Source organism: Sphingomonas sp. SP3, assembly GCF_058514305.1.
Genome location: NZ_JBZSOE010000001.1, coordinates 1,215,056 through 1,272,115 on the forward strand (window position 1 = coordinate 1,215,056; position 57,060 = coordinate 1,272,115).

At 64.2% G+C, this 57,060-nt stretch carries 52 protein-coding genes and 1 tRNA gene (2 of these 53 only partly in view); 19 read left to right on the plus strand and 34 right to left on the minus strand.

From position 1 onward, the window contains the following. Window positions 1-1,035: the 5' portion of a hypothetical protein gene (locus AC4K8G_RS06390; protein ID WP_491733326.1), read on the minus strand. Its footprint begins 177 nt before the window's first position; only the first 1,035 of its 1,212 coding nucleotides appear in the window; the start codon lies at window positions 1,033-1,035; its stop codon lies beyond the left edge, outside the window. Between the two features lie 125 nt (window positions 1,036-1,160). Beyond that, window positions 1,161-1,853 carry a pirin family protein gene (locus AC4K8G_RS06395; protein WP_491733327.1) on the minus strand — a complete coding sequence of 231 codons (693 nt, stop codon included), beginning with the start codon at window positions 1,851-1,853 and terminating at the stop codon, window positions 1,161-1,163. 150 nt (window positions 1,854-2,003) lie between these two features. Here AC4K8G_RS06395 and AC4K8G_RS06400 point away from each other — a divergent pair, with 150 nt between their 5' ends. Continuing rightward, window positions 2,004-2,903 (plus strand): LOG family protein, encoded by a 900-nt coding sequence (locus AC4K8G_RS06400; protein ID WP_491733328.1) that lies wholly within the window; start codon window positions 2,004-2,006, stop codon window positions 2,901-2,903. A gap of 4 nt (window positions 2,904-2,907) precedes the next feature. Here AC4K8G_RS06400 and AC4K8G_RS06405 read toward each other — a convergent pair whose 3' ends face one another. Continuing rightward, window positions 2,908-3,573: a c-type cytochrome gene (locus AC4K8G_RS06405; protein ID WP_491733329.1), complete on the minus strand. Its 666-nt coding sequence runs from the start codon at window positions 3,571-3,573 to the stop codon at window positions 2,908-2,910. Window positions 3,574-3,646: 73 nt separating this feature from the next. Further along, complete coding sequence (locus AC4K8G_RS06410; RefSeq protein WP_491733330.1) at window positions 3,647-4,678, minus strand: A/G-specific adenine glycosylase; 1,032 nt, start codon at window positions 4,676-4,678, stop codon at window positions 3,647-3,649. On the opposite strand from AC4K8G_RS06410, the gene AC4K8G_RS06415 reads away from it, so the two are divergent. The 5 genes from AC4K8G_RS06415 (at window position 4,677) to AC4K8G_RS06435 (ending at window position 12,301) form a co-directional block, all read left to right on the plus strand. After that, entirely contained in the window at window positions 4,677-5,225 is a 549-nt protein-coding gene (locus AC4K8G_RS06415; protein ID WP_491733331.1) for a DUF721 domain-containing protein, read from the plus strand. The two genes, AC4K8G_RS06410 and AC4K8G_RS06415, sit on opposite strands and share 2 nt — an antisense overlap. A 5-nt stretch (window positions 5,226-5,230) precedes the next feature. Continuing rightward, complete coding sequence (locus AC4K8G_RS06420) at window positions 5,231-5,983, plus strand: DsbA family protein (protein WP_491733332.1); 753 nt, start codon at window positions 5,231-5,233, stop codon at window positions 5,981-5,983. Beyond that, window positions 5,983-6,690 (plus strand): thioredoxin domain-containing protein, encoded by a 708-nt coding sequence (locus AC4K8G_RS06425; protein ID WP_491733333.1) that lies wholly within the window; start codon window positions 5,983-5,985, stop codon window positions 6,688-6,690. Before AC4K8G_RS06420 ends, AC4K8G_RS06425 begins: the two co-directional genes overlap by 1 nt. 25 nt (window positions 6,691-6,715) lie before the next feature. Continuing rightward, complete coding sequence (gene smc / locus AC4K8G_RS06430; protein WP_491733334.1) at window positions 6,716-10,132, plus strand: chromosome segregation protein SMC; 3,417 nt, start codon at window positions 6,716-6,718, stop codon at window positions 10,130-10,132. 66 nt (window positions 10,133-10,198) lie between these two features. Further along, window positions 10,199-12,301, plus strand: a complete 2,103-nt coding sequence (locus AC4K8G_RS06435; protein ID WP_491733335.1) for a TonB-dependent receptor — start codon at window positions 10,199-10,201, stop codon at window positions 12,299-12,301. On the opposite strand, the gene AC4K8G_RS06440 is transcribed toward AC4K8G_RS06435, so the two are convergent. Beyond that, complete coding sequence (locus AC4K8G_RS06440) at window positions 12,298-13,725, minus strand: UdgX family uracil-DNA binding protein (protein ID WP_491734425.1); 1,428 nt, start codon at window positions 13,723-13,725, stop codon at window positions 12,298-12,300. The genes AC4K8G_RS06435 and AC4K8G_RS06440 overlap by 4 nt on opposite strands. Before the next feature lie 19 nt (window positions 13,726-13,744). Then, entirely contained in the window at window positions 13,745-14,989 is a 1,245-nt protein-coding gene (locus tag AC4K8G_RS06445; RefSeq protein WP_491733336.1) for a putative DNA modification/repair radical SAM protein, read from the minus strand. 142 nt (window positions 14,990-15,131) lie between these two features. Between AC4K8G_RS06445 and AC4K8G_RS06450 the strand changes: the two genes are divergently transcribed. Next, window positions 15,132-15,626, plus strand: a complete 495-nt coding sequence (locus tag AC4K8G_RS06450; RefSeq protein WP_491733337.1) for a pyridoxamine 5'-phosphate oxidase family protein — start codon at window positions 15,132-15,134, stop codon at window positions 15,624-15,626. Here the strand turns inward: AC4K8G_RS06450 and AC4K8G_RS06455 are convergent. From AC4K8G_RS06455 to AC4K8G_RS06500, 10 genes are read right to left on the minus strand one after another with little or no spacing between them, the layout of a single operon-like run. Beyond that, window positions 15,623-17,170 carry a peptide MFS transporter gene (locus AC4K8G_RS06455; RefSeq protein ID WP_491733338.1) on the minus strand — a complete coding sequence of 516 codons (1,548 nt, stop codon included), beginning with the start codon at window positions 17,168-17,170 and terminating at the stop codon, window positions 15,623-15,625. The two genes, AC4K8G_RS06450 and AC4K8G_RS06455, sit on opposite strands and share 4 nt — an antisense overlap. Window positions 17,171-17,221: 51 nt before the next feature. Beyond that, window positions 17,222-17,623, minus strand: coding sequence for a hypothetical protein (locus tag AC4K8G_RS06460; protein ID WP_491733339.1), 402 nt, complete (start codon window positions 17,621-17,623; stop codon window positions 17,222-17,224). Between the two features lie 54 nt (window positions 17,624-17,677). Continuing rightward, window positions 17,678-18,214: a demethoxyubiquinone hydroxylase family protein gene (locus AC4K8G_RS06465; protein ID WP_491733340.1), complete on the minus strand. Its 537-nt coding sequence runs from the start codon at window positions 18,212-18,214 to the stop codon at window positions 17,678-17,680. After that, on the minus strand, window positions 18,211-18,738 hold the full coding sequence (locus tag AC4K8G_RS06470; RefSeq protein WP_491733341.1) for a disulfide bond formation protein B: 528 nt from the start codon (window positions 18,736-18,738) through the stop codon (window positions 18,211-18,213). Before AC4K8G_RS06470 ends, AC4K8G_RS06465 begins: the two co-directional genes overlap by 4 nt. A 6-nt stretch (window positions 18,739-18,744) precedes the next feature. After that, window positions 18,745-20,088 carry a S41 family peptidase gene (locus AC4K8G_RS06475; RefSeq protein WP_491733342.1) on the minus strand — a complete coding sequence of 448 codons (1,344 nt, stop codon included), beginning with the start codon at window positions 20,086-20,088 and terminating at the stop codon, window positions 18,745-18,747. A gap of 33 nt (window positions 20,089-20,121) precedes the next feature. Then, on the minus strand, window positions 20,122-21,300 hold the full coding sequence (locus tag AC4K8G_RS06480) for a murein hydrolase activator EnvC family protein (RefSeq protein WP_491733343.1): 1,179 nt from the start codon (window positions 21,298-21,300) through the stop codon (window positions 20,122-20,124). A 4-nt stretch (window positions 21,301-21,304) separates the two neighbouring features. Next, complete coding sequence (locus tag AC4K8G_RS06485; protein ID WP_491733344.1) at window positions 21,305-21,727, minus strand: 23S rRNA (pseudouridine(1915)-N(3))-methyltransferase RlmH; 423 nt, start codon at window positions 21,725-21,727, stop codon at window positions 21,305-21,307. Further along, window positions 21,727-22,566, minus strand: coding sequence for a serine hydrolase (locus AC4K8G_RS06490; RefSeq protein ID WP_491733345.1), 840 nt, complete (start codon window positions 22,564-22,566; stop codon window positions 21,727-21,729). Before AC4K8G_RS06490 ends, AC4K8G_RS06485 begins: the two co-directional genes overlap by 1 nt. A 5-nt stretch (window positions 22,567-22,571) precedes the next feature. Next, entirely contained in the window at window positions 22,572-22,979 is a 408-nt protein-coding gene (gene rsfS / locus AC4K8G_RS06495) for a ribosome silencing factor (RefSeq protein ID WP_491733346.1), read from the minus strand. After that, window positions 22,960-23,631 (minus strand): nicotinate-nucleotide adenylyltransferase, encoded by a 672-nt coding sequence (locus tag AC4K8G_RS06500; RefSeq protein ID WP_491733347.1) that lies wholly within the window; start codon window positions 23,629-23,631, stop codon window positions 22,960-22,962. The genes rsfS and AC4K8G_RS06500 overlap by 20 nt, the downstream gene beginning before the upstream one ends. 55 nt (window positions 23,632-23,686) lie before the next feature. Between AC4K8G_RS06500 and AC4K8G_RS06505 the strand changes: the two genes are divergently transcribed. Continuing rightward, on the plus strand, window positions 23,687-24,772 hold the full coding sequence (locus tag AC4K8G_RS06505) for a DUF3667 domain-containing protein (RefSeq protein ID WP_491733348.1): 1,086 nt from the start codon (window positions 23,687-23,689) through the stop codon (window positions 24,770-24,772). Here the strand turns inward: AC4K8G_RS06505 and ftsH are convergent. The 5 genes from ftsH to ptsP form a co-directional block, all read right to left on the minus strand. Further along, window positions 24,769-26,727 (minus strand): ATP-dependent zinc metalloprotease FtsH, encoded by a 1,959-nt coding sequence (gene ftsH / locus AC4K8G_RS06510; RefSeq protein WP_491733349.1) that lies wholly within the window; start codon window positions 26,725-26,727, stop codon window positions 24,769-24,771. The genes AC4K8G_RS06505 and ftsH overlap by 4 nt on opposite strands. 88 nt (window positions 26,728-26,815) lie before the next feature. Further along, window positions 26,816-27,817, minus strand: coding sequence for a tRNA lysidine(34) synthetase TilS (gene tilS, locus AC4K8G_RS06515; RefSeq protein WP_491733350.1), 1,002 nt, complete (start codon window positions 27,815-27,817; stop codon window positions 26,816-26,818). Between the two features lie 8 nt (window positions 27,818-27,825). Further along, entirely contained in the window at window positions 27,826-28,749 is a 924-nt protein-coding gene (locus AC4K8G_RS06520) for a tetratricopeptide repeat protein (protein ID WP_491733351.1), read from the minus strand. An 87-nt stretch (window positions 28,750-28,836) separates the two neighbouring features. Continuing rightward, the gene (locus tag AC4K8G_RS06525) at window positions 28,837-29,688 is read right to left on the minus strand and encodes a helix-turn-helix domain-containing protein (protein WP_491733352.1); all 852 of its coding nucleotides are present in this window, start codon (window positions 29,686-29,688) and stop codon (window positions 28,837-28,839) included. A 30-nt stretch (window positions 29,689-29,718) separates the two neighbouring features. Next, complete coding sequence (ptsP, locus tag AC4K8G_RS06530) at window positions 29,719-31,989, minus strand: phosphoenolpyruvate--protein phosphotransferase (protein ID WP_491733353.1); 2,271 nt, start codon at window positions 31,987-31,989, stop codon at window positions 29,719-29,721. Window positions 31,990-32,264: 275 nt separating this feature from the next. On the opposite strand from ptsP, the gene AC4K8G_RS06535 reads away from it, so the two are divergent. From AC4K8G_RS06535 to AC4K8G_RS06545, 3 genes are all read left to right on the plus strand, one after another. Then, on the plus strand, window positions 32,265-37,652 hold the full coding sequence (locus AC4K8G_RS06535) for a HAMP domain-containing protein (RefSeq protein ID WP_491733354.1): 5,388 nt from the start codon (window positions 32,265-32,267) through the stop codon (window positions 37,650-37,652). Between the two features lie 2 nt (window positions 37,653-37,654). Beyond that, the gene (locus AC4K8G_RS06540; RefSeq protein ID WP_491733355.1) at window positions 37,655-39,721 is read left to right on the plus strand and encodes a response regulator; all 2,067 of its coding nucleotides are present in this window, start codon (window positions 37,655-37,657) and stop codon (window positions 39,719-39,721) included. Between the two features lie 119 nt (window positions 39,722-39,840). Continuing rightward, a complete protein-coding gene (locus AC4K8G_RS06545) occupies window positions 39,841-40,065 on the plus strand; it encodes a hypothetical protein (RefSeq protein ID WP_491733356.1) in 225 nt (74 codons plus the stop codon). 3 nt (window positions 40,066-40,068) lie between these two features. Here the strand turns inward: AC4K8G_RS06545 and AC4K8G_RS06550 are convergent, their stop codons facing one another. Both AC4K8G_RS06550 and AC4K8G_RS06555 read right to left on the minus strand, forming a co-directional pair. Continuing rightward, on the minus strand, window positions 40,069-41,052 hold the full coding sequence (locus AC4K8G_RS06550) for an NAD(P)H-dependent flavin oxidoreductase (RefSeq protein ID WP_491734426.1): 984 nt from the start codon (window positions 41,050-41,052) through the stop codon (window positions 40,069-40,071). 71 nt (window positions 41,053-41,123) lie between these two features. Beyond that, window positions 41,124-42,356, minus strand: coding sequence for an aspartate kinase (locus AC4K8G_RS06555; protein ID WP_491733357.1), 1,233 nt, complete (start codon window positions 42,354-42,356; stop codon window positions 41,124-41,126). 44 nt (window positions 42,357-42,400) lie between these two features. Here AC4K8G_RS06555 and ubiG point away from each other — a divergent pair, with 44 nt between their 5' ends. Further along, entirely contained in the window at window positions 42,401-43,123 is a 723-nt protein-coding gene (gene ubiG, locus AC4K8G_RS06560; protein WP_491733358.1) for a bifunctional 2-polyprenyl-6-hydroxyphenol methylase/3-demethylubiquinol 3-O-methyltransferase UbiG, read from the plus strand. Here ubiG and lysA read toward each other — a convergent pair. From lysA to AC4K8G_RS06595, 7 genes are read right to left on the minus strand one after another with little or no spacing between them, the layout of a single operon-like run. Continuing rightward, complete coding sequence (lysA, locus tag AC4K8G_RS06565) at window positions 43,110-44,393, minus strand: diaminopimelate decarboxylase (protein WP_491733359.1); 1,284 nt, start codon at window positions 44,391-44,393, stop codon at window positions 43,110-43,112. The two genes, ubiG and lysA, sit on opposite strands and share 14 nt — an antisense overlap. Further along, on the minus strand, window positions 44,374-45,045 hold the full coding sequence (locus tag AC4K8G_RS06570; RefSeq protein WP_491733360.1) for a glutathione S-transferase family protein: 672 nt from the start codon (window positions 45,043-45,045) through the stop codon (window positions 44,374-44,376). The genes lysA and AC4K8G_RS06570 overlap by 20 nt, the downstream gene beginning before the upstream one ends. 34 nt (window positions 45,046-45,079) lie before the next feature. Next, window positions 45,080-45,529 (minus strand): hypothetical protein, encoded by a 450-nt coding sequence (locus AC4K8G_RS06575; protein WP_491733361.1) that lies wholly within the window; start codon window positions 45,527-45,529, stop codon window positions 45,080-45,082. A 39-nt stretch (window positions 45,530-45,568) separates the two neighbouring features. After that, on the minus strand, window positions 45,569-46,114 hold the full coding sequence (locus AC4K8G_RS06580; protein WP_491733362.1) for a DUF2059 domain-containing protein: 546 nt from the start codon (window positions 46,112-46,114) through the stop codon (window positions 45,569-45,571). A gap of 57 nt (window positions 46,115-46,171) precedes the next feature. After that, complete coding sequence (locus AC4K8G_RS06585) at window positions 46,172-46,984, minus strand: undecaprenyl-diphosphate phosphatase (protein WP_491733363.1); 813 nt, start codon at window positions 46,982-46,984, stop codon at window positions 46,172-46,174. 19 nt (window positions 46,985-47,003) lie between these two features. Further along, window positions 47,004-47,957 (minus strand): complex I NDUFA9 subunit family protein, encoded by a 954-nt coding sequence (locus tag AC4K8G_RS06590; RefSeq protein WP_491733364.1) that lies wholly within the window; start codon window positions 47,955-47,957, stop codon window positions 47,004-47,006. A gap of 59 nt (window positions 47,958-48,016) precedes the next feature. After that, window positions 48,017-49,204 carry a retropepsin-like aspartic protease gene (locus AC4K8G_RS06595; protein WP_491733365.1) on the minus strand — a complete coding sequence of 396 codons (1,188 nt, stop codon included), beginning with the start codon at window positions 49,202-49,204 and terminating at the stop codon, window positions 48,017-48,019. 125 nt (window positions 49,205-49,329) lie between these two features. Here AC4K8G_RS06595 and AC4K8G_RS06600 point away from each other — a divergent pair, with 125 nt between their 5' ends. From AC4K8G_RS06600 to AC4K8G_RS06615, 4 genes are all read left to right on the plus strand, one after another. Beyond that, window positions 49,330-49,776: a DUF2975 domain-containing protein gene (locus AC4K8G_RS06600; RefSeq protein ID WP_491733366.1), complete on the plus strand. Its 447-nt coding sequence runs from the start codon at window positions 49,330-49,332 to the stop codon at window positions 49,774-49,776. After that, window positions 49,776-49,991, plus strand: a complete 216-nt coding sequence (locus AC4K8G_RS06605) for a helix-turn-helix domain-containing protein (protein WP_491733367.1) — start codon at window positions 49,776-49,778, stop codon at window positions 49,989-49,991. The genes AC4K8G_RS06600 and AC4K8G_RS06605 overlap by 1 nt, the downstream gene beginning before the upstream one ends. 84 nt (window positions 49,992-50,075) lie before the next feature. Continuing rightward, window positions 50,076-50,162, plus strand: a tRNA-Leu gene (locus AC4K8G_RS06610). A gap of 19 nt (window positions 50,163-50,181) precedes the next feature. Next, on the plus strand, window positions 50,182-50,481 hold the full coding sequence (locus AC4K8G_RS06615) for an antibiotic biosynthesis monooxygenase family protein (protein WP_491733368.1): 300 nt from the start codon (window positions 50,182-50,184) through the stop codon (window positions 50,479-50,481). Here AC4K8G_RS06615 and AC4K8G_RS06620 read toward each other — a convergent pair. The 4 genes from AC4K8G_RS06620 to sdhC form a co-directional block, all read right to left on the minus strand. Then, on the minus strand, window positions 50,478-51,431 hold the full coding sequence (locus tag AC4K8G_RS06620; RefSeq protein WP_491733369.1) for an MBL fold metallo-hydrolase: 954 nt from the start codon (window positions 51,429-51,431) through the stop codon (window positions 50,478-50,480). The genes AC4K8G_RS06615 and AC4K8G_RS06620 overlap by 4 nt on opposite strands. Before the next feature lie 98 nt (window positions 51,432-51,529). Then, window positions 51,530-53,329, minus strand: coding sequence for a succinate dehydrogenase flavoprotein subunit (sdhA, locus tag AC4K8G_RS06625; RefSeq protein ID WP_491733370.1), 1,800 nt, complete (start codon window positions 53,327-53,329; stop codon window positions 51,530-51,532). Further along, entirely contained in the window at window positions 53,326-53,721 is a 396-nt protein-coding gene (sdhD, locus tag AC4K8G_RS06630) for a succinate dehydrogenase, hydrophobic membrane anchor protein (RefSeq protein WP_491733371.1), read from the minus strand. Before sdhD ends, sdhA begins: the two co-directional genes overlap by 4 nt. Beyond that, window positions 53,718-54,113, minus strand: a complete 396-nt coding sequence (sdhC, locus tag AC4K8G_RS06635) for a succinate dehydrogenase, cytochrome b556 subunit (protein WP_491733372.1) — start codon at window positions 54,111-54,113, stop codon at window positions 53,718-53,720. Before sdhC ends, sdhD begins: the two co-directional genes overlap by 4 nt. 113 nt (window positions 54,114-54,226) lie before the next feature. Between sdhC and AC4K8G_RS06640 the strand changes: the two genes are divergently transcribed. The 3 genes in view from AC4K8G_RS06640 to bla are tightly spaced (at most 44 nt apart) and all read left to right on the plus strand, a layout consistent with a single transcriptional unit that may run on beyond the window. Then, window positions 54,227-55,534 (plus strand): methyl-accepting chemotaxis protein, encoded by a 1,308-nt coding sequence (locus AC4K8G_RS06640; protein ID WP_491733373.1) that lies wholly within the window; start codon window positions 54,227-54,229, stop codon window positions 55,532-55,534. 44 nt (window positions 55,535-55,578) lie between these two features. Next, window positions 55,579-56,283, plus strand: coding sequence for an SDR family NAD(P)-dependent oxidoreductase (locus tag AC4K8G_RS06645; protein ID WP_491733374.1), 705 nt, complete (start codon window positions 55,579-55,581; stop codon window positions 56,281-56,283). Further along, window positions 56,273-57,060, plus strand: the 5' portion of a protein-coding gene (gene bla, locus AC4K8G_RS06650) for a subclass B3 metallo-beta-lactamase (RefSeq protein WP_491733375.1). 85 nt of this gene lie beyond the right edge of the window; 788 of the gene's 873 nt are visible here — the first part of the coding sequence; its start codon is at window positions 56,273-56,275; the stop codon falls past the right edge of the window. Before AC4K8G_RS06645 ends, bla begins: the two co-directional genes overlap by 11 nt.

Sequence of the window (57,060 nt, forward strand, 5' to 3'; positions counted from 1 at the left end):
CGGGACGAACGCCTGTTTGCCGCCGACCTCGAACACCTGCACGAGCTCACGCGGGATCGACACCTTCGGACGAAGCGTCATCCGCTTCATCGGCTGGATCGCGTTGATCCGCTCCCCTTCACCGACCGGGCTGGCAAAGAACGCCCCGATCTCGGCTTCCTGATTGGGCCCGGCGTTGAACAAGGTCGCTTCGACCAGCACGGCCCGGGCGGGCGCGTTTCCGGAATTCATCAGCTCCAGTTCGAACTCGACGGTGATCTGGTGGTCCTCGACAATGCAGCGAAGCGGCTGGAAGCCAAAATCCACCCACGGGCGGAGACGGGTCGAGACCAGCCCGGGAATGGACGAGGGTGGACGCTCTCGCGCGGCCGGCTGAGGTTGCGGTGCAGGCGCGGGTGCAGGGGTTGGCGCAATCGGCTCCGGCGCGCGGAAGGCATCGATCTGCGGGCCCCCGGCGAAAGCCTCGCGGCCGTGCCTGCGGCGATAGAAGAGGAAGGCCGCCCCCGCGCCAAGCGCAATGGCCGCAGCCAGCCACGGAAGGAGCGACATCTTGCGTTCGGGCACGAGATTGACGCTGGCGGGTTCCGGATCGGCAAGGCCCGGCGCTGCAGCCGGTATCGCCGAAGCGCCACGAGGCGAATCGTCCTGCAGCTTCGGCAGGGGAACGGTGACCGGCGGTCTTGAGGCCGTTTCGCGGGTCGGTTCGGTGACGGGGCGGGCTGTCGATCGCGGTTCCGGCGCGGTTGCTCGCGGCTCGGCATCAGCCGCGCGGTGTGCGGGCGATGGCGTTTCGCGGGCGGATTGCTGGGTCGCCGCGGTCGAGGGGCGGCTCGGCGGTCGAGCGGCGGGTTGCGGGTCCGCGGGCCGGGTGACGGTTCCGTCGATGCTGAAATTCTGCAGCTCGCGCGGGCCGATCGAATCCGTCGCCGGAGTGTTGGTCGTTGCCTGGCTCGCATCCTGGGCAAGCGCGGGCACTTCAGCCAGCGCAAGCGCTGCCGCCAATAACCCGAATCCCAAGCGCAAACCCGCCCTCATTTGCTCCCGCTCATGCGTGAATCGCGCCAAAATTTGTGCGGCGCGCCAGGCACATGCCTATCAAGCAGCCGCTATTCAAGCACAGCTTGGATGAACGGGTCAGAAACCCGCGCGATTTGATCGATTTAGCGCGCGTCGACTAGGACGAGCTCCGAATCCTCGTCAGCTTCGATCGTCAGTCGATCCTCGCCGGTGATGGCGACGCCGTCCCGTGGGCCGGCTTCGACCCCGTTGACGCGAATCCGGCCGCTGGGGACGAGATAGAGGTGACGTTCGGGCTCGGCATCGACCGCGATCGACTCGCCGGCCTTCACCGTAGCGCCGAGAATCCGCGCGTCGGCGTTGATGGTGAGCGCGCCGTCATCCTCGTCGCCGCTCGCCAGCAACTGGAAGGCTCCAGCGCGCGAATCTTTCGGAAACGGCTTCGCACCCCAGCTCGGGCTGGCAGAGGGCTTGTCGGTCTCGATCCAAATCTGGAACAGGGTCGTCTGTTCATCCTCGAGGTTATACTCGGCGTGCGTGACGCCGGTCCCGGCGCTCATCACCTGCACGTCCCCGGCACCGGTCCGGCCCTGGTTGCCCATCGAATCCTTGTGCGTGATCGCGCCGGTGCGGACGTAGGTCACGATCTCCATGTCGCGATGGGGGTGCGGCGGGAAGCCACTCTTGGCCGCGATCTGATCGTCGTTCCACACGCGGATCCGGCCCCAGCCCATGCGGTCGGAGTCGTGATAGCTGGCGAACGAGAAATGATGGCGGGCGTTAAGCCAACCGTGGTCGGCATGGCCGAGGCTGTCGAATTTGCGGACGTCGATCATTGAAGAATTGCCCCGTCTAAAGTGGTCTTCGTGATGAAATGGCGCGCTCCAACAAGCGATCAAGTGTCATCGCTGTGACCAGCAAATCGCTTTTGCAGCGGCGCACGGTCGCCTCGTGACGCTGTCATAGTTTGGCGCTAACCGGCGGGCATGGCTGATCAACCGCGCCCGCCCAAGCGCATCTTTCCAACGTCCAAGGTCGATGCGCGGGCGGCCGAGCACGTCCCCTCGATCCCGCAAACCGAAAGCGCGGCTTACAAGCTCGCGTTCCAGGACAGTGAGTTCCTGCTCCGCGAGGACTTGCGCCCGGTCCGCTTCCAGCTCGAGCTCTTGAAGCCGGAGTTGTTCCTGAATGAAGCCAGCATCGGGTCGACCTTCGTTTTCTACGGGTCGGCACGCGTGCCTTCACCGGAAATGGCCGACGCATTGATCGCTGCTGCGACCAACGACCAGCAGCGAGCGATCGCCGAGCGACTGAAGGCGAAGGCGCCTTATTATGAGATCGCGCGGGAGCTGGCTCGCCTTGCCAGCAACTGCGGCTGCGACGAGGACGGGAAGCGCCAGTTCGTGGTTTGCTCGGGCGGCGGCCCGTCATTCATGGAGGCAGCCAATCGCGGCGCCGCCGACGTCGGCGCGGAATCGATCGGGCTCAACATTGTGCTCCCCCACGAGCAGCTGCCCAACCGTTACGTCACGCCGGATCTTAGCTTCCAGTTTCACTATTTCGCGCTGAGGAAGATGCACTTCCTGCTTCGGGCGCGCGCGGTCGCGGTATTTCCCGGCGGCTACGGCACGTTCGACGAGATGTTCGAGCTTCTGACTTTGATCCAGACCGGCAAGGTCAGGCCTTTGCCGATCCTGCTGTTCGGGCGCGATTATTGGAACCGCGTGGTCAATTTCGAGGCAATGGTCGACGAGGGCGTGATTTCACCGCACGACCTCGACCTCATCCACTGGAGCGAGGACGCCGCCGAGGCGTGGGATTTTGTGATGAATTACTACGCCGAGCATCCGGCGCCGCAGCCTGAACAGACCGGGCCGCCCGAATGAGCGCTTAAGCGCCCGGCTTCTTCGCTTCGGCTTCGGCGGCCTGGCCGGCTGGTCCGTTAGTCGCCGGTACCGGCTCCTTCTCTGCCTTCTGCGGACCGTTGCCCGGCCCCTCGCCTGGCTTGGCTTCCGCAGTTGCCGCCGCCGGCGCTGCCGGGAGCGGCTTGGGCGCATCGCTATGCGAATTCAGGAACGCAATGACGTCGGCGCGATCCTGCGGATTGCTAAGGCCTGCGAAGGTCATCTTTGTGCCCGGCGCAAACGTCTTCGGGCTGTTCAGCCACTGAGCGAGGTTGTCCCAGTTCCACGTCCCGCCATGCTTTGCCAGCGCATCGGAGAAAGCGAAGCCCTTGCCCTGCCCGATCGGCTCACCGATCACGTCCCACAGATTGGGACCGAGCTGGTTCGCGCCGCCCTTGTCGGCGTTGTGGCACGCCATGCACTTGTTGAAGACCTGCTGGCCCTTCGCTGCGTCGGCCTTGGCGAGATAGGCCTCGATGGGCTGCTCGGCCGCAGCACCGCCCTCGCCCTCCTGCGCCACGCCTTCGATCGGATAGCCCATCTTCTCCGGGCGCTCGCTGTGGAAAGCCTCGCTCGCGACGATCGACGAACCGAGGGCGATGATTCCAGCGAACAGCACCCAGCCGGCGATGGTATTAAAGCGATCGTCCATGAAGTTTCCCTGTTTTCTCGGAAGCGCGCGAGCAATGGATTTGCCGCGCTCTTAAGGGCGACTCGGCCCTTCTTCAAGCCGCCGCGCGGAGCGCTTTTCGACTCAATGCCAGTTCCGCCGCTCGCCGATAGAGGGTCGGCAATCCGGCTTGTTCGAGCGAGTCGATTGGCTGCCACCAACCCTCGCCAATCGGCTCAAGGCGCGGCTCGATGTGAAGGTCGAGCGAGAAATGCGTGAAGACGTGGCGGACGGCGCCATATTCTTCCGGTGCCATTGCCACAGCCTCGCTCCATTCGCCGCCGGGGAGCGCCGCCATCCCGCCGAGCAAGCCCTTGGCTGGCCGGCGCACCAGCCACACGCAGCCATCGCGCTCGATCCAATAAGCCGCGCCGTGGCGATGCGGACGCGCGCAGCGCTTGCGCGGTGCCGGGAAAGCATCGGGCGTGCCCGATGCATAAGCGCCGCATTCACCGCGGATCGGGCAGGCTTCGCAGCGCGGAACCTTCGGCCGGCAGATAGTCGCTCCAAGGTCCATCGTCGCCTGGACGAAGTCTCCCGGCCGATCGGCTGGCATCATCGCCAAAGTCAGCTGTTCGATCTGCATCCTCGATGGGTTCGCGATCGCATTCAGCCGCGCCACGACCCGCTCGATATTGGTGTCGACGGCAGCCGCCGTTTCACCGAAGGCGATCGCCGCAATGGCCGCGGCCGTGTAGGCGCCAATTCCTGGCAGCGCGCGAAGCTCGGTGGCCGTGGTCGGAAAGCCACCGCGGCGGGCCACTTCGCGAGCGCAGGCAATCAAGTTGCGCGCCCGCGCGTAGTAACCGAGGCCGGCCCATTCCTGCATGATCTGTTCGTCAGGCGCGGCCGCAAGCGCCTCGATCGTCGGCCAGCGCGCGACGAATCGCTCGTACCTTGGCACCACCGTTGCGACGGTGGTCTGCTGCAGCATGACCTCGCTCAGCCATACCCGGTAGGGATCGGTCGGTGGAAAACCCGGCGGCGAGCGCCACGGAAGCCGCCTGAAGTTATCCACATAATGTTCGGTCAGCAGTTTCGCGGCATTGGCGGTCACTAGGCCGCTATGGCATGCTCGCTGCACCATGGCGAAGCAAAAGGCTCATAACGACGATAGTCCGCGCAGCTGCCGGCCGCGCTCAGCCGGCGAGCTCGTCGGAGATGTCGGCGGCCAGTCGTTCAAACGCTTCGGCTTCATTCAGAGCTCGATCGTCAGCCGCTGGTCGGAAATCGTCGGTGAGCGCTACGCGCGCGTGTCCTCACCAGAATCGATCCGCTTCCCGGCGGGCAAGAGAGCCGGCGGCGCACTGACCTTGCTGGTCGATGGCGCGCATGCACCACTGATCCAGCACCTGACCCCGATGATTATGGAGCGCGTGAATCGCTTCTTCGGTTACGCGGCAATCAATCGGATCGTCTTTCGCCAGGGTAAGCAGCCGGCACAGGCGGCGCCGATCGAGCGTCCCCAGCTTCGCGCGGTGCCCAAGGAGATGGGCGAAGGCCTGCGCGAAATTGCCGATCCCGAGCTTCGCGCCTGTCTGGAGTCGCTTGCGGCGAAAATTGCCGCTAGCAGCGGCGCGCCATCCGTCGAGGACGGTATCGAACCCATCCCCGTGATCAAACGGAGTGAGTGACCCCCATGAAGCTTTCCGTGATTTTCGCCTGCGCCACCGCAAGCCTCGCGCTGGCCGCCTGCAACAAGAGTGCCGATCAAGGCAACGCGCCCGCCGTCAACGACACCGTCAAGATTACGCAAGCCAATCCGCCGCCAGGCGGGACCTGGGCCGATGTGGTCAATGAGACGGCCGCCGGCTTCATGATGGGCAACCCCAACGCAAAGGTGAAGCTCGTCGAGATCGGCTCGCTGTCTTGCCCCCACTGCAAAAAGTTCGACGACGATGGCGTTCCGACCCTGATCGAAAAATACGTGAAGTCCGGGAACGTCAGCTGGGAGTTCCGGCCCTACGTCATCCACGGACCGATCGACATGGCGACGAACCTCGTGCTTCGCTGTGCTGACCTCAAGAGCTTCTTCCCGCTGATGCAGGCGCGGTACAAGGACCAGGATGCCTGGATGGCGAAGGTCGAGGCGGCCCCGCAGGACCAGGTCAACCAGATCCAGAACCTCCCGCCGAACCAGGCGTTCGTCGGCATGGCGACGCTCATGGGGCTTCAGGATTGGGCTGCCGCTCGCGGACTGCCGCAGGCCAAGAGCAACCAGTGCCTCGCGAACGAGAAGATGATCGACCACGAAGTCGAATTGGTCAGCGACGTCAGCAATCAATACCCTGACTTCCAGGGCACTCCGTCGTTCATCATCAACGGCACCATGCAGAAAGACACGGCGAGCTGGGAGAAGCTTCAACCCGAGCTCGACGAGGCGCTGAAATAATGATGCGCCGCGCTGCCCTTTTGTTGGTTGCGGCAGCGCTGATGCCAAGCGCCGCGACCCCCGCCTTTTCGGCTGGGAAGGTCGCGGCGAAGCGCGACTGGTCGCGGACGGTAGCCCCCACGGTCGAGGGCGGCTTTCGCATGGGTAATCCGAATGCACGCGTGAAGCTGGTCGAATATGGTTCGCTCGCATGCCCGCATTGTCGCCATTTCGAACAGACGGGCTTCAAGCCGCTCGTCCAGAACTATGTCCGCAGCGGGCGGGTGAGCTATGAGTTCCGCAACCTGCTGATCGACGGCCCGGACATTTCGATCAGCATGCTCGCACATTGCGCGGGTGCGGCACGGTTCTTTCCCATGTCATCCTATGTCTTCGACACGCAGCCGCAGTGGCAAAAGAAGCTCCTCGACATGAGTGACGCCGACAAGGCGGCGCTCGAGAGCATGACCGACCAGCAGCGTGTTCAGCGCTACGCTGAGATCGCGGGCATGTCCGCTATCGCGTCCCGGTTCGGATTGACTCCGGCGCTGTCGAAGCAATGTCTCGCGGATCCGAAGGGCCTCAAGCGCCTGCTCGATATGACCCAGGCGGCCATCGGTGCCGGGGTTAACCACACCCCGACATTCATGATCAATGGCAAGACGATTGAAGGAGCAACTTGGGAAGAACTTGAGCGGCTCCTCCGCAAGGCCGGCGGCCGAAGCTAACGGTGACACGAGGAGGACCCAGGAGTTGAGGCTCAGGCGGCTCAAGCTCAGCGGCTTCAAGAGCTTCGTCGAGCCGGCCGAGCTTCGCATTGAGCCGGGCCTTACCGGCGTCGTCGGCCCCAACGGTTGCGGCAAGTCCAACCTGCTCGAAGCCATTCGCTGGGCCATGGGCGAATCCAGTCCGAAGTCGCTTCGTGGCGGAGGAATGGACGACGTCATTTTCGCCGGCACTGCGAGCCGGCCGCCGCGCGACTTCGCCGAAGTGTCAATCCTGCTCGAGCGCACTGCCGGCGACGAAGGCGGTCTTGGCGAAAGCGAAGTAACCCGCCGGATCGAGCGCGGTGCCGGTTCGGCCTATCGGATCGACGGCCGCGACGTTCGCGCCAAGGATGTTGCCCTGCTGTTTGCCGATGCAGCCACCGGCGCCCACTCGCCCGCCCTCGTCAGCCAAGGAAAGATCGGCGCGGTCATCGCCGCCAAGCCGGTCGAGCGCCGGATGCTGCTCGAGGAAGCCGCGGGCATCTCCGGCCTTCACGCCCGGCGCAAGGACGCCGAGCAGAAGCTGCGTGCTGCCGAAGCCAATCTTGCGCGGCTTGGTGAAATCCTCAGCGATCAGGAACAGCGCGCCGCGCAGCTTCGCCGGCAGGCCCGCGCGGCCGAGCGCTATCGCAAGCTCACGGACCAAATTCGCGGCGTTGAAGCGCGGCTGCTTCACGCTCGCTGGGTTGAAGCCGAGCGCGCTGCCGAAACGGCGACGGCCGAAGCGCGCGCCGCCGGCGAGGAAGTCGAGAAGATCCAGCAGGCGATCGCGGAGGCTCAAGCTGCCCATGATCGCGCCAGCGAGGCACTGACCGCGCGGCGCAACGCGCTGACTGAGATCCGCGAGGAAGGGCACGCTCTTGCACACCAGCTCGCCGGCGCCCGCGCCCGCCGCGACACGATCGCGCGCCGGCTGGCCGAACTCGACCGGCTCGACGCCTCGCTGAGGGGAGATGTCGCGCGCGAGGAAGCGCTCAAGGTCGATGCAGCCCGCGCCATTCGGCTGCTTGATGAAGAGCGCTCCGCAATCGCCGCCCGGCTCGAAGATTCCGAAAGCCATTCGGCGCGAATCGCGACCGAGCTGACTGCCGCTGAAGGCACGTCGCGGGAGGCAGAGGCTGGGCTCGCCGATTTGCTCGCGCGACAGGCTGCGATGCGGGCCGAACGCCGTGTTGCCGAAGCCGCGCTCGACGCCGCGCGCGCCCAACATGCTCGCGCCGAGAAGGAACGCGACAAGCTTGCCGACCAGCTCCGTGCACTCGGCGACGGCAGCGAACAGGATCAAGCGCGCGAAGAAGCCGAAGCGAAGGCGGGCGCTGCCGGTAAAGCGCTTGCTAAGGCTGAGGCTGCCCGGGTTGAGGCTGACGATGGGCGGGGCGCGGCAGCCGAGCGCCGCGACCAGGCCGAAAGCCAGCTTGCGACAGCTCGCGCCGCTTTCTCTGCCGCGAGGTCGGAGCATGACGCGCTCGCCCGGGCGCTTGAACATAGCGGCGGCGCCGCGATCGCCAGCCTCAAGGCGGAGCCGGGCTACGAGCGCGCCCTTGCTGCGGCGCTTGGCGAAGACGTCGACGCCGCGATCGGCGGCGATTCACCGCGGCGTTGGGATGGCTCCGACGCGCAAGCCTCCGACCCGGCCCTCCCCGCTGGAACCACCTGCCTCGCCGATCACGTGACGGGTCCGAAGGAGCTGCACCGCCGCCTGAAGCAGGTCGCGGTTGTTGAAGCGGACGGGGGCGAGCAGCTGGCGGTCGGCCAGCGACTCGTCACCATGGATGGGCGCCTGCGTCGCTGGGACGGATTCATTGCATCCGGCTCCGGCGCCGCCGCTGCGGAACGCTTGCTCCGGGCCAACCGCCTTGCCGAAATCGCGGCAGAGCTTCCGGCGCTTGAGGCTGCAGTCGCCGACGCGCTTGCCGAGCGGGATGCTGCGCTGGTCGCGATGGAGCAATGCCGGGCGGCGAGCGAAGCCGCGCGTCACGCGGCTTTGGCCGCCGAGCGCGACGCGCGCGATGCCGCTCGCGCGATCGATGTCGCGACTGCGGCGCTCGAGCGGATCGAAGCGCAACGCGAAGGTTATGCGCAGCGCCAGGCCGACCTCGAGCCAGTGTTGGCTGCTGCGGCCGATGCCGTCTCTACCGCCGAGCGTTCGCTGGCGGCATTGCCCGATCCGGCTGCGCTCGAGCATAAGGTCGAAGCCGCACGCGCGACCGCCGCGACCGCCGCGACCGTTGTGGCCGATAAGCGGGCCGAGGCCGCCACCAAGGCGCGCGAGACTGCTGCGGACCGTGAACGGTCAAGCGCGGCCGCCCGCGAGCAGGCAGACTGGTGCAAGCGCGAGGAAGAGGCCGACCAGCGTCTCGCCCAGGCGGTCGAACGCCAGGCCCAGCAATCTGCCGAGCGTGCCGAGCTGGAACTCGAACCGGCGGAGCTGGACGCCAAGATTACTGATCTCGAGCGCGCCAACGACGACAGCCAGGTGCGGATCGGTGAAGCCGCATCGGCGGAGCGCGAAGCCGAGGAGGCGGTCGTCGCCGCCGCGCATAAAGTATCGGCCGCCAACGAGCGGTCGGCCGACACCCGGGAGCGCCGCGCCGCCGCCGCCGCCCGCGCCGAGGCCCAGCAGGCCCGCAGCGCGGAGTTCGCCCGCGCCTCCGTCGAGAAGTTCGAATGCGTGCCGCAGCGTCTGCCCGAAAGACTTGAGTTCGACGCGGACGCGCCACGAAATGCCGATGAAGAACAAGCAAGCCTCGAGCGACTGACCGCGGAGCGCGAGCGTATTGGGCCAGTGAATCTTGTCGCCGAAACCGAGCTTGCCGAACTCGACGAGAACCGCACGCGCGGCGCCGAGGAAGCCGAGGAACTGACCCAGGCGATCAATCGACTGCGCGGATCGATCGGCAATCTCAACCGAGAGGGCCGTGTGCGGCTGCTCGACGCCTACGGGAAAGTCGATGCCCACTTCCGCCGGTTGTTCACTACCTTGTTCGAGGGCGGCCAGGCGCATCTCGAGCTGGTCGAAAGCGACGATCCGCTGGAGGCCGGGCTTGAGATCATGGCGCAGCCGCCGGGCAAGCGCCTGTCGACACTCACCCTGCTGTCGGGCGGCGAACAGGCACTAACTGCGATTGCGCTGATCTTTGCGATCTTCCTCACCAACCCGGCACCGATCTGCGTGCTCGACGAGGTCGACGCGCCGCTCGACGACGCCAATGTCGAGCGCTTCTGCGAGCTGCTCGAGAAGATGACGCAGGAGACTGACACCCGCTACCTGATCGTCACTCACAACGCGGTAACGATGAGCCGGATGCACCGCCTTTACGGCGTGACCATGATCGAGAAAGGCGTCAGCCGCCTCGTTTCAGTCGACCTTAGCGGCGCGGAGACTCTGCTCGCGGCGGAGTGATATTTCTGCTATTGCGAATGACTATCAATAACACTAGAGCCTCAGCCATCGTTCAAAGGGGAACGCATGGACCGCCTGATGCTCTACCCGCTCGCCGCCGTCGCGGCCTGCGGTTCTTCACCACTTTACGCCGCTGACGCCACCGCCAACGCAAGCGCCGCGGCCGCTGCTGCGGCAGCACCGGAGATCGTCGTCACCGGCCAGCGCGTCGAATATGGCGTCCGCGCGACGAGCACGACCACCAAGACCCCGACCGACATCAAGAACATCCCGCAGGCCCTTACCGTCGTTTCCGAAAGCCAGATCGAGGACCAGCAGCTTCGCTCGGTCGCCGACCTCCTGAACTTCGTCCCCGGCGCTTCATATGGCTCGGGCGAAGGCAACCGCGACCAGATCGTCCTGCGCGGAAATTCGAGCACGGCAGACTTCTTCGTCGATGGCGTTCGCGATGACGTCCAGTATTTCCGCGACTTCTACAACGTCGACCGGGTCGAGGTGCTGAAGGGTCCCAACGCGATGATCTTCGGCCGCGGCGGCGGCGGCGGGATCGTCAATCGGGTGCTCAAACGACCGAGCCTCAGCGCCTATCGCCAGCTCACTGCCTCGGTCGACGGTTTCGGCGGCTATCGCCTGACCGGGGATTTCGACCAGCCTTTGAGCGCCAGTGCCGGCGTTCGCCTCAATGCGATGTACGAGGACGGAGACAGCTTCCGCCACCACGTCGACCTTAAGCGCTACGGCATCAATCCCACCGCCGCGATCCTCGCCGGGCCGAACACCCGCATCGACTTGAGCTACGAATATTTCCACGATCGCCGAACCGCGGATCGCGGCGTTCCGGCCAATGGCGACGAACCGCTCAAAGGCTATCGCCGCACTTTCTTCGGCGATCCGGACGACAGCTGGTCGCGCGCCGACGTGCACTTGGCGACAGTCGCAGTCGAGCACGATTTCGGCGGCGGGCTTACCCTGCGCAACCGGACGATGTTCGGCGACTATGATAAATTCTACCAGAACATTTACCCGAGTGGCTTCAACCCGAGCACCGGGCTGGTCACACTTGGCGCCTACAATAATGCGAACGACCGCCAGAACCTCTTCAGCCAGACCGACCTCATCTGGGAAAACCGGCTTGCCGGCATCGACCAGACCCTGCTCGTCGGTTTTGAGCTTGGCCGCGAAAAGTCGCGTAACAAGCGCCTGACCGGTTCGATCGTCGGCGGAAACAGGGTTCCGGTCACCGACCCGACCGTCGACGTCGACGTGATCTGGACCCCGCTGCCGAGCGATGCCGACAACAAGGTCAAGGCAACCGTTGCTGCCGCTTACATCCAGGAGCAGCTGCGCCCCGCGGACTGGATCGAAATCGTCGCCGGGCTTCGTTTCGACAGCTTCAAGGTCGACGTCGACGACCTGCGCGCCGCTGGCGGGCGGTTCGACCGTCGCGACAACCTATGGTCGCCCCGCTTCGGCCTTATTCTGAAGCCGATGGACAAACTCTCGCTCTATACGAGCTTCAGCCGCTCCTACCTGCCGCAGTCGGGCGACCAGTTCAGCGGTTTGACCGACATCACCGCAGGCCTGAAGCCCGAGCGCTTCGACAATATCGAGGCCGGCGCCAAGTGGGAGGTCCTCGATGGCCTGCTGGCGACCGCCGCAATCTATCAGCTGACGCGGAGCAACACCCGGGCGACCGATCCGACCGATCCGGCAAAAACCGTGCTCACTGGCGAGCAGCGCAGCCGCGGGCTGGAGCTGGGCCTGGAAAGGAGCATCACCAGCCGCTGGATGGTCTCGGCAGGCTACAGCCTGCAGAAGGCCAAGATCACCGAGACGACCACGGCTGCGCCGGCCGGCCGGGAAGTGCCGCTGGTACCGCGCCATAGTTTCTCGCTGTGGAATCGCTACGATTTGACCAAGAGCATTGGTGTCGGTCTCGGCGTGATCGCGCGGTCCAAATCCTACGCGACGATCAGCAACGCGGTGAAGCTCCCGGGTTATGCCCGCGTGGACGCTGCTTTGTTCTACAAATTGCCCGGCGGAATCGAGGCGCAGGTCAATGTCGAGAATTTGTTCGGCGCGCATTATTTCTCGACTGCGAACAGCGATAACAACATCGCGCCCGGCGCTCCGCGCTCGGTCAAGGCAACGCTCGGTTACAGCTTCTAACGAACCAGTTCCTCCGCCCGCGCCTTGATCCGCTTGAGGTCGCGAAGGAACAGCCTCTTGCCTTCCTCGCGGGCGTCCTCGTCGGGCGCGCGCAGAATCGAGCTCGGGTGCGCCGTGACCCAGCACTCGCTGCCATCGCCGAGCGCGAGCGGCTCGCCGCGAACCTTGGAGATGGTCACGACCTTGCCGATCAGCGAACGCGCGGCGGTCGCACCGAGCGCCACCGTGACAGGCGGGCGGATGAGCTCGCGCTCGTGTTCCAACCACCATTTGCATGCACTGATTTCGCCGGCATCGGGCTTGTTGTGGATACGCCGCTTGCCGCGCTGGACGAACTTGAAATGCTTCACTGCATTGGTGACGTAAACGCCGGACCGGTCGATCCCGGCTTTCTCCAGCGCAGCGTCGAACAAGGCGCCGGCCGGACCGACGAATGGCCGCCCCGCAATATCTTCCTGGTCGCCCGGTTGTTCGCCAACGAACATAATTGCTGCATCGAGCGGGCCTTCGCCGAACACGGTCTGGGTCGCGCATTTGTAGAGGTCGCAACGCGTGCATTTGCGCGCATCCTTGAACAACGCCTCCCATGCCGCGCGCAGGTTGGAGCCGGGGACGATCTCCCGCTCCGCCTCGAGCGCGTGCTTCAACCCTTCCCTGGCGACGGAGCGATCGATCATCTCCAACTCCCGGTTGCGCGCAGTCGCTATCAACGGCTGAACGAGCGAGGTCTCGGGCATGTTTCGCCAATATTTCTTTGGCATCTCCTTGAGCATCGCACCGACCTTCAGCCGCGCCGGATTGAAGATGCTGGTATAGTAGGTCCGCCAGATCTCCTCGAGCGGATCGTCGGCCGGGGCGTCGGCGCGGGTCGCGCCGGGGCCTTCCTCCAGTCGCTCGCCATCCCAATGGATCGACAACTCGGGGGTCAGGATCGACCACCGCATATTGGTGAAGCGATTGACGAAGAAACTCGCGGCCCGCCGCACGATGTGGTGCTCGGGTTCGAAGAAGGCGACGAACCTTCCGTCGATTTCCCGGAAGCGGACGAACGCGTGCATCTTGTGCACGTCGCGGCGAACGGCCTTCGCCAGCTCGTGAAGCCGCCGCACCAACGGATCGGCTGCATCATCGATTGCGTGACGGTGGCTCTTGATCCGAAGCAGTATTGCGTAAAGCAGCGCGAACCGTTCCGGATCGGAATGGCAAATCGCGGCCTTGGCCAGGTCGACGAACGCGCGCGGCACCGGAAAGCTTGGAGCCGCGGGCTGATGCGCGTCAGACCCGAACAGGTCTGCCGGTTCGCCTTCGACGCGCCACACCACGGCCTCCGCTGGCACCCCGGCTTCGGCGAGGTCGCGCGCTGCATCTCGCCACCCGTCGAAATCGTCCGGCGCGGACAATGTGACGCGATGAGCGTCGACCATGAGACCTTCGCGAAGCACGTCAGCCTGCGAACAGCTCCAGTTGCTGTTTCTTCGGCGCGACTAGCGCCCGCAGATCAGCCCGGTCGGTCAGCAGGGTGGGCCGCCAGTCGGCAGCGCTGATGAACGGCCGAACCTTGGCGATCGAGAGCGTGAGCCGCGCAACATCGTCGAGGCGGAGCCGACGCCATTTGCGCGACGCAAGGATCCGCTCGACGGCCTTGGTGCCCAGCCCCGGCACCCGCCACAGCAGCTCCTTCGGGGCGCGGTTCACATCGACCGGGAATGTCTCTCGATGCTTGAGCGCCCAGGCGAGCTTGGGGTCGATATCGAGCGGCAGCATGCCTTGCGCGTCGGTCGCGCCCTGCACTTCCTGTTTCGCAAATCCATAGAAGCGCATCAGCCAATCAGCCTGGTAGATGCGGTGCTCACGCATCAGCGGAGGCCGCTTCAACGGCAGGACGGCGCTCGCGTCTGGGATCGGCGAGAAGGCGGAATAATAGACGCGGCGCAGCCCATATCGATCATAGAGACTGCTCGCCTTGGCGACGATGTCGGCATCGCTGGCAGCATCGGCCCCGACGATCATCTGGGTCGACTGGCCGGCAGGCGCGAAGCTCGGCGCGAACTTGAACCGCTTCGACTCATCGGTTGCTGCAACAATGGACGCTTTCATATCACCCATGGCGGACGCGATCTGGCCCGCGCTTTTTTCGGGCGCGAGTTCGGTCAGCCCACGTTCGGTCGGAAGCTCGACGTTGATCGAGACGCGGTCGGCATGGATACCGGCCAGCCGGACCAGCTCCGGATCCGCGTCAGGGATGGTCTTCAAATGGATGTAGCCGCGGAAATCATGATCCTCGCGCAGGCTTCGCGCGACCTCCACGATCTGCTCCATCGTGTAGTTGGACGAGCGGATAATGCCGGACGAGAGAAACAGCCCCTCGATATAATTGCGCTTGTAGAAGGCGAGGGTCAGCCGAACGACCTCATCCGCCGTGAACCGCGCCCGCCGCACGTTCGAGCTTTTGCGGTTGATGCAATAAGCGCAGTCAAAGATGCAGCTGTTCGTCAGCAGGATTTTTAGAAGCGAAATGCAACGGCCGTCAGGCGCGTAGGCATGGCAAATGCCCATGCCATCGGTCGACCCGATTCCCGCGCCGCCACGGCTGTTCCGCTTGGACGTTCCGGAAGAGGCGCAGGAAGCATCATATTTGGCCGCGTCGGCAAGAATCGCGAGCTTTGCCTGAAGGTCGAGCTGAGCCATATCGTTCTCAATATGTTCTCTCATGAGACCTTGCAATACAATAGCTTAGCCCCCGCGACGGGTTGACCTAGCCTAAAGCCCGTATGCCGGAACGGGCCGGCGCGCGGAACCGTTGGTTCGCCAGACCAGCAGGAGATTTGCGATGTCCGACGAACGCGAGATCGAACAGAAGTTCTGGAGCGAACTGAACAGCAGCCCTTTCCTAATGCTCGGCATCGAGGGCGCCCGTGATGGTGCGACCCAGCCGATGACCGCCCAGTTCGAGGACCTGGATTGCGAAGCCGGGATCGTGTGGATCTTCACCGCCAACGACCATGATTTCACCCGTGCGATGGGCCAGTCCAACCGCGCCATCGCGACTTATTCGGCGAAGGGCCACGACCTTTTCGCCAGCCTTCGCGGCACGCTCGAAATCGTCAACGATCGCGCAACGATAGACCGCCTGTGGAATCCGATCGTCGCCGAATGGTACGAGGGAAAGGACGATCCAAAACTTGCGCTGGTTCGCTTCCAGATCGAGGACGTGAAGATCTGGGAGAGCAACGTCACCGGTTTTCTGAAGCCCGTTTTCAACAAGCTCCTTGGCCGCAAGCCCGAGGCCGGCATGAAGGAGCATGTGACCGAGGTCAGCTACTAGCTGAGCGCTTCGGCCTGCTCGCGAACGCCAGTCCCGGCCATGCGCTTGCCGAGCACGGCCTTGAAGATCGCGAACGCGACCAGGCCGAACACCGCGCTGGCGATATGGATCAGCCAAAAAGTCGTAGTCGGCAGGCTCGAATATAGGCCGCCGACGTATCCCACGGCTTTGTTGGCCGCGAAGAACGCCAGGTAATACAGACCGATCACGGTCGCGGTGATCTGCTTGGGCGCAATCTTCGTGAACAGTGCAAGGCTGACCGGAAGGATGTGCGCGAAGCCGATGCTGTTCAGCAAGTGGAACATGAATGGCCAGAACAGGCCGATCTTACCGCCATCGGGCTGCGTCAGCGCGGCCATGAACAGGCACACGCCGCCGGCGATCGTGAAAGCGCTGCCGATAATGATCTTGGTGATCTCGTCGGGCTCTCGATGACGGACGCTCCACCACTTCCAGAAGACGGCGACGGCGACGAGCATCGAGAAACTGAGCGTCGCATCGAGAGTGATGAGCCAGCTCGACGGCATGGTACGGCCCATGAATTGCAGATTGAACTGCTGGTCGCCCCAGATCAGGTAGGCGTTGAAAATCTCCTGGTTGGTAAGGAGCGAGATCGCCAGCACCGGGATCAATATGCACAGGAGCATCACGCAAAAACGGTCGCCACGGCTTAGGTTTCTTGTCAGGAACCAGTAAAGCGCGCCCACCATCACGAGGCCGGACAAGGTTCCGGTGAGCCACGATGAGAAGAGGAAGCTGGAGACGAACAGCCAAGCGACCACCAGCGCCGCGATGCCGATTGCGCCGGCGCTGACCCGACCGATCAACTGCTTTTGGTCACGATTTGCGACTTCAAGGTCGGCCGGCAGCCAATTCTTCCCCCACAGGTAGATGATCAGGCCAAGGACCATGACGACGCCCGCGCAGCCGAAGCCATAGTGCCAGCCGACTTCCTGGCCCAACGTGCCCGACACCAATGGTGCCGCGATCACGCTGACGTTGATGAAGATGTAGAAGATCTGGAACGCCATGGCGCGCCGCAGGTCGCTTTCGGAATAGAGTTCTCCGACCTGCGTCGCGATGTTGCCCTTGAACAATCCGACGCCGACGATCAGCGCGAGCAGTGCAAACAGGAACGCGCCTTCGAACGCCATCAGGAAGTGGCCGAACGCCATAACTAGCGCGCCCGCGATCAGGGCAATTCGACGGCCGGTCAGCTTGTCCGCGATGATGCCGCCAAGGATCGGCATCAAATATACGAGCGAGGTATAGTCGCCGAATATCGCCGAAGAGAGCGGCTGGCCGTCCAGCCCGGGGTAGTGCCAAGTGCGCAGCCAGGCGAGGCCGTTAACGCCGCCGATATGTTCGGGCAGAAGTAAGTAATTGACCATGTACAGCGCGAGCAGCGTCTGCATGGAGTAATAAGAAAAGCGCTCACAGGCCTCCGTGAAGCCGAGAAAGCCAAGCCCCTTGGGATGTCCGAGGAAGGCGCGGTCGTTGCGGTCGACCTGCTCCAGGTCGGGCGTTGCTTCGGCAACACTCATGCGTGGCTCTCCCCTATTTGCTGCTACGGGGACCCCTCCCCGACGCACGGGCTACTGCGGCGGAATCGAATCCTCGTTGGACTGCTTGCGCTGCTCGCGCGCTTCCTTGATCACGCGCGTTAGGCACCCGGTGTAACCGCCCGGACCCACCGGAGAGCAGCTGTTAATCCCGGTCGATCCAACCGTCTCGAGCACTCTGGCCTTATTGGCCCACGAGTCTTTCTGCTGCGGCGTGCCGTTCGGGCGATAGGAATCCGGCAGCCTGTAACGATAGCTTTCCGGCACCCGGCGGCAGACCACGATCTGGTCGTCGGTCGAGCGCGGGCACGGATCGGTGCCGAAAACGATAATCTCGGCGATCGAATTCTGCGGGGACTGGGCCGAAGCCGGGGGACCCCAGATTGCTGCTGTCGCGGCGGCCGTTGCGGCTAGCGAAATCATCAGCCTGGTCATGGTGCTAACGCGTCCTTTCCAACGCTTCAGCGGGCGAGACCCGCGCGAAGTTCCTCATATGCGCTTTGAAAGCTCGATGGCTACCCTGCAACCGGCACGAATGGCCGCAGTCAAGACAGGATATCCGATCGCATCGGCTGCTCCGGCCTCACGCGCGCTGTCGCGGTGCTCGAGCTCGTCGGCACGAAACTCTTCGATGTCGCTTGCGAGCTCCGGATCGTCCTGCCCAAGTGCGTCCAGCTGCTCGCCATAATGGCGGTCGATCTCGGTTTCGACGGCGTCGGTGCAGGCAAGCGCCGCTTTCTCGGAAATCAGGGCGGTCACCGCACCAAGCGCGAAGCCGGCGACATTCCAGACGGGCTGGAGGGCAGTCGGGCGCACGCGGCGACCCGCCATCAACGCGTTAAAGCGTTTCAGATGGCGCTGCTCCTGCTCGGCCATGCGCGCGACGAGCTTTGCCTCTGGGCAATTGCGCCGAAGGACCGCCAGCTGGCCGGCGTAGATGCGGGTCGCGCCATATTCGCCGGCCTGGTCGACACGCAGCATTGAATCACTGTCGGCGCGCCGGTCGCCGGGGCGCCAACCGCTCATCCGCGGCGCCGCTTGATGCTCAGGAACAAGATCGCCGCGGCGCCGCCCAGGGACAGGATGGCATTCCACCCCGCGAGTGAAATACCGAGGAAGCGGTATTGCACCTCATCGCAGCGAACCAACGGCGCATGGGTGATCTGCTTGAGGAGATCAGCGGTGCTGCCGCCGGGCTTGAACTCCGCCGTACAGGTGGTGAAGCCCTCGAAGATCTTGGCTTCGACCCCGGCGTGATAGACGCCGATCACGCCCGACACCGCGATGGCGAAAGCGGCCAGCAGCACGAGATTGCGCGTGCGGGATGTATCGGCCGGCGCTGTGAAGGCGAGCACCGCGGGCACCAGCGCGGCGAAATGGGCGTAGCGCTGCCACCAGCACATCTCGCACGGGTAAAGCCCGCCGAGATATTGCGAACCGTAGGCTCCGGCGAGGAGCGAGAACGGAAGCAGGAAAGCGATCAGCCGCGCGGCTGATGCCGGAGAAAACGGAGCAGACGTCCGCGCCGGAACAGCCACTGCGTCGCTCATCCGGCCCTAGCGGGTCTTCTTCGGAAGATCGGCCGACGCTGTTGTGACTGGTCCGGTTAGACGCTTCAGGGTCTTCAGCGCGTAATCGAGCTGGAAGTCCTTGATGCCCTGCTTCTGGAGCTGGGCGGCCGTTTGCGTGAACCGCGGGTCGGTCATGTCGTCTTTCTCGAGGAGCTTGTCCTCGACGTTCGCCTGCGCGAGGAGGTGACGGCGAAGGTCGGCCTCACGGACAACGCGCCGATCTTTGTAATCCTCGTCGGACAGCTGCGGCACGGCGATGTCCGGATCGATTCCGCCCGCCTGCACCGACCGGCCCGAAGGCGTGTAATAGCGCGCGGTAGTCAACCGCAGCGCGCTCTCAGGGCCTGTCTGGACCACGGTTTGCACCGAGCCCTTGCCGAAGCTCTTCTCGCCCATGATCAGAGCACGGCGATGGTCCTGCAACGCACCGGCCACGATCTCGGAGGCTGAGGCCGTACCCGCGTCGACGAGCACGATCACCGGCAAGCCGTGGGCCATATCGCCGGGCCGCGCATAATAGCGCTCGATGTCGTCCTTCTCGCGTCCGCGCTGCGAGACGATCTCGCCGCTGTCGAGGAAGGCATCACTGACGTCGACGGCCTGGTCGAGCAGGCCGCCCGGGTTCGAGCGCAGGTCGACGATGTAGCCTAGCGGCTTGCCGCCCGTGGCCTTGTCGATGGACAGCAGCGCCGACTTGGTGGCGTCGGCAACGTTGCCGGAGAAGGTGTTGATGTTGATGATGCCGATCCCGTCCTTGATTTCCCACTTGACGGGGTGGAGTTCGATCCGCTCGCGCACCAGGCTGATATCCAGCGGCTTATCGCGGCCGGGCCTGATGATGGTGAGCTTCACGCTGGTTCCGGGATCGCCCTTCATCTTGGAGACGGCCTCATCCAGGGTGAGATCGTTGAGGAACTCGCCGTTGATGTGAGTGATGTAGTCGCCGGACTTGATGCCCGCGCGCCAGGCCGGCGTGTCCTCGGTCGGCGCGATGACCTTTACGATGCCGTCTTCCATTGAGACGGTGAGGCCAAGCCCGCCATAATTGCCGTCGGTAGTCGCCTTGAGCTGGTCGAAATCGCTCGATTCCGCATACGAGCTGTGCGGGTCCAGCGCCGACAGCATACCGTCGATCGCGCCCTTGATCAGCGTGTGGTCATCGACCTTGTCGACATAATTGGCCTTCACTCGCTCGTAGACGCTCATGAACTTCTCGAGCTCTTGGTAATTCGTCGTGTCGGCCGCCGCGAACGACGTCGCAGTGACAGGCACCAAAGCGAGCGCTCCGACGAGCGCGAGCGGCGGAAGAAGCTTGGGGGTGAATTTCATCGGGTCGCGTCCTAGTGGGTGCGGCTGACGCATCTAACCGCCTTTGCCATTCTTTGACAGGGTTGCAGATGAACCTGCGATGAGGGCAGGCGAAATTCGACGCCCGTTTTGGGACAATTCGACTAGCAGGGGTCCGAGCGCCCGCCCGACTTCATCGCCCAAGCGAACCCGGTCGCCCAGCCGAAGGTTGGACGACACATTGACCAACAAGCTGATCCAGCCGCCGCCATGGTCAATAATCAGCACCCCGTCATAATCGCGGAACGGCCCTGAGAAGCGCACGGTCCCGTCACCTGGCGCGGTGACAGTCGCGCCCCGCACCGTCGCCATCGTCAGGCCGCGTGACCGCACGCCGCTCGAGTTTACACTGCCGAGACCTTCGGTGATCGGAGCACTGGCCGGCAGCGCATAGGCGAATGGAGGCTTCGTGAGCGCCCCTTCCCCCGCAGCGGGCCGCGGCGGCGCAGCTTCCAATGTTGCTAACGCTCTCGCGAGAGCGGCTGCCGACCGCCTTGCCGATTGAGCGTCTTGCAGCATGGCCGCCTGCTCGCCGCTGGCCAGCGAAACGTCCCCGGCGGCCAATGCACGTCCTCCAGCCGCCAGCGATTGCTCGATCGCTTTCTGCTCGAGTCCCGCAAACTGCTGGCGGCGCAAGACAAGGTCCTTGCGGCTTCGCTCCATCTCAACACGGGCCTCGGCAAGCGTCCGCTGCAGCTGCTGACCCTCCTCAATCTGCGCCGAAAGGCGGGCCGAGCGCGCCCTGATAGTAGGCAAGGTGGAATCGAGCAGGATCCGGACCTTCACGAGCTCGTCGGTGCCGCCGCCATCGGCCAGCGCCAGCAGAGGAGGACGTCGCGCCATAACGGCGAGACCGGCCAGCAACAGCGAGGCTGGCCGCTGCTGCTCCACAAGGGCGTGACGACGGGCGGTGATATAAGCGGCGGCGAGGCGCGCTTGCGCGTCGGCGGCGGTGATCCGGGCTTCGGCCGCTTCTATTCCTTGAGCCGCGGCCGCCTGCTGCGCACGCAGGCGATCGGCTTCGCCTTGGGCCTTTGCGGCCAGCTTCTCGAGCTTTGCGGCTTCAGCGTTCGCCGCAGCTTGCTCCGCCCGTGCCGCCCTGACCTGTTCATCCAGTGGGGGTCCGGCGTCCTGAGCCAATGCGCTGCCCGCCAGGAGCAGCGGCAGAGCGATGATGACGAGTGTAAGCCTCACGACCCTATCCTTCCCGATGATAGGGATGGTTCGCAAGGATGGAGGTGGCGCGGAACAGTTGCTCGGCGAGCATTGCCCGAACCAGTAGGTGTGGCCAGGTTGCGGCCCCGAACGACAACAGCAGGTCAGCATCGCGTCGCAGTTGGTCGTCATGCCCGTCGGCCGCGCCGATCACGAAGCGCGCCTCGCGCTTTCCCGCGTCCCGCCAGGTTTCGAGATTTTTTGCGAGCTCGGACGACGGCAGGGCCTTCCCCCGCTCGTCGAGGGCGATGGTAACGCTGTTACTGGGAAGCTCGGGGATTCTGCCGCCGCGGTCGGGAAGCTCGGTCACCTTGGTCGGCCAGGCGATCCGCTTCAAATAGCGGTCGACCAGATCGGCCTCGGGAGAGCGGCCGATCTTTCCTCGCGCGACGATGTGAAGAAGCACTACCTCGAGAAAGCCGGTGCGCCGAACGGCCAGGTAAATGCGGTCTTGAATCCGTCGTAGATGGCCTTTGCAGCTTCGGCGATCGTGCGCGGACGGTCGCTTCCGCCGCGAGTGAAGATGGCGACCGCAACTCGATGGCCGTCAGGCATCGTCAGGAAACCGACGTCGTCGGCGAGCCCGTTGAGCGTGCCCGTTTTGTGCTCGATCGGAACGCCGGGCAGCAACGCTTTCATCCGGTTCTTGCCGGTTTCGCACTGAGCCATCAGGCCGAGCACGTAATTGCGGCTCTCGGGCCTAATTAGCTCGCCTTTGTAGATGCGCTTCAAGAGGTCGACCATCGCGGTCGGCGTGCTTGAATCCCGATGGTCGAACAGATCGCGCTTGGCGCTCAGGAGCTGGGCAATGGTCCGGTCGACGCGGAGCCCGCGAATGCCATTGTCCTTCAGCCAATCGTGAAGCGCGGTTGGTCCGCCAAGATCCTTGAGAATGATGTCGGTCGCGCGATTGTCGCTGTGGATCAGCATGCGCGCCATCAAGGATCGCACCGGCGTTCCGTTGATCGTGTCGTCGAGGTTGCGGCGGCCGTGATCGACCTGCGCCATATACAGCGCGGCGACCGCGACCTTGACCGTGCTGGCCATCGGGAAGGGCGTGTCGCCCTTGATGCTCACCGTCTCACCGGTGTTGAGGTCGAGCGCGGCGATCCCAACGTCAGCGGACTTACCAGCGACGAGATAGTTCAGGCGTTGCTCCAGGTTCGACATGCTCGGCGAGCTCGCAGCAGCAACCGGCTGCGCGACAAACGCGAGAAGCGAAAGCCAAAGAGCAATAAATCGCATGTCCCTCACCCGCGCCCAGTGGCGCTTACGCTCGAATCATCGCCAAACGCCCACATTCGCTCCAAATTGTAAAAATTCCTGACTTCGGGGCGGAATATGTGGACGATCACATCGTCAGCATCGATCAGCACCCAGTCCGCGGCCGGAAGCCCCTCGATCCTCACGCTTCTGCCAAATCGCTCTTTAATCTTGTCGGCAAGCTTAACGGCCATCGACGCGACCTGCCGCGTCGACCGGCCGGAGGCGACGACCATGTGGTCCGCGATGTTGGATTTCCCGACGAGGGGGATGCTTACGACCTCCTGCGCCTGATCGTCGTCAAGCGATTGCAAAACGAGCTTGTGCAGGTCTTCGACGTCGAAGGGAGGGCGGCCGTTGTCGACGGCGGCGGTCTCAGCTGGACGTTCGGTCAAGGGCTCTCCCTGTGTGCTTGAGCGGCGACATTAGCCAACCGAAACGAGACGAACGCTCAGTCCGCGTTTTCGTTCGGCGATGCCAGTTGGGGTCGTTCGCGCGAATGGCGGTAGCGGACGTCGGGTCGGGCGGCAGGCGAAGGAATAAGATCGCCGGTGCACTCCAGTCCGTCCAGCTTCGTGCCTGGCCGGGAGGATGGACGAACCTTCTCAGCCAGCCCATCGCGCGCGCCGCGTGGGCAGTTGAATCATAACCGCGCCGTGGAATCACCGCAATCGGCAGTTCGCGCGCTAACCCCCTCCAATCACGCCATTTGTGAAAATTTGGCAGTGTGTCGCTTCCAAGCAACCAAATGAACTGGTGTTCCGGGTGCAATCGCTTCAACTTGCGGACTGTGTCGACGGTATAGCGGGAGCCGGCGCGCCGCTCGAAATCGCTAACGCGGATCAGCGTGCCGCGCGCCGCGCCTACTGCCGAAGCGTGACGCGCCTCGAACGGCGCCATGTCCTTAGCTCCGTCCTTGAGCGGATTTCCGGGCGAGACCAGCCACCACACCTCGTCCAGGCTGAGGGCGCGCATGGCCGCGATGCTCACGTGGCGGTGACCCCGGTGAGCCGGATTAAACGAACCGCCGAGAAGCCCAATGCGCATGCCGAACCGCTAGCATGAGCACCCAAGCGCGCCTAATGTTGCAATGGGGGTGACGATGGGGAATCTCGAAAGCCTGGGCGATGCAGTGACCGGCGGGATCATCGGCCGTGCGGTCGAGCCGAACGCTGGTGAAGTCGGGCCCGACGGCCTGACTCACGAAACCAAATGCCTGAATTGCGGCGCTGATCTGGCGGGCCCGTTTTGCCACGAGTGCGGACAGCATGCGCACGTGCATCGCACGCTCTCGTCATTCTTTCACGACTTCCTGCACGGCGTGCTTCATTTCGAGGGCAAGATATGGCGCACACTGCCGATGCTCGTGTGGCGTCCGGGCGAGCTCATTCGCCGGTACATCGACGGACAGCGCGCGCGTTTCGTATCGCCCATCGCACTCTTCCTCTTCTGCGTGTTCCTCACGTTCGCCGTCATGGGCCTAACCGGAAGCCTCGATGGCATGCCTTCGACCCTGTCGCGGCAGGATATTTCGAACGAGGCCAGCAAGGCCAGCAGCCGCATCGCGCGGCTCGAGGCCGAGCGCACAACGGCGGTCAAGGCGGCCAAGCCAACGGCGAAGCTCGATGAGAAACTGCACGAAGCGAAGTCGGAACTCTCTGCAATCCAGTCGGTGCAAAAGGGACTGAAGATCAGCACCCTTAACGCAGACGAGTTAGACAGGCGCGGCGTCAAGCCTACCACCGTGAACATCCGTGACGATGGTGTTCCCGGATGGATCGGGAATTTCATAGGCAAGGCGGGCAAGAATCCCGAGCTGCTGTTCTACAAGATCAAGAGCAACGCCTATAAGTTTAGCTGGGCGCTAATCCCGATTTCCGTGCCGTTCGTATGGCTGCTGTTTCCGTTCAGCCGGCGCTTCCGGGTGTACGATCACACCGTCTTCGTGACCTACTCCATCTGCTTCATGATGCTGCTGCTGACGGTCGGAAGCGTCGTCGGACTGGTGCTGCCAACCATCGCCACGCTGCTGTTCTTCGTGCCGCCCATACACATGTATCGCCAGCTGAAGGGGGCATATGGTCTCGGGCGCTGGGGCGCATTGTGGCGAACCACTTTGCTGATCGGCTTCGCCTTCGCCGGGATTGGGCTGTTTACGACCCTGATCGTCGGGCTGGGCGAGGTTTAAGCGCCAGCTGCCGCCGGACCGCCGATCGTCCCAGGCTTGGGCCGCTTGGCTTTCGGAATCGACGAGCCCGCCGCCGGGATAGCCGGCCCCTTGGCGCCGCCACGGTCGATCGTCTCACCGGCGATGACCTTCTTGATCTCATCGCCGCTCAGCGTCTCATATTCGAGAAGGGCCTGTGCAAGGCTCTCGAGCTCGCCGCGATGCTCATCGAGCAGATGCTTGGCACGGGCATAGCCATCCTCGACGACCTTGCGGATTTCGCTGTCGATTGCCTGCGCGGTCTCGTTGGACATCTGTCGCGTGCGATTGACCGAATAGCCTAGGAAAACTTCCTCGTCCGGGTCGGCATATTGGAGCGGCCCGAGCGCATCGGACATGCCCCAGCGCGTGACCATGTCGCGGGCCAGGCTGGTCGCATATTGGATATCGGAAGAGGCGCCGGACGAGACCTTGTCGTACCCGAAGATGACTTCTTCGGCGACGCGTCCACCCATCGCGACGGCGAGGTTCGCGTACATCTTGTCGCGGTGATAGCTGTAGCTGTCCCGCTCCGGGAGACGCATGACCAAGCCGAGCGCACGACCGCGCGGGATGATCGTAGCCTTGTGGATCGGATCGGACGCGGGCTCGTGGAGCGCCACGATCGCGTGACCCGCCTCGTGATAGGCGGTCATGCGCTTCTCGTCCTCGGTCATCACCATCGACTTGCGCTCGGTGCCCATCAGCACTTTGTCCTTGGCGTCCTCAAACTCCTGCATCGCCACCAGCCGCTTACCCTTGCGGGCGGCAAGCAGCGCGGCCTCGTTGACGAGGTTCGCAAGATCAGCGCCGGAGAAACCGGGCGTACCGCGAGCGATTACGCGCGGGTCGACGTCGGGCGCCAGCGGCACCTTCTTCATGTGGACACCGAGGATCTGCTCGCGGCCGTCGATGTCGGGGCGCGGAACGACCACTTGGCGGTCGAAGCGGCCGGGGCGGAGCAGCGCCGGATCGAGCACGTCGGGACGGTTGGTCGCGGCAATGATGATGATGCCTTCGTTCGCTTCGAAGCCATCCATCTCGACCAAGAGCTGGTTCAGGGTCTGCTCGCGCTCGTCGTTGCCGTTGCCGAGCCCGGCGCCGCGATGGCGGCCGACCGCGTCGATTTCATCGATGAACACGATGCACGGCGCGCTCTTCTTGGCCTGATCGAACATGTCGCGGACGCGGCTCGCACCGACGCCGACGAACATCTCGACGAAGTCCGAGCCCGAGATGGTGAAGAAGGGAACGCCCGCTTCGCCGGCGATAGCGCGCGCAAGCAGCGTCTTGCCGGTACCCGGAGGCCCGACGAGCAGCGCGCCCTTCGGGATTTTCCCGCCGAGCCGGGCGAACTTGCCCGGGTCTTTGAGATACTCGACGATCTCCTGCAGCTCCTCGCGCGCCTCGTCGATGCCCGCGACATCGGCGAAGGTCACGCGACCTTCCTTCTGCGTGAGCATGCGGGCACGGCTCTTGCCAAAGCCCATCGCGCCGGAGCCGGCGTTCTTCTGCATCTGCCGCATCACGAAGAAGCTGATGCCGAGGATCAGTAGGAACGGCAGGCTGTTGTAGAGCATGTAGAGCCAGATGCTCGACTGCTCCTCAGCCTTCACCTGAACGGCGACGCCCTTCTGGACCATGCGATCGGCGATGTTCGAGCCCGCAGGGGCAATGGTATGAAAATTCTCGCCGCTGTCGAGCTTGCCCGAAATTGAGGAATTACTGCTCTCTCCGCCGGCGGCCATCACGACCGTGCGGACATTGCCCTCGTCGACCTGGCGAACGAATTCGGAATAAGGAATGGCCTGGCCGGTGTCGGCGCGGGAGCCGCCGTCGATCATTTGAACGAACAGGATCAGGGCGAAGACGACCCCTGCCCATATCAGCAGGCTCTTCGTCCACGGGTTACCGGGCTTCTTTTCCTTGTCGTTCATCTTCTTCTTCCGGCGCGGCAATGCGCATGCGCCTAAAATAGGCGCATCCAGTCCAATAACAATGCGAGCCTTGAAGCCGGGTGAACGCTTAGGCGCGGCGCGGCGGCGCCTTGGCGAAGCGCCATTGCGGGCCACCGATGCATAGGACCCCGCGGAGCGTCACACGCTGTCCCTTGGTCAAGGCCATCAGGACCTTCTCGAGCGCCGGGCCGCGGATGTCCCCGCTGCCTTCGGATGCGAGTGCCAGGATAGCGCGCCGAGCGACCCGCCGCCGAATTTCGCGCGGCGCATCGGTCGTTGGGCGGTAGATGATCTGGCCGTCTTGCTTGGCGACGGCCCGCTTCCACTCCTGCGTCACCGCCCACTGCAGGGCGGCATCGGCCTGCGCGAGGTTCGCGGCGCTGGCCGCCACCGCGCCCGGATTGAACCAGTCCGCGCCTTTCAGCGCCTCACGGATGCGCACCCGCTCGAACTTGTCATCGCCGTTGCTGGGATCGTCGACGGGCTTGATGCCGACGTCCGCGCACAATTGCTCAAGCTCTGCATGCCGCCAGCCAAGAAGCGGCCGAAGGAGCACAAGATTCGCGCCCGGAGTCCGGGCAAGGCGGCGCATGCCGGCCAGCCCCTTCACGCCTGCACCGCGGATCAACCGCATCAGCAGCGTTTCGGCCTGATCATCGGCGTGATGGCCGGTGAGTATCGCTCTGACACTCTGCTCAGCCGCCCAACGGCCCAGCAGCCCATAGCGGGCCTTGCGCGCCCGCTCCTGGATCGCGCTCTCCGGCTTCTCCTTCCATTCGACGATAAGGATGGAGTGCGGAACGCCAAGCTTCTCGCAAATGCCGGCGACCAGCTCGGCTTCGGTCCGGCTTTCGTCGCGAAGCGCATGATCGACCGTCGCGGCCACAACCAACCCTGGGCGCGCGGCGGCAGCCAGAAGAAGCAGCGCGAGGCTATCGGGACCCCCTGATACCGCCACGCCGATCTTCTCGCCGGCCGGAATCAGCATGTTGAGGTCGCGGCTGAAGCGATCGACCAGCGCCTGGTCGGGCGTCAGGCTTGGTTCAACGGCAGGTGCAGCTTTGGCCATCGATACCTCTAGCTGCACTGCGCCTGGGTCTTGGCGTCGGTCTCGAGCTTCTTGAGGTCGGGACGGATCTTCGCGCCATAGACGGCGTCGAGCTCTGCATAAGCTTTACACGCCTGGCCGGGCTGTCCGAGTTTCATCAGCGCCTGGCCAAGATAAAACAGGCTATCCGGCGCTCGCTCGCCCGTGGGGTTGTTGCGATAATTCGCAAGCAAAGCCTCGGCTGCGGCCCGCGGCTCTCCCTTATCGAGCAGCGCGCGGCCGACCAGATTGTTGGCATAGCTCGCGCGGCGATGCTTCGGATAGGCAGCGGTGAAGGCGCGCAGCGAGGTGATGGCACCGTCATATTGCCCTGCCTGCCACATCCGGAAGCCTTCGCTGTACGCATCTTCGCCGGGGTCGGTCGCGGCAACAGCAGGCGCTCCATCACCGGGGACTGGCGTTGCAACCGCAACAGGCTTGGGCGGCTGCGTCTTGGGCGGTAGTGGCTTGCCTTTTGGAGGCTGAACAACCGGAGCCGCATCGGCAAGACCAGGACCCGTAGCAGGCGCTGCGCTCGCCGCGTCGTTCATGCGTTGCTCGAGTGTCGAGATCCGCTGCTCTTGGTTGGTGCGGAGTTGGCCGAGGTCACCTTGGAGCGATTGCAGCCGGTTTCCATTCTCTTCGGTCTGGCGGAGCATGTCGGCGACCTGCCGCTCCAGCGCGTCGAGCCTCTGGTCGAGAGTCATCACCGAGGACTGCGTGGCGGCGGGCTCGTCGGAAAAGCCCGCGGTGTCGGCCGGCCGGCCCTTTGGAAAGACTTGCCGCTGGACCTGCTGCACTTGCTTTTCGAGGCGGTCGAGCCGCTGCTCCGGCGTCGGTTGCTGGCGCTGAGCGTTCGCTGCTGACGGCACCAGCGCAACCATTGCAGCGCCGGCCGCCAATGCGGAAATCATACTCTTGGAAATCACGAAATCACCCCGCTTGGTGTTGCCTGTCTGTGCCCCGCTGCGGCTTTCCCGCAGATGAATCGACGATGAAACTTACTGGGCGGCGCTATTTGTAATGGTGGCGGGCGGCGAAGTCGTGGGCGGCGGAGTCACCGTCACGGGTTGCGCCGGGCCGCGCATCAAATCGACCGGCTTCAGGCTGACATTTGCCGCCACCTTGCCCGGCGGCCCGACCGTCGGCGCTGTCGCGGCGCCAACCTTGATCTGCAAGGCCTCCGGCTTCCCCGCCTTCAACAATGGCGCGACCGCCGTCGGCGGCACCGCATAGGTCTGACCCGCGGCAAGCTCGCCCTGGAACAGCGTCTTGCCCTGGTCGGTGACCTGGATCCACGCCGGGCCGGTGGCGGTGAGCACGACAGGGCCAGACGCAGCGGCGGGCTGGGTTGGCGGTGGAGCGGGTTGTTGCGCCGGCGCGGTCGTGACGGGTGGCGGCGCCGGTTCTTCGGTCTGGTCCAGCGAGCGGCGATTGAGCCAGCTCATGATGACAATCAGCAGAATAACGGCGGCGATGGCGCCGAACACCAGCCATTTGGGCATGGTTCGCGCCGGATCGGCAGCCTCCAGCACTTCGGTTTGGGCGGTCGCGAAGCGCTGTCCGCCCATCTCCTCGCGCAGCTGTTCGCCGATCTCCGTGCGGTCGAGGCCGACCGCGGAGGCGTAGCTCTTCGCAAAACCAACCGTGTAGGTGGGCGCGGGAAGATGATCCCAGTCCGCGGTTTCGATACTTTCAAGATGGCGTTGCGGGATGCGGGTCTGTGCCGCGATGTCTTCGAGGCTGAGCTTCATCTCCTCGCGCGCGGCTCGCAGCCGCTGACCAACCGTGGGAACGTCCGACTCGACCAGCTCTTCGTCCATCGGCTCGCTTTCAGTGTCGCGCTTGGGCATGCCACTTGTTTGAAGGCTCAGCCGCGCGTGTCAATCGATTGTAACTCCATGCCTTCGCGCCCAGTCATGAAGCGCCTTGCGCATATCCTTCGGCGGCTTTGCCAGAATGTGCTCCATGCGCTCGCGGATAGCAGAAGCATCGAGCGACCGGATCATTGCCTTAACCGGCCCGACACCAGCGGGCGTGATGGAGAAATTCTCGGCGCCGAGTCCAACGAGCGCCATCGCTTCGAGCGGACGCCCCGCCATCTCGCCGCATATCCGGACCGGCACATTGGCCGCACGACACGCATCCATCACGCGCTTGAGGAAGCGCAGGATCGCCGGGCTCAGCCAATCATAACGCTGGGCAAGCCGCGGGTCCGATCGGTCCGCCGCGAACAGAAATTGGGTGAGATCGTTGGTCCCGATCGAGAGGAAATCGACCCGCGGTAATAGCTGGTCGAGCATTTCAGCCAGCGCCGGCACCTCCAGCATCGCGCCGAACTGGATTTCCTTGGGCATCTTGCGCTTGGCGCGCTTGGCCCAGGCAATCTGCTGCTCGAAGAGGCCCCGCGCTTCCTCATATTCCCACGGCTCGGAAATCATCGGAAACATCACGCGGAGCACCTTGCCGCCCGACGCTTCGATCAGCGCCCGCGCCTGGGCCCGCATCAGGGTCGACCGGTCGAGCGAGAGGCGAAGCGCGCGCCAGCCCATCGCCGGGTTCTCCGCTTTCTCCTCGCTGTCATCGGACAGATATGGCAGCGCCTTGTCGCCGCCGATGTCGACGGTCCTGAACACTACGGGCTTGCTGCCCGCCGCCTGCAGCACCTTGGTGTAAAGCCGCTGCTGCCGCTCCCGCCCCGGCAAGGTCGCCGACACCAGGAACTGGAATTCGGTCCGGAACAGCCCGATCCCATCGGCCCCGGTCATCCCCAGCGCGGCTGCATCTTCGGCAAGCCCCGCATTGACCATCACGCTGGCGCGAACGCCGTCCTTGGTCTCGGCCGGGAGCGTGCGCACCGCGGCGAATTCCGCCCGCCGCTTCTGGCTCAGCGCCATGCGATGCTCAAAGCCGGACAGCAAAGCGCGGGTCGGGCGGATGATCACGCTGCCGTTGTCGCCATCGACCAGGATCGGCTCTCCGTCCTCGACGCTGTGGCGGATGTCGTTGAGCCGCCCGATCACCGGCACGCCGATCGCGCGCGCGACGATCACCATGTGCGAGGTCAGCGAGCCCTCTTCGAGCAATACGCCCTTCAGTCGGCGACGATCATATTCCAGCAATTCGGCGGGGCCCAGATTGCGCGCGACCAGCACCGCGTCGTGTGTGAGCCCGGTCTGCGCCGCCGTTCCCATCCGACCCGAAACAATGCGGAGCAGCCGGTTCGAGAGATCCTCGAGATCGTGCATCCGCTCCTGAAGCAGCGGATCGTCGATCTCCTGCATCCGCGCGCGGGTGCGCTGCTGGACGCGCTCAATCGCCGCTTCGGCGGTCAGGCCGCTGTCGATCGCTTCGTTGATTCGCCGCGACCAGCCTTCGTCGTAGGCGAACATCCGATAGGTCTCGAGGATCTCCTGATGTTCGCCCGTGGTACCGAACTCGGCATCGCGGGCCATATTGTCGATCTGCTCGCGCATCTTGCGGAAGGCCGAGTAGACCCGCTCGCGCTCGGCCTCGATGTCATCCGCCACCGTATGCTCAACCACGATCCGCGGCTCGTGGAAGACGGCAATGCCCTTGGCCATCCCGGCAACCAGCTTCAGACCGGAAAGACGCAGCGGGCCGGCGCTCCGCATCCGGCTGCGCCGCGCGCCGTCGACCAACCGTGCGCCGGCGATCATTTCGGACAGCACCATCGCCACCGTCTGCAACGCTTCGATCTCGACATCCTCGTAGCGGCGCGGATCGGCATGCTGGACGGCAAGTACGCCGATCGGACTCTCAAGGCGGACGATCGGCACACCGGCAAAACTGTGGAAGCTCTCTTCCCCGGTCTCCGGCCGGTACGCGAAGGCGGGATGATCAGCCGCCTCGGCAAGGTTGAGAATGCGCCCTTCCGCGGCGATCGTGCCGACCAGACCTTCGCCCATGCGCAGCTTGGTGACGTGCACCGCTTCCTTACGGAGGCCGTGGGTGGCGAAGAGCTCAAGCACGTTGTCGCGCAGCAGGTAGATGGAGCAGACGTCGCTCCCCATCGCCTCGGCAATGAGGTTGACCACGCGATCGAGCTTGATCTGCGCCGATCCACGCTTCGCCATGACCTCGTGAAGGCCGGTCAGGATTTCCCGGGCTGAGGCGGCGGCGGTGGTGGCCATGATCGCGCGCTATCAGATGGTCGCCGCTCACAAAACGCAAATGTTTCGAAACTGGACGGCCGAACAATCGATTTGGACCCGAAACGATTTCGGCGCGTTGAGCCCTCCCGTCGGGGGAATCGAGTCGACTCTCTGTCCTGCGACAAACTGTTGACGATGCGGATTAATTTTTAGGAAGCAGAAACCGAATCGTCTGATAAAGTGGGTGCGTTCGCAGCCGGGGGGCTGCGCTTGGATCAACTGGGTGGGGGGAGAGTAGCCACACGGAGTAATCAGTGAATATCCAGGCCCCGCGGGACTTTATCGATCGCCGTCAGCTCGTCAGCGCTCTTCGCGCGCTGCGCCGTGGCGACTTCAGCATCCGCCTTCCCGAGGATGTGGACGGCGTCGACGGCGAAATTGCCAGCCTTTTCAATGAAGTGGTCTCCCTCAACGAGGAAATGACCCAGGAGTTCGAGCGGCTTTCAAAGGTCGTCGGCAAAGAGGGCAAGATCACCCAGCGCGGGCGGGTGAAGAATGCCCGTGGCGGTTGGGAAAGCGCCGTCCGCTCCGTCAACGAACTGATCGAGGACATGGTGCAGCCGACCGCGGAAGTGGCCCGCGTCATCGGCGCCGTCGCCAAGGGTGACCTCTCTCAAACCATGACCGTCGAGATCGACGGCCGTCCGCTGCGGGGCGAATTCCTGCGCATCGGCAAGGTCGTGAACGCGATGGTCGAGCAGCTCGCCTCGTTCGCTTCAGAAGTGACCCGCGTGGCGCGCGAAGTCGGCACCGAGGGCCGGCTCGGCGGCCAGGCAAAGGTGAAAGGCGTCGCCGGCACCTGGAAGGACCTTACCGACAACGTGAACGCGATGGCGACCAACCTTACCGGCCAGGTCCGCAACATCGCAGAGGTGACCACCGCCGTGGCTCGCGGCGACTTGTCCAAGAAGATCACCGTCGAGGTGAAGGGCGAGATCCTCGAGCTCAAGAATACGATCAACGTCATGGTCGACCAGCTGAACGGCTTCGCGTCAGAAGTGACTCGCGTCGCTCGCGAGGTGGGCACCGAAGGAAAGCTTGGCGGCCAAGCGCGCGTGGAAGGCGTCGCCGGCACGTGGAAGGACCTCACCGACAACGTGAACCTGATGGCCGACAATTTGACCGGCCAGGTCCGCAACATTGCCGAGGTGACGACCGCGGTGGCGAAGGGGGACTTGTCCAAGAAGATCACCGTCGACGTGAAGGGCGAAATCCTCGAGTTGAAGAACACCATCAACACGATGGTCGATCAGCTGAACGGCTTCGCCTCGGAAGTGACGCGCGTGGCACGCGAGGTCGGCACTGAAGGAAAGCTCGGTGGCCAGGCGCAGGTGCCCGGAGTCGCCGGAACCTGGGCCGACTTGACTGACAATGTGAACCAGCTGGCCAACAACTTGACCGGCCAGGTCCGCAACATCGCCGAAGTGACAACCGCGATCGCGCGCGGCGACTTGTCGAAGAAGATCACCGTCGACGTTAAAGGCGAAATTCTCGAGCTTAAGAACACCATCAATACGATGGTCGATCAGCTGAACGGCTTCGCCTCGGAGGTGACCCGTGTGGCCCGCGAAGTCGGCACGGAAGGAAAGCTCGGCGGCCAGGCCGAAGTGCCTGGCGTCGCCGGAACCTGGGCCGACTTGACCGACAACGTGAACCAGCTGGCGAACAACCTTACCGGCCAGGTGCGTAACATCGCCGAGGTCACCACCGCCATTGCGCGCGGCGACTTGTCGAAGAAGATCACCGTCGACGTGAAGGGCGAGATCCTCGAGCTTAAGAACACCATCAACGTCATGGTGGACCAGCTGAACTCGTTCGCTTCCGAGGTGACCCGCGTGGCCCGCGAAGTGGGCTCGGAAGGAAAGCTCGGTGGCCAGGCGCAGGTGGAAGGCGTCGCCGGCACTTGGGCCGACTTGACCGACAGCGTGAACTTGATGGCCGGCAACCTGACTGGCCAGGTCCGTAACATCGCCGAGGTGACGACCGCGGTCGCCAAGGGCGACTTGTCGAAGAAGATCACGGTGGACGTGAAGGGCGAGATCCTCGAGCTCAAGAACACCATCAACACCATGGTCGATCAGTTGAATGCGTTCGCGTCCGAGGTGACTCGCGTTGCCCGCGAAGTGGGCTCGGAAGGAAAGCTCGGCGGCCAGGCCAAGGTGGAAGGCGTCGGCGGTACCTGGAAGGACCTTACCGACAACGTGAACGAGCTTGCGGCCAACCTCACCGGCCAGGTCCGCAACATCGCCGAAGTGACGACCGCGGTGGCGTTGGGCGACCTTTCGAAGAAGATCACCGTCGACGTCAAAGGCGAAATCCTGGAGCTCAAGAACACCATCAACACCATGGTGGACCAGCTCAACTCGTTCGCCTCGGAAGTGACCCGCGTGGCCCGCGAAGTGGGCACGGAAGGAAAGCTCGGCGGTCAGGCGCAGGTGCGCGGCGTCGCAGGCACGTGGAAGGACTTGACCGATAACGTGAACCTGATGGCCGCGAACTTGACCGGCCAGGTGCGTAACATCGCTGACGTGACCACCGCGGTCGCCAAGGGCGACTTGTCCAAGAAGATCACCGTGGACGTGAAGGGCGAGATCCTCGCGCTCAAGAACACGATCAACACCATGGTCGACCAGCTGAACGCCTTTGCGTCCGAAGTGACGCGCGTCGCCCGCGAAGTCGGTACGGAGGGCAAGCTCGGCGGCCAGGCGGCCGTGCCCGGCGTCGGCGGAACGTGGAAGGACCTCACCGACAACGTCAACCTGATGGCGACCAACCTCACCAACCAGGTGCGCGGCATCGCCGAAGTTGTGACCGCGGTTGCGCAGGGCAACCTCAAGCGCAAGCTGACCGTGGATGCGAAGGGCGAGATCGCCGCGCTCGCCGACACCATCAACTTCATGATCGATACGCTGTCGACCTTCGGCGACCAGGTGACCAACATGGCTCGCGAGGTCGGCATCGAGGGCAAGCTTGGCGGCCAGGCCCGCGTGCCGGGCGCCGCCGGCCTGTGGCGCGACCTTACCGACAACGTGAACCAGCTCGCGGCCAACCTCACCAACCAGGTGCGCTCGATCGCCGAGGTCGCCATCGCCGTGACCAAGGGCGACTTGACCCGGTCGATCGCGGTCGAGGCGTCAGGCGAAATCGCCGCGCTTAAGGACACGATCAACGAGATGATCTCGAACCTGAAGGAGCAGACGCTCAAGAACGCCGAGCAAGATTGGCTCAAGACCAACCTCGCCCGCTTCAGCCGTATGCTTCAGGGCGAACGCGACCTTGCGACCGTGTCGAACCTCATCATGTCCGAGCTCGCGCCGCTGGTGAACGCGCAATATGGCGTGTTCTACGTCACCAAGCGCGAGGAAGAGGAAACCAAGCTCGAGCTGGTGGCAAGCTACGGCGCCGAAAGTCCCGATGCGATCAAGCAGGAGTTCTCTCTGCGCGAAGGCCTCGTCGGGCAAGCCGCGGCCGACCGCCGGCCGATCGTGCTCAAGGATGTGCCGCCGGACTTCATCCGCATCGGCTCAGGCCTCGGCCATGCCCAACCGGCCAACGTCAACATCCTGCCGGCCCTGTTCGAAGATGAAGTGAAGGCGGTGATCGAGCTTGCCTCGTTCAACGAGTTCAACGAGACCCACCAGAGCTTCCTCGACCAGCTGATGGAATCGGTTGGCATCGTGTTGAACACGATCGCCGCGACAATGCGCACCGAGGGCCTGCTCAAGCAGTCGCAGCTCCTCACGCAGGAGCTTCAGGCCCGCCAGACCGAGCTCACCCGCAAGCAGCAGGAGCTCCACGCGACCAACGAGGAGCTTCAGGAGAAGGCGCAGCTGCTCGAAAACGAGAAGAAGCAGGTCGAAGCGAAGAATCTCGAAATCGAAATGGCTCGCCGCGCGCTCGAGGAAAAGGCGGAGCAGCTGGCGCTCACCTCCAAGTACAAGTCCGAGTTCCTGGCCAACATGAGCCACGAGCTTCGCACCCCGCTCAACTCGCTGCTCATCCTGTCCAAGCTGCTGGCCGACAACGCCCAGGGCAATTTGCTCGAAAAGCAGGTCGAGTTCGCGCGGACGATCAACTCCGCGGGCTCCGACCTGCTCAACCTCATCAACGACATCCTCGACCTGTCGAAGGTGGAATCGGGCACGGTCACGATCGAGGTCGGCGACATGCCGATGGCGCACCTCAAGCAGCATATGGAGCGGACGTTCCGTCAGCTCGCCGCCGACAAGGGCCTCGACTTCAATGTCGAATTCGACGGCAAGCTGCCTGAGACAATCCGGACCGACGAAAAGCGGCTTCAGCAGATCGTCCTCAACCTCCTGTCCAACGCCTTCAAGTTCACTTCGAAGGGCAGCGTCACGCTCGGCGTCAGTTGTGCCGACAAGGGCTGGAGCGCGAGCCACTCGGTGCTGAGCCACGCCAAGCGGGCGATCAAGATTTCGGTCAAGGACACCGGCATCGGTATCCCCGAAGATAAGCAGAAGCTGATCTTCGAGGCGTTCCAGCAGGCCGATGGCACCACCAGCCGCAAATATGGCGGCACCGGGCTCGGCCTGTCGATCAGCCGCGAGATCGCGCGCCTGCTTGGTGGTGAGCTGCAGGTCAGCTCGACCCCTGGCGAAGGGTCGACCTTCACGCTCTACGTTCCGCTCGAAGCCGAAGCCGCGTCCGCCACCACGGTCGAGGGCACGCCCGCCCGCTATGAGAACAGCGGTGCGCTTGTCCCGACCGCGCTTCCCACCGGCTTTGAGGTCAACGACGATCGCGACGACCTGGGCAAGGATCCATTCGTCTTGATCGTCGAGGATGATCCGACGTTCGCCTCGATCCTGCTCGATGCAGCGCATGAGGCCGATCTCAAGGGTGTCGTTTCGACTGCGGGTGCGGGCACATTGGCTATGGCGCGCAAGCTCCAGCCGACGGCGATCACGCTCGACCTGGGACTTTCCGACATTGATGGCTTCGTGCTGCTCGACCTCCTGAAGCACGACCCGGATACGAGGATGCTCCCGATCCACGTCATCTCGGGCGTCGACCGTAGCCACTCGGTGCTTGCGATGGGGGCGTTCGGGGTCACCGAAAAGCCCGCGGAGCGTGCGGACCTGGTGCGAGTCTTCACCGCACTTCGCGAGGAAGGCGAAAAGAAGCCCCAGCGCCGACGCAAGCCCAAGGCTGCAGACGCCGCAGCCGCTGCCGCGCGGCCGGTTCCGGAGCTCGCCGGCGCCAAGGTGCTGATCGTCGACGACGACATTCGCAACATCTTCTCGCTTACGAGCGTTCTTGAGAGCCATGACGTGGAGGTGCTCCACGCCGAGCGTGGGAAGGACGGCATTCTGATCTTGGAACAGACCCCAGGCGTCGATGTCGCCCTGATCGACATCATGATGCCCGAGATGGACGGCTATGAGACGATGCAGGAAATCCGGCGGTTGCCCGAGCTTGCCGACCTTCCGCTTATCGCGGTTACGGCTAAGGCGATGAAGGGCGACCGCCAGAAGTGCCTCGATGCGGGCGCTTCCGATTACATCGCCAAGCCGGTCGATATCGAGCTGTTGCTTGCACTGCTTCGCGTGTGGGTAGCCCGCGCTCGCGAGACGGCGGCCGCCGGAGCGATGCCGGTGCCGTTGGAGGCCGCCGAGTAGGTATGAACGGCCCGGTGGGAGACATCCCCGTCGCGCGTCGCGCGGAGGAGGAGCCTGTAGCGGCTCATGTCGCCGATAAGGCGCGTGTGCTCCTCGTCGACGATGACGAACGCAACCTGCTAGCCGTGGCAACGGTGCTCGAGGATCTCGGCGAGGTCGTCCTCGCGCGCTCGGGCGAGGAGGCGCTCCGGCACCTGCTCAAGGGCGAGTTCGCGGTCATCCTGCTGGACGTCTACATGCCGGGCCTGGATGGTTACGAAACCGCCCAGATCATTCGCAGCCGCGACCAGAGCAAGGGCATCCCGATCGTCTTCCTGTCGGCCGTCAACAAGGAGGCCGAACATCTGTTGCGCGGCTATTCGATGGGCGCCGTCGACTATGTCTTCAAACCCGTCGACCCGATCATCCTTCGGTCCAAGGTCGCCGTGTTCGTGGACCTGTTCGAAAAAACAAAGGAAATCGAGCACAAGGCGCGGCACGAGCAGGCCCTGCTCGATGCCAACCTGCGCGCCAACGCGGAGCGCCTGCATGCCGAGCAGGAGCTCCGCCGCGCCGAGCAGCGCCAGGCCGCAATCATCCAATCGCTGCCGATGGTGCTCTACCTCGAGCCGTTCGAAGCCAAGGCGCGCCACCCAAATTATGTTAGCGGCGACCTGGAGGCGATCACCGGCTACGCCTTCGAGGACATCCAGCGCGAGCCCAACATCTGGGCCGACCGCCTCCATCCGGATGACAAGCTGCGCGTGATCGCGTCGATCGAAGCCCGGCGGAAGACCGGCCGCTCCTCGATCGAATATCGCTGGCAGTGCGCCGACGGTAGCTACAAGCATTTCCTCGACCAGGCCGTGCTGCTCCGGGACACCGAAGGCCGGCCTGTCGAGTTTGCCGGCACGCTAACCGACATCAGCGAACAGCGCTCGCTCGAGAGCCAGCTCATCCAGGCGCAGAAGATGGATGCAATCGGCAAGCTGACCGGCGGCATTGCGCACGACTTCAACAATCTCTTGGCCGCGGTCATCGGCGGGCTTAGCCTGATCGAGCGCCGGGCCGTGCTAGCCGAGGAGCAACAGCGCATCCTCGGCATGACCAAGCGCGCGGCCGAGCAGGGCAGCGAGCTCGTCCGGCGCCTCCTGGCTTTTGCGCGCCGCCAAAAGCTGGAACCCCATGCGATCGACCTCGCCGCACTTCGCGAAGGCGTCGCCGATTTGCTGACTCATACGCTAGGCGGCCTGGTCAATATCGAATGGGAAGTCGGCAAGGATGTGTGGAACGCCTTTGCCGACCAGGCCCAGCTCGAGCTCGCGCTGGTCAACCTGATCATCAACGCCCGCGATGCCATGCCGGCGGGCGGCACGGTCACCATCGCGGCTGAGAACCGAACGCTCAACCCCGACGAGGTCGCGGGAATCTCGGGTGATTTCGTCCGGCTCGCGGTCACCGACACCGGCACAGGTATCTCCCGCGAGGACCTGGAAAAGGTCATGGAGCCCTTTTTCACGACCAAGGAGGTGGGCAAGGGCAGCGGCCTTGGCCTCAGCATGGTCTACGGCTTCGCCAAGCAGTCCAATGGCGCCTTCCGGATCGAGAGCGAGGTTGGAACAGGCACGACCGCGGAGCTTTGGCTGCCGCGGGCCCCGGCGGATGCTACCGTCGCGACCGCCCAGCCCCCCGAGCCGAAGAAGCGCGTCAAGCTGCCCAAGCTCAGCGTGCTTCTCGTTGATGACCATGCCGAGGTGCGGACAACCACCGCCGCGGTCCTTGAGGACTCGGGGCACACCGTATTCCAGGCGTCCAACGGCGCCGAAGCGCTTGATCTCCTCAAGAAAGAGGACTGCAAGTGCGATCTTTTGATCAGCGATTATGCGATGCCGCATTTGTCAGGCACCGAGTTCCTCAGGGAAGCTCGGGAGCTTTGCCCCGATGTGCCGGCGCTGATCATTACCGGATATGCCGAAGCTGATCGGATCGCGGACCGTCCCGAAGGCATCGAGATTCTGTTGAAGCCGTTCACTCCAAACGCGCTCGAAGCCGCAATTGGCCGCGCCTATGGGCTTCGCGTTTCCGGTTAACGCGCCTTTTTCGCGTTTTCAGTGAAGCGTGATTGCTTTTCGATGAACCGTGAAACCCTAAAGAACTCAGTGGGTTTGTACCTCAATTCGCCCGTACTAGGGTTTTTTGAGGTTTATTGGTGTCCAACGACGCGCCCGAAAGCGACTTCGAGCGAGAGAGCTCGCGATTGAACGAAGGTCTGAAAAGCTGCCGCTCGGTAATGGACAATTACCGGGCGATGATGCTTGGCGAGCAAGCCAATGACAACCCGAGCGAGCGAGCGGAAGACTCTGACCACAGCTCTTACGTTTCAACCACGGGCAGCACCGCCGAGGGCTACGAAAGCAACTCCGGCGCCAACTGACCCTTATCCGCGGCTTTCCAGCGCCGTGGCCGCCTCATCGACCAATTCCTGAATAATCGCAGCAACTGGTTCCTCGCGGTTGACCATCCCTACCGACTGGCCGGCCATGACCGACCCGCTTTCGACATCGCCATCGATCACCGCGCGGCGCAGCGCGCCCGCCCAATAATGCTCGATCTGGAGCTGGGCTTCGGCCATCTCGATCGCACCTTCGTCCAGCTTCTGCGCGACCTCGCGTTGCTTGGCGGCGAAGTTGACCATTTCCTGGTTCTTGAGCGCGCGGACCGGAATAACTGGTAGCCGTGGATCGATTTGGATCGAGAGCACGGCATCGCGCGCCGATGCGCGGATGAAGGCTTTCTTGAAGTTGGCGTGAGCAATGCTTTCATTTGCGCACACGAACCGCGTCCCGAGCTGGACGCCGACCGCGCCCATTTCGAGATAAGCGGCGATCGCTTCACCTCGACCAATGCCGCCGGCCACGAACACCGGAATGTCCTTCGCGACATTGGGCAGGATTTCCTGCGCCAGGACCGACGTCGACACCGGACCAATATGCCCGCCTGCTTCCATCCCTTCGATAACCAGGGCGTCCGCGCCCGAGCGGGTGAGCTTCTTCGCCAGTGCCAAGGCCGGTGCGAAGCAGACTAGCTTTGCCCCGCTGGCCTTGATCCGCTCGATCGCGCCGCCCGGCGGCAACCCGCCGGCCAACACCACGTGACCCACGCCATGCTTGGCGCAGGTGTCGATCAGCTCCGAGAGCTGCGGGTGCATGGTGATCAGGTTGACGCCGAAGGGCTTGTCGGTGCGCTTCTTCGTTTCCGCGATCTCGGTGTCGAGGAGCTCTGGCGACATCGCACCGCAGGCGATCACGCCAAAGCCGCCCGAATTGGATATGGCCGAGACGAGGTTGCGTTCGGAGACCCAGCTCATCGCCCCGCCCAGGATCGCGACGTCGCAGCCGAGGAACTCGGTACCGCGATGCATCAGCTCCTTGAGGCGTTCGTGCCCTGCGGTGGGGTGAACCGCGCGCGGTTCCGCAATCAATCCTTCGCCGCTCACGCCGCCTCCTCACTGTCCAGGCCGAAGGCCGTGTGAAGCACCCGAACCGCGAGGTCGAGTTGGTCCTCTGCGATCAGCGCGCTGACTTTGATTTCGCTGGTCGATACCGCGAGCAGGTTGATCTTCCGCTCGGCGAGCACGTCGAACATCTTCGCAGCTAGCTGCGGGTTGGACCGAATGCCGACACCAACGATGCTGATCTTGGCGACCGCATCGTCCTGAACAAGGCTCGCGAAGCCGATCTCGCCCTTGCGCTGCTCGATCACCGCCAGCGCCTGGCTCAAGCTTGCGCGCGGGACCGTGAAGGTCAGGTCCGACGAGCCAGTGTTGGGCGTGGCCGCATGGACGATCATGTCGACCTGGATACCAGCCTCGGCGATCGGGCCGATCACGGCCGAGACGGTGCCGGGCTGGTCGGGCACGCCGGTCAAGGTCACCCGCGCCTCGTTCCGGTCGGCGGCAATGCCCGCGATCAGGTTGCGCTCCATCTCACTCCTCGAAAGTTCGGCGACGATGTCGGTGCCGGGCTTGTCCTCGAATGCCGACAATACGCGTAATGGCAGATTCTCGCGCATCGCAAGTCCCACCGAACGAACCTGCAGGACCTTGGCCCCAACCCCCGCGAGTTCGAGCATTTCCTCAAAGGTCACCTGATCGAGCTTGCGCGCCTTGGGCACGATCCTCGGGTCGGTCGTGTAGACGCCGTCAACATCGGTGTAGATGTCGCAGCGGTCGGCTTTCACGCCGGCAGCGATCGCGACCGCCGACGTGTCGGACCCCCCGCGCCCCAGCGTCGCCAGCCGGCCATCCTCGGATACCCCTTGGAAGCCCGGAATGACGGCCACCGTGCCGCCGCTCAGCGCCTCGTCCAAAGTCGCCGCCTCGACCGCCTCGACACGCGCATTGCCGTGCACGCCTGACGCCTTGACCAGCTGCCAGCCCATGAAGCTCCGCGCCTCAAGGCCCATGTTCTGGAGCGTCATCGCCAGAAGGCCGGCCGTTACCTGCTCGCCACTCGCGACGACCACGTCATATTCGGTCGGGTCGTGAAGGGCAGCCGCCTCACGGCACAGCTGCACCAGCCGGTCGGTCTCTCCGGCCATCGCCGATACGACCACCAGCACCTGATTGCCCGCCTCCGCCTCGCGCTGCACGCGCGCCGCGACGCTGCGGATGCGCTCGATCCCCGCCATGGACGTGCCGCCGAATTTCATCACGATGCGCGGCACTCGGGCTCCTTGGGCTAACGGGCGCGCCCTGTTAGGGGGGAGCCATGAGCGAGACAAGCATCGTCCCAGGTGAGGTCGCGCAGTTCGCGAGCCAGGCGCGCGACTGGTGGGACCCCAACGGCCCCGAGGCGATGCTCCACAAGCTCAACCCCGTCCGGCTCAAATATCTCCGCGACATGATCGACCAACATTGGCAGGGCGACGAGTGCAGCCGCACGCCGTTGGAGGGGAAGACCGCGCTCGACGTTGGCTGCGGCGCGGGCCTGCTCGCCGAGCCGCTCGCCCGCCTCGGCGCCAGGGTCACCGGCGTCGATGCAGCCGCTGAACTCATCGACGTCGCTCGCGAACATGCGGCTGGCCAGGGACTCGCCATCGACTATCGCGCAGGCGCCGTGGAAGCGCTTGACGGCCGTTTCGACCTCGTCACCTCGATGGAGGTCATCGAGCATGTCGCCGACCCGGCAGCCTTCCTTGCGGCGCTGGCCGCTCGCCTCGCGCCCGGCGGCCTGCTGGTCCTCTCCACGCCCGCCGCCACCGCCTGGTCGAAGCTGATGATGATCACCATCGGCGAAGGGCTCGGCCGGATCCCCAAGGGCACCCACGATTTCGACAAGTTCATCGCGCCCGAGCGGATGAAGCAATTGATGAACGCGGCGGGCCTGGCCTGTCTCGACGTCGAGGGCATCGCTTGGTCGCCGACCCGCGGACTTCACTTGAGCGACGACCTCAGCCTCAATTACCTCGTCGCCGCGGTTAGCGCGGGCTGAGCCAGTCCGGGATCACGTCGGCCGCGATCAGCCGGTCGATGCCGACCCTCGGGCGCACCACCGCCCATTTGTCGCCGTCGACCAGCACTTCGGGCGTCAGCGGCCGGCTGTTGTAAGTGCTGGCCATGGTCGCCGCATAGGCTCCGGCGGTGCGGAACACGACGAGGTCGCCGGCCGCGACTGCATCCACCTCGCGCGCGACCGCGAACGTGTCGCCGGTCTCACACACCGGCCCAACAACATTGGCGACGGTCCGCTTCCCCGAGGGCTTCACGGCCTCGATCGAGTGCCAGGCGTCATAAAGCGTCGGGCGCATCAAATCGTTCATCGCCGCATCGACGATCACGAACGGCCGTGACGCGCCCGGCTTCACCCGGATCACTTCGGTCAGCAGCACGCCGGCATTGGCGACGAGAAAGCGCCCGGGTTCGAACACCAGCCGAACGCCCAAGCCTTCGGTCACACGCCTAACCATCGCCGCATAATCGACCGGGGACGGCGGCGCGGCCGCCGACGGGTCGTAGGGCACGCCCAGCCCGCCGCCGAGGTCGGCGACCGAAATATCGTGCCCCGCGGCGCGCAGCTCACCGATCAACTTGCCGATTGCGCTAAACGCCTGCTCGAACGGCGCGAGGCTGGTCAGCTGGCTCCCGATATGGACCGCGACGCCCTGCAGCTGGAGGCCCGGCAGCGCCGCCGCCCGCTCATATGCCGCCAGCGCGTCGCCGATCGGGATCCCGAACTTGCTCTGGGCCGACCCGGTCGAGATCTTTGCGTGGGTGCCAGGCTCGACATCCGGATTGACCCGGAACGCCACCGGCGCGTCGCGGCCCGCCGCCACCGCGACCTCCGACAGCATCTCCGCCTCGGCGCCCGATTCGACGTTGAACTGGAAGATGCCGGCCTCGAGCGCGGCACGCATTTCCTCGCGGGTCTTGCCGACGCCAGAGAAGACGATGCGGTCCGCCGGCACCCCGGCCGCCGATGCCCGCTCGAGCTCGCCGCCCGAGACAATGTCGGCACCCAGCCCCTCGGCCGCGAAGGTCGCCAGCACCGCGGCATTCGGATTGGCCTTCACCGCATAAGCGATGAGCGGGTCGCCGAGATCCGCGAGCGCAGCGCTCAGCTGCCGCGCATGGTCGCGCATATCGCCTGCGGAATAGACGTAGACCGGCGTCCCGACCGCCGCCGCGATCTCGGGCAGCGGAACCTCTTCGCAATAGAGGACGCCAGCCCGAAACTCGAACCGGCTAGAAGTCGACCTTGTCATAATGTCCGGGCGGCACGATCACATCCATGCGCTCGGCGAGCAGCGGGCGGAAGCAGGGCCGCGACTTCATCACCGCATACCAGTCCTTGGTCTGCTTGTGTCCGCGCCAGTCGAGCGCGCCAAGATAGTCGATCACCGAAAGGTGCGCGGCGGCGGTGAAATCGGCCAGGCTCAGGCCGGGTCCGGCAAGCCAGCGCCGGTGGTCAAGCAAGTAATCGATGTAATCGAGATGCTCCGAGGCGACCCGCATCGCCTCGCGCAGGACGCGCGTGTCGGGGCTTTCGCGGTTGACCAGCCGCTTCCTCATCCGCTCGTTCATCAGCGGCTCGACCGCTTCGCGATAAAGCTTGATGTCGAACCATTCGGTCATCCGGCGGATTTCCGCGCGAAGCGCGGCATTGCCGTGAACCACGGGCATCCGGTCGACCGTCTCGTCGAAATATTCCACGATCGGCTGCGATCCGATCAGCGTCACGCCCTGGTCCGGCTCGACCATCACAGGCGTCTCGCCCGCGGGATTCAGGTCGATGAACTCGTCGCGCTTTTCCCATGGGTTTTCGCGCACCAGCTCATGGCCGACGCCCTTCTCGGCAAGGACCAGGCGGACCTTGCGGGAAAAGGGGCACAGCGGGAATTGAAAGAGCTGCCACATCGCCGGGCAGCTTTAGCGGCTAAGCCGAAAGCGTCTAGCGCTTGGGGTAGGTCGGATCCGGCATATTTGCGGCAGCGCGATCGATAGCCTTGCCGGCATCGTCCAGCGCCTTGGTGATCACTGGAAGCGCCTTGGCGAGGGCGTTCATGCTTTGCGCGATCCTAGGACCGGCTTCGGCGATATTCTGCTTCAGGTCCTTTTCGTCGACCCCGGCAACATCGCGAACACGCAGTTGCTTCTCCGCGGGCGTCGCCTCGCGGCCCTCGACCGCCGCCTGCACCTCGCCGACCTTCATTTCGAGCAGGGCATCGGTCAGGCCCTGCAGGGTCTTGGTCAGCCGGGCTGGCATTGCCGGATCGGTCAGCTCGCGAGGGACCTCGATCGATGGCCGCTTGGGCGCCTCGGCCAAGGCCGGGGCCGGCATTGCGATCAAGCAGGCAACCAATAGCAACGCGCGCATCATGAGCCTCCGACTCTTCGCCATCACCTTAGCACTTTGACTCGAAAAGAGAAAAACGCCTCCTCAGCTAGACGGCGACTGGCCTTTATTGCTGAGGTAATCCTCGACCACCGCCCGGACGTCGGCCTGCAGTTGTTCCTGACCGCCCGCAATCATCGCCTGGGACAGGGCCATGGTTTCCGCCATGATCTGCGGGATTTCCGCCTGCATCTTGACCATCACCGGATCGGACTGGAGCGCCGCCATGTGATCGAGCTCGGAGACGGAAAAATGCCGGGCGTAGATCAAGGCCGTTCCGCGCCGCACCTCCAGCCGGTGATCCGCGAATGTCTGCCGCATATGAGCGTCCGTCAGCGCCTTGATCTTCGCCAGCACCTCGGGCGGGAGGGGTTCGGGCAACTTTTTGTTGAGCTCGACATCAATCGCCCGTTCGACCTCGGCGACGATGGCGTCGATGGTTCGGTCGATCTGGGAGTCATATTTCATCGCGGTCAGCAACCGCTCGGCTGCCGCCATTCGCGCATCGCTGTCATTCGGCGCCGCAAGCGCAGGCGTGGCGGCGAGCAAGGTCAGGCCCGCCGCACATTTCAGCAAGATGGAAAACTTCACGTCTCGTCCCCGGCTCGATTGCGCGGCCCAGCCTAAGCCGCGCCCGGCGACGGTCAATCAGCGCATCGTCAGCCAAACCAGCGCCGCCGCGCCGACTGCGATCCGGTACCAGGCGAAGGGCGCGAAGCCGTGCCGCGAAATATAGTGGACGAAGCCCTTCACGACGACGATCGCAACGACGAAGCTGACCACAAATCCGACTGCGACTGTTCCCATGCCCACGCCGCTGGCTCCCGCGAGCAAGGTGTCGTGATGCTTGACCAGCTCCAGGACCGTCGCGCCGAGCATCGTCGGGATCGCGAGGAAGAAACTGAACTCCGCCGCTGTCCGCCGCTCGACTCCGAGCGACAGGCCGCCAAGGATGGTCGCGCCGGACCGGCTCACGCCGGGGATCATCGCCAGGCACTGGATCATGCCCACGCCGACCACCTTGCCCAGTGGCATTTCGGCGACGCCGACGATCTCGCCCGGCTTCACCAGGCGTTCGATTGCCAGGATGGCGAAGCCGCCGACGATTAACGCTACCGCCACGACCATCGCATTGCCGAGCAGCAGCTCGATCTTGTTAATCAGCAGGAAGCCGAGGATCGCCGACGGCAGGAAGCCGATCAGGATGTTGCGCACGAACCGCCACGACAGCGGCTGCCCCTTCAGCATGCCTTCCAGGACCGCCCAAAAGGTCCGCCAGTAGAGGACGACGATCGCAAGGATCGCACCCAGCTGGATGATGACGTTGAACGCCGCCCACTTCTCCGCGTCGAACCCCAAAAGCTCGGTCGCGAGGATCAAATGGCCGGTCGAAGAGACCGGGATGAATTCGGTGACGCCCTCGACGATGCCGAGGATGAGCGCGATCAGCAGGATGGGCATGAGGGCAAGTCGTCCGGGCTTAGTTGGTCGCGGTCAAATTAATTCGCCGGCCGGCGAACTTGCCGCCGCGATTGAAGCGGCCGAGCCACTCCATGCCCACCGCCGCAAGTGGCGTCGGGCGGATGCCGAACGCCTCGAGCCCGGCATGCCCGCTCGGGACATTGTCGCGCTGGAGCATCAGCCATTGGTCGCGAGTCAGCGGCGCGCCTGGCAGGAAACCGAACCAGGACAGGGCCTTCCCGGCAATATCGGGCAACGGAACGAGGTCGGGCTTCTGACCGGTGATCTCGAGGATCGCGCGGTGAAGCTCGACCATGCTCATCACCTGCGGGCCGCCGATCTCATAGGTTTGGCCGGCGTGAGTTTTGGGTTCGAGCGCGGCCAAGGCGATCGCGGTGCCGAGATCGCGCACATAGACCGGCTGGAAGTTACGCTTAGCGGCGATCACCGGAAGGAAGGGCAGTCGCGCCATGCCGGCGAAGCGGTTGGTAAGGCTGTCCTCGGGCCCGAACACCAGCGAGGGCCGGATGATGGTCGCGCCCGCATAAGCCCCGCGCACCGCGGCTTCGCCCTCGCCCTTGGTGCGTCCGTAATTGGATTCGGCGGAAGCGTCCGCGCCGATGGCGGAGACTTGCACCATTGCATGGACCCCAAGCTCGGTGGCCACCTCCGCGATATTGCGGGCTCCCTCGACATGGACCGACTGCATCGCTTTGCCGAACACACCGCACAGGTTGATCGCCGCGGTCGCGCCCTTCAGCGCATGGCGGACGCTGTCCCGATTTGTGATGTCGGCCTGGACGAATCCGAACTGGCCGACCTGGGCGAGCGGCTGGATCAGATAGGCCTGTCGCGGATCGCGCTGCGCGATGCGAACTCGCACCCCGCGCTTCAGTAGCGCCTCGCAAACGTAGCGGCCGATAAATCCGCCGCCGCCGAAAATAGTAACCAGCTCTTCAGCGCGTTCGATCATCCCGTCGCACTAGCCCCGCCCGCTCGCGCCTGACAAGCGGGGCCGGCGACGGAACGTGATCAATAATAGTCGCGCAGCGTGACCGTCACGCGGCTGCCGTCGGCGCGCTCGAGCGACACCTGCCGCCCGGCGGCAGAGCGGGTCCAGTCGGGCCGGTCGTAATAATTGGCGTCGACCTTCTGCCCGTCCACCGCGACGATCATGTCGCCGACCTTCAGGCCCGCGGCCGCGCCCGGCCCCTGGGGCGAAAGAAAGGCCACCCTCAGACCCGCGTCGGATCGCTCGAAGCGAATGCCGGTCCGCTCGTGCTCGAATGCCGGCGCGTCGTTCCTGGGCGCTAGGTAGATGCGGTCATGACCGAGATCGAGATCCACGCGGAACTGCTTCAGGAGGCCGATGCCGACATTGGTCATCTGCGCCGGCTCATCGCTCGACCCGGTGTCCGATAGGACCGTGGGCACGCCGTCGAACGTCTGTCCCGCCAGCGTAACCTTGGGCATCGAAACGAGACGCGCACTGTGCAGGCCGCCAACGCCCCCCAACTGTGATTCCGCGAAGGGCAATTGCGCCAGGTTGGCCCGCGACCGCCAATAATCGGGTGGAAGGGACAGTGAGCCGCCGTTGCCGATGTCGAGCAATGCCTGGACGGTCGGGCCAGCGTCGATCGACACGGGGATGGTGTGGAATGGCCCCTTGCGCTGGAGCGGCACCGCCGCAGCCTGGGCCGGAGCCGTAAAATGCTGAGGCGCGCTCACCTTGATCTTGCTGTTGGTCCAGTCGATCGAAACCACCGCCGAGTTGAAGAATTCCCGGCCGAGGATGGCGTGGATCGGGCGGCCGATGCTGCGCTCGATCGGGCCGAGGTCGATCACCGCGACGCTCATGTTTTTCAGCGTCATGCCGCCGACCTCGACGGTGACACCGGTTAGCAACTCGGCCTGAACCGGGCCACCGGCCCCAAGTCCGTCGATCTTCTGTCCCTCTGGCAGGCCGATCGAGCGGGCGAACTTGCGGTCGAGCGTCGTGGCGCTCGCGCCGGAATCGAGAATGACCTCCGTCGCGTGGCCGGCAACTGTGGCCGGCACAACGATTCGGTTGCCGCGGAACAGCTTGAAGTCGATCGACTGGGTGTGGTCGACGAAGCTGACGGCGGGCGGCGGAAGCTCGTCGCCAGCGACTTGGGCGCAGGCCCCGGCAGCGGCGATGAGGGCGGTCCCGGCTAGGCATAGAGAAATCAGACGGCGCATGATTGCGACTCCATGTTGATATCTGTAAGATGTGAATCTATTATTGTTATATGATAATTATGTCAAGCGATTCGAAAATAGATTCTGTTGCGCGATCTGCGGCGCGCCTGCGCCTCGCGGTTTTCGTGACCATGGGAGCGATGGTCCTGCTCTACATCGCGGCGCGGCTCGGGCTGCAGTTCGGCCACGCGCGCGTGATCTATCAGGAGCATGCGCCGGGAACGCCGGTCGCCGCCTTCATCAATGACGTTTGCGTCGGCCTGCTAATTGTCGCGCTGTTCCGCCTCACCCAGATGCTGAAGCTGATTTCTGGTGGCGACTACTTCGGGCTTGAAGTCATCCGGCGGTTCAGGAGCTTCGCCTCCTGGCTCCTCGCCATGTCGCTGCTTGAAATGCTCGGTCCGTGGATCGCCCAGTTCTTTGCGGCGCCGGTGGGAGGTCGCCGGATCCTGCAATTCTCGATCGAATCGAGCGATGTCCTGTTCCTCGGCGTGACAATCCTGCTGCTCCTCCTCGCACGGCTGCTCGAGCGCGCCCGCGCGATCGACGAAGAGATGCGGGAGATCGTCTGATGGGGATCGTCGTCAGGCTCGATGTGATGCTCGCGATGCGCAAGGTGCGTTCCAAGGAGCTCGCCTCCGATATCGGCATTACCGAGGCCAATCTGTCGCTGCTAAAATCGGGGAAAGTCAAAGGGATACGCTTCGCGACCCTGGAAGCGATCTGCGATCGCCTCGACTGTCAGCCGGGCGACATCCTCGAATATGCCCCGGATATCGAGAAGTAGGGTGTGACCACGCGATTTTAGGCGCGTTGACAGAATCACGGGGCGCCCCTACCTCGCCCGCCTGCCGCAAATGCGACGCCCCGTGCCCAGGTGGCGGAATTGGTAGACGCACCAGCTTCAGGTGCTGGCGCTCGCAAGGGCGTGGAGGTTCGAGTCCTCTCCTGGGCACCATCCTCTTTGAGGATCAATCATGACCCATCACCGCGTGTGGAAGTTCAAGCCGCCTGAGGGTCGCGAGGCTGAGTTTGTCTTGGCCTACTCGAGTTCGGGCGATTGGGCGCAGCTGTTCCGCAACGCGCCGGGTTTCCAGGACACGATACTGCTAGAGCCGAGCGAACCGGGTGGCTGGTGGTTGACCATCGACCGATGGGACGCGCGTGAGAATTTCGACGCCTTTACCCAGGTTTTCGGCGATCAGTATCGCGCATTAGATGTCCAGCTGGAGGGCGTCGCCGGCGAAGAGCAGTTCGTGGGCGCTTTCGAGGATTAGGCCTTCAGCGGCTTGCAATATTTCTGCTGCTCTTCCGGTGACGAGCGAAGGCGCGTTTCCAGATAATAACCCGCCGCGTCCTTCACATAGTCGCGATGCGCTTCGTCGATGAACTTGGCCGCATCGCGCGACCAGCCTTCGACGCATTTCTCCTTCGCTGCGGTGGAATGGCCGCAGTCGACAAAATTGTCGTAAGCCTTCTTCCACTGAAGGAAGTCGAAGCGATTCATTGGGTCGCCATGGCCCGGGATCAGCGTCCGGAACGGTACCTCCGCGATGTCGTCCAGCGCTTTTGCCCACCCATCCGGGCATGCGGTGTCCATGAAAGGCACGATGCCGACGACAAGGTCGCCGACGACGGCAGTCTTGCTGTGGCGGTCGTAGAGCCAGACATCGCCCTCGGTCGCGGCGAAATTTGCCAGATGCACGTCGATCGAGCGCCCGGCGATCGTCATGCGCGCTGATTTCGCGATCACGTGATTCGGCCGAATGCGCTCCGGGTGGTCGATGACCGACCGCCCGCGCAGAAGCTGGTCACGAACCGCCGCCGGGGTTTTAGGATCGGCAAGCATCTGGTCGGTTTGCGCACGGCTGTTCTTGAGGAAGGTCGCGAGCGCTCCCTCGAGCGCGCTGCTCGCGTAGACATCGACGCGGGGGAAGGCTTGGCGAAGGTCCCAATTGCCCGTCGTGTGATCGAGGTGCCAGTGGCTGTTGACGATCGCCGCGATCGGGCGGTGCCGCGCCTTGGCGTAATCGAGAATCTTCTGCGCATGCTCGGGGTGACGGCCTGTATCGAATACGATGAGGCCCTTGGGCGCATCGAAGATGACGGTGTTGCCATCGGGACCGCTGTCGAGTGGCACAGCGCCGGATATCAGATGGTAAGGCTCGGCCGCGCGCGCGGTTGAAGCGAGCGTGAGTAAGGCGAGCGCAGTCAAAGCAGAGCGCATATGTCCCCCTCCTCCGGCCCCGAAGTCAGCCTAGGAACACTGGTCGCGCTCGGTATTGAAAGTCGTCAGCCGATCTTCGCGGCTCGACGAACGACGGATCAGTAAACCCGCGCCTTCGGCTTGATATATTGGATGTCGTTGGTGAGCGTGAACTCGTGCACCGGGCGATAATCGATCTTGGTCGCGCCGCCCTTACCACCCCAACCATCGAACCAGGCGAGGGTATGTTTCATCCAGTTCTTGTCGTCGCGCTTCGGATAATCCTCCTGCATGTGCGCGCCGCGGCTTTCCTTGCGGTTGGCGGCGCAATGCATCGTGACCACCGCTTGGCTCAGCAGATTGTCGAGCTCGAGCGTTTCGACCAGATCGCTATTCCAGATCAGGCTGCGATCAGTCACGTGAACATCGCCCATGCGCTTGAACACCTGGTCGATCTTGGTGACGCCTTCCGCCAAGGTGCGGTCCGTCCGGAACACGGCGCAGTCCGACTGCATGACGCGCTGCATGTCGAGTCGGATTTCGGCGGTTGGGCTTCCGCCCTCGGCGTGCCGGAACTTGTCCAGGCGACCTAGCGCCAGATCGGCGGCGTCGTCCTTGAGCTGATCCTGGATCGCGCCGGGCTTCACCGTCTCGGCCAGCCGCAAGCCCGCGGCGCGCCCGAACACGACGAGGTCGATCAGGCTGTTCGAACCAAGTCGGTTCGCGCCATGGACAGACACACAAGCCGCTTCGCCCACCGCGAACAGCCCGGGCACGATGTGGTCGGGGTTCCCGTCCTTCAGGGTGACGACTTCGCCGTGATAGTTCGTTGGGATACCGCCCATCGTATAGTGGACCGTCGGAGCAACCGGGATCGGCTGGCGGGTCAGATCGACGCCCGAGAAGGTCTTGGCTGTTTCGGTGATCCCAGGCAGCCGCTCATGCAGGATCTTCGGGTCGATATGGTCGAGGTGAAGGAAGATATGGTCCTTATGTTCGCCGACACCGCGGCCCTCGCGAATTTCCATCGCCATCGATCGTGACACGACGTCGCGGCTGGCGAGGTCCTTCGCGTGGGGTGCGTAGCGCTCCATGAAGCGCTCGCCCTCCGAATTCGTGAGATAACCGCCCTCGCCCCGCGCGCCCTCGGTGATCAGGACGCCCGCGCCGTAGATACCGGTCGGGTGGAACTGGACGAACTCCATATCCTGGAGCGGGAGGCCGGCGCGGAGCACCATCGCATTGCCATCGCCGGTGCAAGTGTGCGCCGAGGTCGCGGTGTAATAGATTTTGCCGTAGCCGCCGGTCGCGAGGACAACCGCCTGCGCGCGGAAACGATGGATCGACCCGTCGTCGAGGCACAGCGCCACCACACCGCGGCACACCCCATCCTGCATGATCAGGTCGATCGCGAAATATTCGATGAAGAAGTCAGCGTCGTACTTCAGGCTCTGCTGGTAGAGCGTGTGAAGCATCGCATGGCCGGTCCGGTCCGCAGCAGCGCAGGTGCGCTGGGCCGGCGGCCCCTCGCCCATATTCTGGGTCATGCCGCCGAATGCACGCTGATAGATTTTGCCCTCAGCAGTGCGGCTGAACGGCAGGCCCGCATGCTCGAGCTCGATCACTGCGGCGGGCGCCTCGCGGCATAGATATTCGATCGCGTCCTGGTCGCCGAGCCAGTCGGAACCCTTGACCGTATCGTACATGTGCCAGGTCCAGTGATCCGGGCCCATGTTGCCGAGGCTGGCGGCGATCCCGCCTTGCGCGGCGACGGTGTGGCTGCGGGTCGGGAAAACCTTGGTCACGCAGGCGGTCTTCAGCCCGGCGTTGGCGGCGCCCATGGTCGCCCGGAGGCCTGCGCCGCCCGCCCCGACCACGACAACGTCATAGCTATGATCAATAATCTGGTAGGCGCTCAAGCCGCACCCCCGAAGGCGATCGATGCCAGCGCGAAGAGGGCTAGCGCAGCGCCGCCGATCGCGAGGAACAGCAGAGCAAGATTGCAGGCGAAGCGATTGCCTTCGTCATGGACGTAGTCGTCCACGATGACCTTCATCCCGTCGAGTGCGTGCTTGAATGCGACTATGACGAACAGCGCCATGGGCACGGCGCCGCTGGGTGCTCGAAGCCATTCAGTGAGCGTGCGCTGGTCGAGGCCGGGGAGGAGCAAGAGCGAGGCGATTAGCCAGCTGCCGAGCAGCAGCAGTGCAATGCTGGTCACGCGCTCGGTCAGCCAATGCTCCCCGCCTTCGCGAGCGGAGCCCAAACCGCGGACGCGGCCTAGAGGGGTGGAGCTATCGCCAAGGCTCATGGCCGTACTCCCAGCAGCCAAGCCCACAGGAGGGCGGTCAATAGAATCGACAGCACAATTGTCAGGATTGCGAAGCGCTTGTTCGTGTCGAGCTCGAACGCCGCCCCGGTGTCCATCGACAGGTGGCGGATGCCCGACAACAAATGCTGGAAGAAGGCCCAGGTCAGACCGATCAGCACGAACAGGCCGATGGGGCTGCGGGCAAGATCGCTGAACTTAGCATAGGCATCGGGGCCGTCCGCGATCGCCATCAACCACCAGGCCAGGATCGCGAGGCCCGCAACGGAAAGCGCCCCGCCCGTCACGCGGTGAAGTATCGAAACGAGCATATGCGGTCCCCATCGCCAGATCGTGAGATGGGGCGAGAGCGGTCGTGATTTGGTGGCTGCCATGATGCTGGCCCGCTTAAGGCGCGCTCCCTCGCTAGGCAAGATTTCCGAACCGCCGCCTAACCCGGTCTTAACCATTGTGCGGCAAGAGCGTCCCAACCGCGTGAACTTAGCGAATGACGGAGACCGGACTGATGAGTGGCGATACTGCGCAACTGCAGAAGCTGACCGACGAGCAGGTGAAGGCTCGCCTTGCTGCTTATAACGGCGATGGCTCGCTTGACCGCGATCTTGCGCTCATTCGCGAGAATGCCCTGGACCTGGTTACCGCCGAGATCGCGGCGAGCGTCGGGCAGGAGCGCGCCGACCGCTACGCGCCGGTCTACGCCGGCAAGGCCGATGCCGCCTGGATCCAGCGCATCGCCGAATATGGCCGGATGATTTACGCCGAGAAGATTGCAGTGCCGGTATACATGGCCGAGCATGCAGGGATTGCCGCTCGAGTCATCGCCAAGATGTGCGAGCGCTTTGCCAGCGATCCCTCTCTGCTTGCTGACTGCGTCGCCGCCTTCAATAGGATTGAGGTGATCGAGACCGACATCACGCTTGCACAGGTTTCGCTGCTCGAGGCGATCGAGGCCGGCGATTCGCGTGGCCGTGAGAGCGAGCAGTTCGAACGCCGCGTTGCCGAGCTGGTTCGCGCCAGCACCGACCAGTCCAAATCGCTGACCGACCGCACCCGTGCTACCGCCGCATCCGCGCGCGGAATGCTGGGTAAGACCAGCGAAGTCGCCGCTGCGGCCGAGCAGTCGGCCGTCGCGATGCGCGAAGCCGCCCAGACTGCCGCTGGCCTGATCCGTGCCATCGAAGACGCACGGGCCGAAGTCGAAGTGGCCGCGGGCGTCGCTACCCGGGCCGGCGACCAGGCGAGCGAAGCCGTGAAGGTCAGCCAGGCCCTCAGCGCGCACGTCGAAGCGATCGAATCGATCCTGTCGCTCATCCGCGACATCGCAGGCCAGACCAACCTCTTGGCGCTCAACGCCACCATTGAGGCCGCACGCGCTGGCGATGCCGGCCGCGGCTTCGCGGTCGTTGCGCAGGAAGTGAAGAGCCTCGCCTCGCAGACCGCGCGCGCAACCGACGACATCACCGCCAAGATCACGGCAATCCAGCAGGCCACCCGTCAGACGGTGGACGCCAACGGATCGATCCAAGGGACTGTCGAGGAAGTGCAGACTTCCGCCGACCGCATTCGCGAAGCGATGGAGCTACAGGCACAGACCGTGACGATGATCACTGCAGCCGTCGACGAAACGGCGTTGGCCGCCGACTCGATGAGCTCGACCATCGCCGCCATCCGCAGCGACACCGAAAATGTCGCCAAGGACATCGACCAGGTCGAGCAGGGCTTTGGCCGCTTCAGCGAGCAGATTGCCAACTTCAAGTCGACCGCCAAGGCGTTCGTCAGCGGTATCGCCGCCTAAGCTGCCTTCTTCCCCCGTCGCCCGCGTGGCGGTAGGCGGGGGACATGAACGTCCTGATCACCGGAGCGAGCCGGGGCATTGGCGCGGCCGCTTATGCTCTCCTCAAGAAGACCGGTCACAATGTGGTCGGCCATTCGACCAAAGGCACCGACAGCCTGGTCGCCGGCGACCTCGGCGATCCCACCGCGCCGCGTGACATTTGGGATACCGCGCTGGCCGAACTCGACGGCCGTGTCGACGTGCTGGTCAACAATGCCGGCATATATGAAGGCGTGGCCGACAATGCGTCAGACGACGATTGGCATGCAGGCTGGGCCAGAACCCTGACGATAAACCTGCAGGCGGCCGCTGACCTAAGCCGTCTCGCCGTCTCGCATTTCCTCGACCTCGGCATCCCAGGGCGGATCGTGAATGTCGCGAGCCGCGCAGCCTTTCGCGGCGATAGCCCGCAGCACTGGCATTATGCCGCTTCCAAAGGCGCGATGGTGTCGATGACCAAGACAATTGCGCGCGGCTACGCCGCCGACGGCGTGCTCTGCTTCGCGGTGGCGCCGGGCTTCACCGTCTCTGAAATGACCGAGGAATATCTCGCCGGCCGCGGTGGAGCGAAGATCGTCGCCGACATCCCGCTCGGCCGCGTGTCGACGACCGACGAGGTCGCCGAGGTGATCCGCTGGTTGGCGATCGACGCGCCGGCCTCGTCCACCGGCAGCATCGTCGACGTCAACGGCGCGAGCTATGTTCGCTAGCCTTATCGCCGCTTCCGCGCTTGCCGCAGCGGGGCCGGCCGAGATGCCGGAATGGCACGCAGCCTGCGATGGAAAGACCGAGGGCTTCAGCGACCCGGCACCGCCCCTCCATATCTTCGCCAATGTCTACGACGTCGGCACATGCCAGATCACCGTCCTGCTGATTACCTCGCCCAAGGGGCACATCCTGCTCGACGGAGCGACGGAAGAGGCCGCTCCCTCGATCGCCGCGAACATCGAACGGCTCGGATTCAAGCTGAAGGACATCAAGCGGATTGGCATCAGCCACGAACATCATGATCACGCCGGCGGCGTCGCCACGCTGCAAAAGATGACCGGCGCCGTCGTGATGTCGATGCCACCGGCTTATCTCGCGCTGACGACGGGCCAACCGGAGAAGCGCGACCCGCAATATGGCGTGCTGAAGCCTTATCCGCCGGCAAATGTCGGAATCATGCTGTCCAACGGCTTCGTCGTCGAGCAGGGCCCGCTGCGGCTCGTGGCGTGGGCAACGCCGGGCCACGCGCCCGGAAGCACGAGCTGGTCGTGGCGAAGCTGCGAGAACGGGCGCTGCGCAAACATCGTCTATGCCGATAGCGTTACTGCGGTGTCGGCCGACAACTACCGCTTCTCCGATCATCCCAAATATGTCGCAACGTTCCGGTCCAGCCTGAACCTGATCGGCAACCTCGGTTGCGGCCTTCTCATCACGCCGCACCCGGGCGCGAGCAATCTGATCGACCGGCTGGACGGCAAGGCGCCGCTGGCCGCCAGAGG

Bases quoted from the DNA above. Each gene is read 5' to 3' on its own strand.
- ubiG (WP_491733358.1), top strand. From the start codon at position 42,401: ATGAGCGAGACAAGCATCGTCCCAGGTGAGGTCGCGCAGTTCGCGAGC.
- AC4K8G_RS06615 (WP_491733368.1), top strand. From the start codon at position 50,182: ATGACCCATCACCGCGTGTGGAAGTTCAAGCCGCCTGAGGGTCGCGAG.
- AC4K8G_RS06525 (WP_491733352.1), bottom strand. From the start codon at position 29,688: ATGCCCAAGCGCGACACTGAAAGCGAGCCGATGGACGAAGAGCTGGTC.
- AC4K8G_RS06590 (WP_491733364.1), bottom strand. From the start codon at position 47,957: ATGATCGAACGCGCTGAAGAGCTGGTTACTATTTTCGGCGGCGGCGGA.
- AC4K8G_RS06400 (WP_491733328.1), top strand. From the start codon at position 2,004: ATGGCTGATCAACCGCGCCCGCCCAAGCGCATCTTTCCAACGTCCAAG.
- AC4K8G_RS06455 (WP_491733338.1), bottom strand. From the start codon at position 17,170: ATGAGTGTTGCCGAAGCAACGCCCGACCTGGAGCAGGTCGACCGCAAC.
- AC4K8G_RS06450 (WP_491733337.1), top strand. From the start codon at position 15,132: ATGTCCGACGAACGCGAGATCGAACAGAAGTTCTGGAGCGAACTGAAC.
- AC4K8G_RS06445 (WP_491733336.1), bottom strand. From the start codon at position 14,989: ATGGCTCAGCTCGACCTTCAGGCAAAGCTCGCGATTCTTGCCGACGCG.
- sdhD (WP_491733371.1), bottom strand. From the start codon at position 53,721: ATGAGCCTTGGCGATAGCTCCACCCCTCTAGGCCGCGTCCGCGGTTTG.
- AC4K8G_RS06550 (WP_491734426.1), bottom strand. From the start codon at position 41,052: ATGCATCGCGGTACCGAGTTCCTCGGCTGCGACGTCGCGATCCTGGGC.
- AC4K8G_RS06460 (WP_491733339.1), bottom strand. From the start codon at position 17,623: ATGACCAGGCTGATGATTTCGCTAGCCGCAACGGCCGCCGCGACAGCA.
- lysA (WP_491733359.1), bottom strand. From the start codon at position 44,393: ATGACAAGGTCGACTTCTAGCCGGTTCGAGTTTCGGGCTGGCGTCCTC.
- AC4K8G_RS06520 (WP_491733351.1), bottom strand. From the start codon at position 28,749: ATGATTTCCGCATTGGCGGCCGGCGCTGCAATGGTTGCGCTGGTGCCG.
- AC4K8G_RS06440 (WP_491734425.1), bottom strand. From the start codon at position 13,725: ATGGTCGACGCTCATCGCGTCACATTGTCCGCGCCGGACGATTTCGAC.
- AC4K8G_RS06620 (WP_491733369.1), bottom strand. From the start codon at position 51,431: ATGCGCTCTGCTTTGACTGCGCTCGCCTTACTCACGCTCGCTTCAACC.
- AC4K8G_RS06585 (WP_491733363.1), bottom strand. From the start codon at position 46,984: ATGCCCATCCTGCTGATCGCGCTCATCCTCGGCATCGTCGAGGGCGTC.
- AC4K8G_RS06425 (WP_491733333.1), top strand. From the start codon at position 5,983: ATGATGCGCCGCGCTGCCCTTTTGTTGGTTGCGGCAGCGCTGATGCCA.
- sdhC (WP_491733372.1), bottom strand. From the start codon at position 54,113: ATGGCAGCCACCAAATCACGACCGCTCTCGCCCCATCTCACGATCTGG.
- AC4K8G_RS06540 (WP_491733355.1), top strand. From the start codon at position 37,655: ATGAACGGCCCGGTGGGAGACATCCCCGTCGCGCGTCGCGCGGAGGAG.
- ptsP (WP_491733353.1), bottom strand. From the start codon at position 31,989: ATGGCCACCACCGCCGCCGCCTCAGCCCGGGAAATCCTGACCGGCCTT.
- AC4K8G_RS06500 (WP_491733347.1), bottom strand. From the start codon at position 23,631: ATGCGCATTGGGCTTCTCGGCGGTTCGTTTAATCCGGCTCACCGGGGT.
- AC4K8G_RS06410 (WP_491733330.1), bottom strand. From the start codon at position 4,678: ATGGTGCAGCGAGCATGCCATAGCGGCCTAGTGACCGCCAATGCCGCG.
- AC4K8G_RS06640 (WP_491733373.1), top strand. From the start codon at position 54,227: ATGACGGAGACCGGACTGATGAGTGGCGATACTGCGCAACTGCAGAAG.
- AC4K8G_RS06470 (WP_491733341.1), bottom strand. From the start codon at position 18,738: ATGAGCGACGCAGTGGCTGTTCCGGCGCGGACGTCTGCTCCGTTTTCT.
- AC4K8G_RS06505 (WP_491733348.1), top strand. From the start codon at position 23,687: ATGGGGAATCTCGAAAGCCTGGGCGATGCAGTGACCGGCGGGATCATC.
- AC4K8G_RS06605 (WP_491733367.1), top strand. From the start codon at position 49,776: ATGGGGATCGTCGTCAGGCTCGATGTGATGCTCGCGATGCGCAAGGTG.
- AC4K8G_RS06475 (WP_491733342.1), bottom strand. From the start codon at position 20,088: ATGAAATTCACCCCCAAGCTTCTTCCGCCGCTCGCGCTCGTCGGAGCG.
- AC4K8G_RS06415 (WP_491733331.1), top strand. From the start codon at position 4,677: ATGGCGAAGCAAAAGGCTCATAACGACGATAGTCCGCGCAGCTGCCGG.
- AC4K8G_RS06575 (WP_491733361.1), bottom strand. From the start codon at position 45,529: ATGGCGAAGAGTCGGAGGCTCATGATGCGCGCGTTGCTATTGGTTGCC.
- AC4K8G_RS06435 (WP_491733335.1), top strand. From the start codon at position 10,199: ATGGACCGCCTGATGCTCTACCCGCTCGCCGCCGTCGCGGCCTGCGGT.
- tilS (WP_491733350.1), bottom strand. From the start codon at position 27,817: ATGGCCAAAGCTGCACCTGCCGTTGAACCAAGCCTGACGCCCGACCAG.
- AC4K8G_RS06420 (WP_491733332.1), top strand. From the start codon at position 5,231: ATGAAGCTTTCCGTGATTTTCGCCTGCGCCACCGCAAGCCTCGCGCTG.
- AC4K8G_RS06405 (WP_491733329.1), bottom strand. From the start codon at position 3,573: ATGGACGATCGCTTTAATACCATCGCCGGCTGGGTGCTGTTCGCTGGA.
- ftsH (WP_491733349.1), bottom strand. From the start codon at position 26,727: ATGAACGACAAGGAAAAGAAGCCCGGTAACCCGTGGACGAAGAGCCTG.
- AC4K8G_RS06645 (WP_491733374.1), top strand. From the start codon at position 55,579: ATGAACGTCCTGATCACCGGAGCGAGCCGGGGCATTGGCGCGGCCGCT.
- AC4K8G_RS06595 (WP_491733365.1), bottom strand. From the start codon at position 49,204: ATGCGCCGTCTGATTTCTCTATGCCTAGCCGGGACCGCCCTCATCGCC.
- AC4K8G_RS06395 (WP_491733327.1), bottom strand. From the start codon at position 1,853: ATGATCGACGTCCGCAAATTCGACAGCCTCGGCCATGCCGACCACGGT.
- AC4K8G_RS06490 (WP_491733345.1), bottom strand. From the start codon at position 22,566: ATGCGATTTATTGCTCTTTGGCTTTCGCTTCTCGCGTTTGTCGCGCAG.
- AC4K8G_RS06465 (WP_491733340.1), bottom strand. From the start codon at position 18,214: ATGAGCGGTTGGCGCCCCGGCGACCGGCGCGCCGACAGTGATTCAATG.
- AC4K8G_RS06570 (WP_491733360.1), bottom strand. From the start codon at position 45,045: ATGTGGCAGCTCTTTCAATTCCCGCTGTGCCCCTTTTCCCGCAAGGTC.